Raw genomic sequence first — 47,432 nt, 5'->3', positions numbered from 1 at the left:
GCCTTCAAGCAGCTGCGCGCGGCGGTCGAGGAGCTGGACCCCCCCCCCCCCCCCCCCGACCCCCCCCCCCCCCCCCCCCCCCCCCCCCCCCCCCCCCCCCCCCCCCCCCCCCCCCCCCCCCCCCCCCCCCCCCCCCCCCCCCCCCGGCCCGCTACGCGTACTGGCCCGCCTCGTAGTGGCCGGGCACGAGCCGGCAGGTCACGCCGAACCGGTTCCAGGCGTTGATCACCGTGATCGCGGCGATCAGCTGCGCCAGTTCGGTCTCCTCGAAGTGCTCGGCGGCCGTCGCGTAGACCTCGTCCGGCACGAACCCGCCCGTCAGCACGGTCACCGCCTCGGTGAGCGCGAGCGCCGCGAGCTCCTTCTCCGTGTAGAAGTGCCTCGACTCCTCCCACGCGCTGAGCTGCACGACGCGCTCCACGCTCTCACCCGCGGCCAGCGCGTCCTTGGTGTGCATGTCCAGGCAGAACGCGCAGTGGTTGAGCTGCGAGGCGCGGATCTTCACCAGCTCCAGGAGGAGCGGGTCCAGCCCCCGCCGGGCCGCCGCGTCGAGCTTGACCATGGCCTTGTAGACATCGGGCGCCAGCTTCGCCCACTCCAGCCGCGGGCCCTCCTCGGCGGCGTACGCGGTGGTCGTCGCGGTGTTCTCGTTCGTCGTCATGTGCTCGACCCTACGAGCGCAGTAGCCCACGGGTATGGTCCATTTCCATGGCGAAACAGTGGGCCACTTCGGACCGGCCGGACGACCCGCAGGCGTCCCTCCCGGGGGCCGCGCTCGGCGTCGACCTGCACCTGGAGCGGTCCGGGACCGGCGTGAGGCGGGGGCTGACCGACGCCTTGCGCGAGGCGGTCCGCGGCGGCCGGCTGGCCCCGGGCACCCGCCTGCCCTCCTCCCGCTCCCTCGCCGCAGACCTGGGCATCGCCCGCAACACGGTCGCCGACGCGTACGCAGATCTCGTCGCCGAGGGCTGGCTCACCGCCCGCCAGGGCTCGGGGACCCGCGTGGCGCAGCGGACGGTCCCGCAGCCCGCGCCGGGGGCGGCGCCCCCCGGACGCCGGACCGGGCGGCCCGCCTACGACCTCGTCCCCGGAACCCCCGACCTGGCCTCCTTCCCGCGCGCCGAGTGGCTCAAGGCGGCCCGCCGGGCGCTGGCCGCCGCGCCGCACGACGCCCTCGGCTACCCCGACCCGCGCGGCCGGGTGGAACTGCGCACCGCCCTCGCCGGTTACCTCTCCCGGGCCCGCGGCGTACGCGCCGACCCGGACCGCATCGTCATCTGCGCCGGCTTCTCGGACGGCCTGGCGCTGCTCGGCACGGTGCTGCGGCAGCGGGGTCTGCGGACTCTCGCCGTCGAGTCGTACGGCCTCGACGTCCACTGGAACCTGCTGCACCGGGCGGGCCTCGGCACCGTGCCCCTGCCCTTCGACGAACTGGGCACCCGTCCGGGCGATCCGGCCGGTGCGCGGGCGGTCCTGCTGACGCCCGCGCACCAGTTCCCGATGGGAGTGCCCCTCCACCCGGACCGGCGGGCGGCGGTCGTGGACCGGGCCCGGCGCACCGGCCACCTGATCCTGGAGGACGACTACGACGGCGAGTTCCGCTACGACCGCCAGCCGGTCGGCGCCCTGCAGGGCCTCGCGCCGGACCAGGTGGTGTACATGGGCACCGCCAGCAAGTCGCTGGCCCCCGGGCTGCGCCTCGGCTGGCTGGTGCTGCCCCCGTCGTGGGCGGCGGAGGTCCTGTCGGTGAAGAACGGCACGGGGCGGTCCTCCGGCGTGCTGGACCAGCTCACCCTGGCCGAGTTCATCACGTCCGGTGCGTACGACCGCCAGGTCCGCGCCGCCCGCCTCCGCCACCGGCGCCGGCGGGACGCGCTGGTCGCCGCGCTGGCCGCCCGCGCCCCCGAGGTGCGCGCCACCGGCATCGCGGCGGGCCTGCACGCGGTTCTCCGGCTGCCGCCCGGCACCGAACAGGCGGTGGTCCGCGCCGCGGCCTGGCAGGGCCTGGCCGTTCACGGCCTCTCCCGCCACCGCCATCCCGACGCCGTGACCGACCCCCTCGACGCCCTCGTCGTCGGCTACGGCACACCCCCGGACCACGCCTGGGCGGGCGCGCTGGACGCCCTGTGCCGCGCCCTGCCGTAGCGCTTCCCGCGGCCGCGCCCGTGGCGGCGGGGCCCAGGGGGTGTCGCCGGGATCGGCTCGGATCAGGCCGCGGCGCCGGGTCGGTGCCTCGCAAGGCGGAGCACGACCCGCGCACCGGGCGTACTCGGGTGGTGCGACAACGCGGCGAGGTGCCGTGCCGGGCGCCGCCGACCCGGGGTGATCCGAACGACACCTCCTACTCCCGGGCGTCGACCGGCTGCGCCTCCTCCGGCGCCGGTGCCTCTCCGAACCGCGCCAGTGCCAGCGCCCCCGCGACCGCCACCAGGAACCCGAGGACCGCCAGCCAGGCCAGGCCCTCCCGGGTCCGGTCGCCCAGCCAGATCACCCCCACCAGTGCGGGGCCGATGGTCTCGCCGACGACCATCCCGGCCGTCGCCGTGGTCACCGAGCCGCGCTGCAGGGCAGAGGTGAGCAGCAGGAACGCGGCCCCTCCCCCCAGCAGCAGCGCGTACGTCGCCGGGTTCGCGACCAGCGCCCCCGGGGACAGGTCGTCGATGAGACGGACGGCCACCTCGACCACGCCGAAACCGAGACCGGCACCCAGTCCGAGGGTCAGCGCCCGGCCCCGCTCGGGCAGCCGCCCGGCCAGCGCGCCCGCGAGCAGCACGGCCACCGCGGTGCCGAGCATCGCGTACGCCAACGCCGTCGAACCGGCCTTCTCCCCTTCCGTGCCGGCCGACAGACCCAGCATGGCCAGCCCCGCGCACACCACCCAGACGGCGCCCCACTCGACCCGGCTCAGCCGGGCGTCCAGCAGCCGTGCGGCGACCACCGCCGTCACCGCGAGACTCGCCGCGAGGGCCGCCCCCACCGCGTAGATGGGGATCGACCGCAGCGCGGCGACCTGCAGCAGGAAGCCGAGACCGTCGAGCGCCAGACCGGCGAGATACCGCCACTGCCGCAGCGCCCGCAGCAGCAGCGCCGCGTCGCCCCCGGGCCCGTCGCCCGCCGCCGCCCGCGCGGCGATCGCCTGCAGCACCGTCGCCGTACCGAAGCAGACCGCCGCACCGAGGGCACACAACATTCCGAAGAGCACGAAACGACCCTAAGGGCGGCGCGGGCCGCAGACGGCCGACGTGGCGGCCACACCCCCTAGACGCCCAGAACGGCGCGCAGTTGGGCGAGTCCCCAGTCCAGGTCCTCCTTGGAGACGACCAGCGGCGGCGCGATCCGGATGGTGGCGCCGTGGGTGTCCTTGACCAGGACCCCACGGTCCATCAGCTTCTCGGACACCTCCCGGCCCGTGCCGTGGCCGGGGGCGATGTCGACGCCGGCCCACAGCCCGCGCCCGCGGACCGCTGTCACCCGGCCCGTGTCCGCCAACAGGCCCAGCTCCCGGTGCAGATGGTCCCCCAGCTCCGCCGCCCGCCGCTGGTACTCGCCCGACCGCAGCATGGCGATCACCTCCAGGGCCACCGCGCAGGCGAGGGGGTTCCCGCCGAACGTCGACCCGTGCTCCCCGGGACGGAACACCCCGAGCACCTCGCGGCTCGACACCACGGCCGACACGGGCACCACCCCGCCGCCCAGCGCCTTGCCGAGCACGTACACGTCCGGCACGACCCCCTCGTGCTCGCAGGCGAAGGTCCTCCCGGTCCGGCCCAGCCCCGACTGGATCTCGTCCGCGACGAAGAGCACGTTCCGCTCGCGCGTCAGCTCCCGTACACCCCGCAGGTAGCCGGCCGGGGGCACGAGTACCCCCGCCTCGCCCTGGATGGGCTCCAGCAGCACGGCGACCGTGTCCTCGGTGACCGCCGCGCGCAGCGCCGCGAGATCCCCGTACGGCACGATGTCGAAGCCCGGGGTGTAGGGCCCGAAGTCCGCCCGCGCCTCGGTGTCGGTCGAGAAGCTGACGATCGTGGTGGTCCGTCCGTGGAAGTTGTCGCCCGCGACCACGATCCTGGCCCGCCCGTCCGGGACCCCCTTCACCCGGTAGCCCCACTTCCTGGCCGTCTTCACCGCCGTCTCCACCGCCTCCGCCCCGGTGTTCATGGGCAGCACCAGCTCCATGCCGCACAGCCGGGCCAGCTCCTCGCAGAACGCGGCGAACCGGTCGTGGTGGAACGCCCGCGAGGTGAGCGTCACCCGCTCCAGCTGCGCCCGGGCCGCGTCGATCAGCCGGCGGTTGCCGTGCCCGAAGTTGAGCGCCGAGTACCCGGCCAGCAGGTCGAGGAAGCGGCGGCCCTCGACATCGGTCATCCAGGCGCCGTCCGCCGTGGCCACGACGACCGGCAGCGGGTCGTAGGTGTGCGCGCTGTGCGCCTCGGCCGAGGCGATGAACGCCTGCGTGGTCTCCGCAGCGGTCACGGGGGCTCCGTTTCGTACGACAGAGGGGGAGGAGGGGGTGCGGGGGAGGAGTCCGGTGGAGGGCTGTGACCTCTTTTTCTATCGTCGCTCGCATGGTGGACCGGGGAACCCCGTGATCCGGCGCGCCCGGTAGGCTGGCCGACGGGCCGTGACTGGCGCGCTGGGATGGGACCGACCATCGGGGAGCGGCCCGTGCCGTGATCTGCCGGGGGCCGTCCCCGGACCCCGGGCCCGACGACTCAGGGCCGAGGGGCCCGGACGTCCACGGGCGGGCACGGACACCGAGTGCCGTGCGCCTGGGCCGAACCGTGATCGAACGCCACGACCGGAGGCCGTCATGCCAGAGCCCCTCTCCACCGAGTCCACCGCCTTCCGCAGCGCCCTCGACGTGATCCGGGCCGTGGAGCCCCGGGTCGCCGACGCCATCGGCCAGGAGGTCGCCGACCAGCGCGAGATGCTCAAGCTGATCGCCTCCGAGAACTACGCCTCCCCGGCCACCCTGCTGGCCATGGGCAACTGGTTCAGCGACAAGTACGCCGAGGGCACCGTCGGCCGCCGCTTCTACGCCGGCTGCCGCAACGTCGACACCGTCGAGTCCCTGGCCGCCGAGCACGCCCGCGAGCTCTTCGGCGCCCGCCACGCCTACGTCCAGCCGCACTCCGGCATCGACGCCAACCTGGTCGCCTTCTGGGCCGTCCTCGGCGCCCGAGTCGAGGTGCCCTTCCTGGAGAAGACCGGTGTCCGCCAGATCAACGACCTGACCGACGCCGACTGGGCCGAGCTGCGCGCCGCGTTCGGCAACCAGCGGATGCTCGGCATGTCCCTCGACGCCGGCGGCCACCTCACCCACGGCTTCCGCCCGAACATCTCCGGCAAGATGTTCGACCAGCGCTCGTACGGCACCGATCCGGCCACCGGCGTCATCGACTACGAGGCCCTGCGCGCCTCCGCCCGTGAGTTCAAGCCGCTGATCATCGTCGCCGGCTACTCCGCCTATCCGCGCCTGGTGAACTTCCGGATCATGCGGGAGATCGCCGACGAGGTCGGCGCGACGCTGATGGTCGACATGGCGCACTTCGCGGGTCTCGTCGCCGGCAAGGTCCTCACCGGCGACTTCGACCCGGTGCCGCACGCCCAGATCGTCACCACCACCACGCACAAGTCGCTGCGCGGCCCGCGCGGCGGCATGGTGCTGTGCGACGACTCCCTCAAGGACCAGGTCGACCGCGGCTGCCCGATGGTCCTCGGCGGTCCCCTCCCGCACGTGATGGCCGCGAAGGCGGTCGCGCTCGCCGAGGCCCGCCGCCCCGAGTTCCGCGACTACGCGCGCGCCGTCGTCGACAACTCCCGCGCCCTCGCCGAGGGGCTGATGCGCCGGGGCGCCACCCTGGTCACCGGCGGCACCGACAACCACCTGAACCTGATCGACGTCGCCTCCTCCCACGGCCTCACCGGCCGCCAGGCCGAGACGGCGCTGCTGGATTCGGGCATCGTCACCAACCGCAACGCCATCCCCGCCGACCCCAACGGCGCCTGGTACACCTCCGGTATCCGCATCGGCACGCCCGCGCTGACCACCCGTGGTCTGGGCACGGCCGAGATGGACGAGGTCGCCGGGCTGATCGACCGCGTCCTCACGGCCGCCGAGCCCGGCACCACGGCCAAGGGCGCCCCGTCCAAGGCGCAGCACGTGCTCGATCCGAAGATCGCGGACGAGATCTCCCACCGGGCCACCGACCTGCTGGCGGGCTTCCCGCTGTACCCGGAGATCGACCTCGGCTGACGCGGAGGCCGTGGCGGCCGGTTCGCCGGCCCCTCGGTCTCCCTGTCCTGCCGTCTCGCGACGAGGGGGGGAGGGCCGGGTCCGGGTTTTTTCGCCCCCTCCGCCCCTTCCTGTCCCGTCCCGGGGGCTGCGCCCCCGGACCCCCCATCGCGCTCCGCGCTCGTCCTCAAACGCCGGACGGGCTGTTCGGGCCGCGCTCCGTGCTTGTCCTGAAGCGCCGGACGGGCTGTGTGGGGGGGGCGTGCTCTCTGCTTGTCCGCAGGGGGCCTGAGGGGCCGTTGACGTCGGGGCGGGTGTGTTCCTCGTCTCATCGGCGGATCGCGCCGCGCCGCGTCCGCGTCGCCGGGACACCCGGCCCGCCTCCCGTGTCCGCGCGGGTGGGACGCACCGACGGCAACGGATCGTTTCGCGTCTCCTCCCGACCAGTTCCTGACCGGGTCCCGGTACCTGAGAGAATGGTGGACATGGCCTCTGACCGCCCGCCCGTCACCCACCACCGCCCTCAGGGGGATGGCTCCGCCATGCAGCGTCGTCCGCGCGTGCTCTCCGGAATCCAGCCCACCGCGGGCTCGTTCCACCTCGGCAACTACCTCGGCGCCGTGCGCCAGTGGGTGGCCCTGCAGGAGTCCCACGACGCGTTCTACATGGTCGTCGACCTGCACGCGATCACTGTTCCGCAGGAGCCCGCGGCCCTGCGCGCCAACACCCGGCTCGCCGCGGCCCAGCTGCTCGCCGCCGGGCTCGACCCGGACCGCTGCACGCTCTTCGTGCAGAGCCACGTCCCGGAGCACGCCCAGCTCGCCTGGATCATGAACTGCCTCACCGGCTTCGGCGAGGCGAGCCGCATGACCCAGTTCAAGGACAAGTCCGCCCGGCAGGGCGCCGAGCGGGCCTCCGTCGGCCTCTTCACGTACCCGGTGCTGCAGGTCGCGGACATCCTGCTCTACCAGGCCAACGAGGTACCGGTCGGCGAGGACCAGCGCCAGCACATCGAGCTCACGCGCGACCTGGCCGAGCGCTTCAACGGCCGCTTCGGCGAGACGTTCACGGTCCCCAAGCCGTACATCCTCAAGGAGACGGCGAAGATCTTCGATCTCCAGGACCCGACGATCAAGATGAGCAAGTCGGCCTCCACCCCGAAGGGCCTCATCAACCTGCTCGACGAGCCGAAGGCGACGGCCAAGAAGGTCAAGAGCGCGGTCACCGACACGGACACGGTGGTCCGGTACGACCCCGAGCACAAGCCGGGTGTCAGCAACCTGCTGACCGTCTACTCCACGCTCACCGGAGCCGGTATCGCGGATCTGGAGCAGAAGTACGCCGGCAAGGGCTACGGTGCGCTGAAGACGGACCTGGCCGAGGTCATGGTCGACTTCGTGACGCCGTTCCGGGAGCGCACCCAGCAGTACCTGGACGACCCGGAGACGCTCGACTCGATCCTGGCCAAGGGGGCCGAGAAGGCCCGCGCCGTCGCCGCGGAGACGCTCTCCCAGGCGTACGACCGGGTCGGTTTCCTGCCGGCCAAGCACTGAGCGCGGGGCCCGCCGGCCGGCCGTCGTCCCGGACGACATCCGGTAACGGGCCGCACCGCCGTACAGTCGATAGCTGAAGGAGCGGCCACCCCTGCCCGGGAGGCCACGACGGAACGACAAGACAACCGACCCGACCGACGACAGGAGACGACGTGGGGACCGTAACGATCGGCGTGTCGATCGCGGTCCCGGAGCCTCACGGCAGCCTGCTCCAGGAGCGGCGCGCGGGCTTCGGCGACCCCGCGGCTTGCGGCATCCCCACGCACGTCACCCTGCTGCCGCCGACCGAGGTGGAGGCCTCGGCGCTGCCCGCGATCGAGGGACACCTCGTCGAGGTCGCGGCGGCCGGCCGGCCCTTCCCGATGCGGCTCTCGGGCACGGGCACCTTCCGGCCCCTGTCGCCCGTGGTCTACGTCCGGGTGGTGGAGGGCGCCGAGGCCTGCAGCCGGCTGCAGCAGCAGGTCCGCGAGCCCTCCGGCCCCGTCGCCCGCGAGCTGCAGTTCCCGTACCACCCGCACGTCACGGTGGCCCACGGCATCGACGACGCGGCGATGGACCGGGCGTACGAGGAACTGTCCGCGTACGCGGCCGAGTGGCCGTGCACCGGCTTCGCGCTCTACGAACAGGGCGCCGACGGCGTCTGGCGCAAGCTGCGCGACTTCGCCTTCGGCGGCGCGGTGGTGCCCCCGCAGGCCGGCGCGCCCGCTCAGCGCGACACCACGCTGCCGGCCCGCTGACCGCCGTCGCGGCGCCGCGCGGAAGCCCGCGCGGCACGCGCGGCGGCCGTCAGACCGGCAGCCGCCGGAACACCGCCCGGGGCACGTGCCGCAGCGCGGACATCACCAGCCGCAGTGCCCCCGGCACCCATACGGTCTCCGAGCGCCGCCGCAGCCCGGTCTCGACGGCCAGCGCGACCGCTTCGGGCGTGGTCGCCAGCGGCGCCTCCGTCAGTCCGGCCGTCATCCGGGTACGGACGAAGCCCGGCCGGACGACCATCACGTGCACGCCCGTGCCGTGCAGCGCGTCGCCCAGGCCCTGCGCGAAGGCGTCCAGCCCGGCCTTGCTCGACCCGTAGATGAAGTTGGCGCGCCTGGCGCGCTCCCCGGCCACCGAGGACAGCACCACCAGTGAGCCGTGCCCCTGCGTCTGCAGGGCCCGCGCGCTCACCAGCCCCGCCGAGACCGCGCCGGTGTAGTTGGTCTGCGCGACCCGCACCGCGGCGGCGGGCTCGTTCTCGTCGCGTGCCTGGTTGCCCAGGACGCCGAAGGCGAGCAGCACCATGTCGATGTCCCCCTCGGCGAACACCTTGCCGAGGACGGTCTCGTGGGACTCGGGGTCCAGCGCGTCGAAGGCGACGGTGCGCACGTCCGCGCCGAGGTCCCGCAGCTGCGCCGCCGCGCTGTCCAGGGCCGGGGAGGGGCGGGCGGCCAGCCACACCGTGCGGGTGCGGCGGGTGATCAGCCGGCGGGCCGTGGCGAGCGCGATCTCCGACGTGCCGCCGAGGATCAGCAGGGACTGGGGGAGACCGAAGGCGTCCTTCATGACAACCACTCCTAAGGGCGGGCCGGCGAGCGGCTCGTGGGGCACGGGCGGGGAACAGCGCTGTCAGGGGGCGTGCGGGGCACGCCGGTGCGGAGGGGCGTGCAGGTCAGAGGCCGAGCCGGCGGGACAGGTCCGAGGTGAAGACGCCGCGGGGGTCCAGCTCCGCGCGCAAGGCCCGGAAGTCCGCCAGCCGCGGGTACATCCCGTCCAGCAGCTCCGGCCGCAGCCGGGAGTCCTTCGCCAGGTAGACGCGTCCGTCGGCGGCGGCCACCTCCTCGTCCAGCTCGTCGAGGAAGGCGCCGAGGCCGGGCAGGTTCGCGGGGATGTCCAGGGCGAGGGTCCAGCCGGGCAGGGGGAAGGACAGCCAGCCCGGGTCTCCCTCTCCGAACCGCTTGAGCACGGCGAGGAAGGACGGGCAGCGGCGCTCCGAGATGCGCTCCACGATCCGGCGCAGGGCCTCCTCCTTCCCGTATCCGACGACGAACTGGTACTGCACGAAGCCGCCGCGCCCGTAGATCCGGTTCCAGTGCGGGACTCCGTCGAGCGGGTGGAAGAAGGTGGCGATCCTCTGCAGCTCGCCGGTCCGCGAGCGGGGCGCCCTGCGGTACCAGAGCTCGTTGAACAGGCCCACCGTCGTACGCCCGAGGAGTCCCTCCGGTACGAAGGCGGGGGCGGCCGGGAGGCGTCCGGGGCGGAACTCCAGCGGATGCCGGCGCGCCCGGTCGGGGAGCGCGCCGAGCGGCGCGTGGTCGCCGCGGGTCAGCACCGAGCGGCCCAGGGCCGCGCCCCGGGCGAGCAGGTCGATCCAGGCGACCGAGTACCGGTAGCGGTGGTCGGTCGCGGTGAGACGGGCCATCAGGTCGTCGAGATCGTCCGCCCGTTCGGTGTCGACCGTCATCAGCGAGGTCTCGACGGGCTGCAGCCGGACGGCCGCGGTGAGGATCACCCCGGTGAGGCCCATGCCGCCGGTGGTGGCGTCGAAGAGGGGCGTGCCGCGGGTCACCGTTCGGATCTCGCCGTCGGCGGTGAGCAGTTCGAAGGAGAGGACGTGGCGGGAGAAGGACCCGGACACGTGGTGGTTCTTGCCGTGGATGTCCGCGCCGATCGCGCCGCCGACCGTCACGTAGCGGGTGCCGGGCGAGACGGGGACGAACCAGCCGAGCGGGAGCAGCACCTCCATCAGCCGGTGCAGGCTCACCCCGGCGTCGCAGAGCACCGTCCCGCCCGTCGTGCCGTCGGCCGCGGTGGCGGTCGCGTCGATGGCGTGGACGCGGTCCAGGCCCGTCATGTCGAGCACGGCGCCGCCCGCGTTCTGCGCGGCGTCCCCGTACGCCCGCCCCAGCCCCCGCGCGATGCTGCCGCGGGTCCCGCACTCCCGGACGGCGGCGACCGCCTCCTCGTAGCTGCGCGGGCGGACCAGTCGGGCGGCGGTCGGGGCGGTGCGGCCCCAACCCGTGACGGAGACGGTGTCGGAAGGCATGCCCGTGACCGTATCGCCGGAATGGGTGCATAACGCCGTAATCAGTGCGGCCCTCACGGCTCCTCACCGAAATGGGTGATTAATGGGATGTCGTCCAAGATTGCCGTAATTCTGGGGCCACTCCCTAGAAGAGTGAGACCACATGGACGACCTTGACGACATGGACCGTCGGCTCGACGACATGGACCGTCGGCTGCTGTCGGCTCTCCACGGATGCGGAGCGGATCCGCGCGTGGCGGCCGTCGCGCGCGCTCTGTCCTGGACCGGGGAGCACGGCGCGCTGTGGCTCGCGGCGGGGCTCGTGGGGGCGGCGGCCGACCGGGACCGGCGGGGCGCCTGGCTGCGCGGCACGGCGCTGACCGCGACCGCGCACCTGGCCAGCATGGGGGTGAAGCGGCTGGTGCGGCGCCCACGCCCCGGGCACCTCGAACCACTGGTCCGCACCGCCGGCCGGCACTCCTTCCCCAGCTCGCACGCCACGTCGGCAGCGGCCGCCGCGGTCGCCTACGGAGCGCTCGGGGCCCCGGTGGTCGCCCCCCTCGCCGCGGCGATGTGCGTCTCCCGGATGGTCGTCGGCGTCCACTACCCCTCCGACGTCGCCGCCGGCGCCGCCCTGGGCGCGCTCACGGCCCGGCTCGGCGCCCGCTGGATGGAGGCGGGACGATGACCGAGCGCACCGCGGTCCTGCCCGCCCCGAGCGTCTCCCCGCCGGCCGTCGAGCGCGGCAGCGTCGCCCTCGGCCTGCTGCGGACCGCACGTCCCCGCCAGTGGGTGAAGAACGTCCTGGTCGTGGCCGCGCCGGCCGCCGCCGGCGAGCTCTTCTCCCGCCACGCGCTGACTCGGACCGGCCTCGTCTTCCTGCTGTTCACGGCCAGCGCCGCCGCCGTGTACCTGGTCAACGACGCCCGGGACGCCGCCGCCGACCGGGCCCATCCGGTCAAGCGGCACCGCCCGGTCGCCGCCGGCCAGGTCCCGGTCCCGCTCGCGTACGCCGTCGGAGGAGCCCTCGGCGTCCTCGCCCCGGTCCTCGCGGCCTGGCTGTGCTCGCCGCTCACCTCGGCCCTGCTGACCGCCTACCTCGGCATGCAACTGGCGTACTGCGTCAGCCTCAAGCACGTCCTGGTCGTCGACCTCGCCGTCGTCACCACCGGCTTCCTGATGCGCGCGATGATCGGCGGGCTGGCCCTCGGAATCCCGCTGTCGCGCTGGTTCCTGATCACCACGGGCTTCGGCGCGCTGTTCATGGTGGCCGCCAAGCGCTACTCCGAGGCCGTGCAGATGGCCGGGAAGGCCGGCGCGACCCGCGCCCTGCTCACCGAGTACACCACCGGCTACCTCCGGTTCGTCTGGCAACTGGCCGCCGGCGTCGCCGTCCTCGGCTACTGCCTGTGGGCCCTGGAGGAGGGCGGGGTGGCGAGCACCAGCGTGCTGCCGTGGCGGCAGCTGTCGATGGTCGCCTTCATCCTCGCGGTCCTGCGCTACGCGGTCTTCGCCGACCGGGGCACGGCGGGCGAACCCGAGGACGTGGTCCTGCACGACCGCGCGCTCGCCCTCATCGGGCTGGTGTGGCTGGCGATGTACGGCCTCGCCGTCGCGAACTGGTGAGCGTCGCCGAGGGGTCCACGGCGTGCGGGCCCGCGAGCGGCGACCGGCCGGCCGTCCCGGGCCGCGCGCGCCCCTTCCTGCGGGAACTGCTCGGCTTCGCCGTCGTCGGGGGCTTCGCCTACGCGGCCGACCTCGCCGTCTTCGTCTGGCTGCGCGGCCCCGCGGGCCTCGACCCGCTGACGGCCAAGGCGCTCTCGTTCGCCGCCGGATGCTCGGTGGCGTACGCGGGCAACGCGCTCGGCACGTACCGGCACACGGGGGCGCGGGGACTGCGCCGGTACGCCGTGTTCCTCGCGGTGAACATCGCGGGGGCCCTCGTGCAACTGCTCTGCATCGCCGTCAGCCACTACGGCCTCGGCCTCACCTCCCCCCGCGCGGACACCGTCTCCGGAGCGGGGGTCGGCATGGCACTGGCCACGGTCCTGCGTTTCTGGGGTACCCGGACATGGGTGTTCCGAGGTGAGGGCAGAGGCGGATCATGGACTGGCTGAAGAAGCTCCCGGGGATCGGCCCGCTCGTCGCGCGACTGATGGAGACGCACGCGTGGCGGTCGTACGAACGTCTTGACCGGGTGAAGTGGACACGCCTCGCGGCGGCCATGACGTTCATCAGCTTCGTGGCGCTCTTCCCGCTGCTCACGGTCTCCGCCGCGATCGCGGCGGCCACGGTCAGCCCCGAGCAGCAGAAGGAGCTCCAGGACAAGATCGCCGAGCAGATCCCGGGCATCGCCGACCAGCTCGACATCAACGGCCTGGTGCAGAACGCCGGCACGGTCGGCGTCATCGCCGGTGCCCTGCTGCTGGTCACCGGCATCGGCTGGGTCGGCTCCATGCGGGAGTGCCTGCGCGCCGTCTGGGAGCTGGACGATACGGAGGAGAACCCGGTCCTGCGCAAACTCAAGGACGGCGGCGTGCTGATCGGCCTCGGCGGAGCCGTCCTCGCCACGCTCGCCGCGTCCACGCTCGCCTCGGCCCTGGTGGGCTGGACGGCCGACGGGCTCGGCCTGGACGAGGGCGGCTGGGGCAGCGTGCTGCTGCACATCGCCGCGTTCCTCGTCGCCGTCCTCGCCGACTTCCTGCTCCTGCTGTACGTGCTGACGCTGCTGCCCGGCGTGGAACCGACCCGGCACCGGCTGCTGGTGGCCGCGCTGACCGGCGCCGTCGGCTTCGAACTGCTCAAGCTGCTGCTCAGCGGCTACATCCAGGGCGTCGCGGCGAAGAGCATGTACGGCGCCTTCGGAGTGCCCGTCGCGCTGCTGCTGTGGATCAACTTCACCTCGAAACTCGTGCTGTTCTGCGCCGCGTGGACGGCGACGCCGAGCCGCGCGGCACCCGGCGAGGTCAGCGGCGCGTCCGCCGGCGCACCAGATCCGGCAGCGGCCACCGGCGGTTGACCACGAAGACCGCCCCCGCGAGCAGCACCAGCAGCCCGCCCGTGACGGCCAGCGCGGTCGCGATCCCGCTCGTCCCGCCCTTGTCGGAGGAGGCCGCCACGGGCTTCGTGGAGGCACCGTCCTGTGCGGAGGCGGACGGGTTCGACCCCGGCTGCGCCGTCGCCTCCGCGCTCTTCGGCGGGACCAGCTCGCCCACCGGCTCGACCTTGCCCGCCGCCCGGAAACCCCAGTCGAAGAGCCGGGCGGTCTCCTTGTAGACCTCGTTGTGCTCGTCCTTCTTCGGGTTCAGGACGGTGACGAGCAGCACCTTGCCGTCGCGCTCGGCGACCCCGGTGAACGTGGCCCCGGCGTTGCTCGTGTTGCCGTTCTTCACCCCCGCGATGCCCTGGTACGGCGTGACGTCGCTGTCACCCGCCAGCAGCCGGTTGGTGTTCTGGATCTCGAAGGACTCGCGGGACTTCTTGCCCTTCTTGTTCTTCGTCGTCGCGCCGGGGAAGGACGCCCGCACCGTCGAGCAGTACTCCCGGAAGTCCTTCTTCTGCAGGCCCGAGCGGGCGATCAGGGTGAGGTCGTACGCCGACGACACCTGGCCCTTCTCGTCGTAGCCGTCGGGGCTCACCACGTGGGTGTCCCGGGCCTGGAGCTCCTCGGCGTGCGCCTGCATGTCCTCGACCGTCCGGGCGACGCCGTGGTTCATCGCCGACAGGACGTGCACGGCGTCGTTGCCGGAGCGCAGGAAGACACCGAGCCACAGGTCGTGGACCGAGTACGTCTCGCCCTCCTTTATCCCGACCATGCTGGAGCCGGCACCGATGCCCGCCAGGTCGGACGCCGCGACCCGGTGCTTCTGGGTCTTGGGGAACTTCGGCAGCACGGTGTCCGCGAAGAGCATCTTCAGAGTGCTCGCCGGGGGCAGCTTCCAGTGCGCGTTGTGCGCGGCCAGGACATCGCCGGACTCCGCGTCCGCGACGATCCAGGAGCGGGCGGTGACGTCCTTGGGCAGCACCGGGGCACCGCTGCCGAGGTTCACCTGCGTGCCCGCCTGCCCGAGACGGGCACCGCCCACGGTGGACATGCCCGCCGGGGGCGCGTCGGACGGCTCCGCGGACGGTTCGGTGGACGGAGAGGCGGCCGGTGTCGCCGTCGGGGTCGCGTCGGCGAGGGCCGGCGCCGCGAGCGAGAGGGACAGGGAGAACGACAACAGGGCGGCGGAAGCGACCGGCAGGCGATGCCTGGCGATCTTTCTCGAGGCGGGCACGGTCGAGAAAGTACAGGGCCGCGCGCTGGAAGTCCCGCCACCCTCCCCACCCCGGCCGCGGTGTCCGATCGACGGCGTTGATACTGAACTCATGAAGCTCAGCCGCCCCGTCTCCTGGTTCCTGCTCGCCTTCGGGGTGTGGAGCTGGGTCATCTGGATCACTTTCGTCAAGAATCTCGTCAAGGACGGCAGCGGGCTCGCCTTCGACGACGCGGGCGACCCGACGGCGTACTTCTGGGTGCACCTGGCTCTCGCCGTCGTCTCCTTTGTCTTGGGGACGATCGTCGGAGCCATCGGGTTGCGCGGTCTGCGCGCCTTGCGCCCCACGCCATAGGCACCCGGGCATCGCGCCGTTCACGGCACATCGGACATACGGAACTGCGGGGAAAGCGGCGTCATGGTCATCGTCTTCGTGCTGGTCGGGCTGGCCGTCCTGGCCGCGTTCGGCGCGCTGCACTGGTACGCGTGGCGCCGACTGGTCCGCGACACCACGAGGGGCCCCGGCCCCGCCCGCCGCATCGGCACGGCGGTGATCGTCGCCGGCCCCGTGCTGATGTTCGCCGCGCTGGCCGCCGAGCGGGGCGGCGCGCCCTTCCTGCTCCAGCAGGTCCTGGCCTGGCCGGGGTTCCTGTGGATGGCACTGTCGCTCTACCTCCTGCTGGCGCTGGTGGCGGGTGAGTTCGTCCGGCCCCTGGTCCGGCGGCTGGCGGAGCGCGGTGCACCCGCACGGCCGGCCGCCGGCGGCCGGGCGTCCGGGACGCAGCCGGCAGCCGGAGACCGGACGTCACCTCAGCAGCCGTCCGCACGTGCGGACGCCGGGGACGCGGCCGCGGCCGGGCCGGGCGTCACGGACCCGGCCGCCGCCGAGCCCGCGGCGGTCGGCGGGCCGGGTTCGCGCCGCGGCGCCCTGTCCCGCTGCGGCGCGGGATCGGAGCCCGGGCCGGCGGAGGCCGCCCCCGCCGACGGGCCCACGGCCGCCGAGGAGCGCGCCGGTGCCGCCGGCACGGGCGCCCCCTCCCGGCGGCTGTTCGTCTCCCGCGTGGTCGGCGGCGCCGTGGCCGCCGCCGCCGTGGGGACCGTGGGGTACGGGACGTACGGCGTCCTGCGCGGCCCCGCCGTCAAGCGGGTCACCGTGCCGCTGGCCAGACTGCCGCGCGCCGCCCACGGATTCCGGATCGCCGTGGTCAGCGACATCCACCTCGGCCCCGTTCTCGGCCGGGACTTCTGCGCCCGCGTCGTCGACACGATCAACGCCACGCAGCCCGACCTGATCGCCGTCGTCGGCGATCTGGTCGACGGCAGCGTCAAGGACCTCGGACCGGCCGCCGCACCCCTGGTCCGCCTCCGCGCGCGCCACGGTGCCTACTTCGTCACCGGCAACCACGAGTACTTCTCCGGGGCGGAGCAGTGGGTCCGCGAGGTGCGGGAACTGGGCCTGCATCCGCTGGAGAACGCACGGACCGAGCTGGCCGGATTCGACCTCGCGGGCGTCAACGACGTGCAGGGCGAGAGCGAGGGGCAGGGGCCCGACTTCGCCAAGGCGCTCGGGGACCGGGACCCGGCACGCGCGTGCGTCCTCCTCGCCCACCAGCCGGTCCAGATCCACGAGGCCGTCGAGCACGGCGTCGACCTGCAGCTCTCCGGTCACACACACGGCGGTCAGCTCTGGCCCGGCAAGTTCGTCGCCGACCTCGCCAACCCGACGGTCGCGGGCCTGGAGCGGTACGGCGACACCCAGCTCTTCGTCTCCCGGGGCGCGGGCGCCTGGGGACCGCCGGTCCGCGTGGGCGCCCCCTCCGACATCACCGTCGTGGAGCTGGCGTCGAAGCAGGCGTGACCCGGACGGCCGCGGGTGCGCCACGGCCGTGCCCGATCCGGACGACACCCTAGGCGGGGGCGGGCTCCGGGTCCGGCGGGTCCTGGGAGCAGGCCGGCAGCGTCACCGTCACGGCCAGCCCCTCGCCCGGCGCCGTGCGCACCGTCACCTCGCCGCCGTGGGCCGCCACCACCCCCTGCACGATGGCCATCCCGAGACCGCTGCCCGGCGCCGCACCTGCCCGGAAGAAGCGGTCGAAGACACGGGCGGCGTCGTCCTCCGCGAGCCCCGGCCCCCGGTCGGCGACGCACAGGCGCACCGCCCCGCCCGCCCGCTCCAGGCCGAGCCGCACCGGCACCTCGGCGGGTGTGTGGGTCCGTACGTTGCCCACCAGGTTGCCGAGGACCTGGCGCAGCCCCGACTCGTCGGCGTGCACCAGGACCGTGCCCTCGGCGGCCACGGTGACCGGCCGCTCCGGCTGCTGGGCCCGCAGGTCCTCGGCCGCGTCCCGCACCAGGGCACTCAAGTCGACGTCCCGGAAGCGCAGTTCGGGCCGCTGGTCCAGGCGGGCCAGGGTCAGGAGTTCGTCGACCAGCCGGCCCATGCGGTCGGCCTCCGTGTTCACCCGCTGCCAGGCGCGGGCACGCTCCTCGGGATCGCGCAGCATCCCCCTGTCGTACAGCTGGAGATAGCCCCGGATCGCGGACAGCGGGGTGCGCAGCTCGTGCGAGGCGTCCCCGACGAAGCGGCGCAGCTGCGCCGCGCTGCGCTCACGCGTCCGGTAGGCCGACTCGACCTGGTGGAGCATCGAGTTGAGGGCGAGCCGCAGCTGCTCGACCTCCTGCGTCGGATGGTGGCTCGACGGGACGCGCCGCGTCAGGTCACCCTCGGCGATCGCCGTCGAGGTCTCCACCATGGCCTCCAGCGGCCGCATCCGGCGGCTCACGCTGATCATCGTCAGCACCGCGAGCAGCGCCAGCAGCAGGGTGCCGAAGGCCAGGTCGAGCTTGAGCGCCTTCCGGATGCCCTTGTGCAGTCCGTCGGTGGAGGTGGCCAGCAGTACGAACGAGCCGTCGGCCAGTCGCGCCCCGGTCGCCCGGTAGGGAGCGCCGTGCACGGTGACGTCGTGCGGCTCGGTGTCGGCGGCGAGGCCGCCCGGGTCGGCGACGGCGGCGGCCAGGTCCCGCTGGCTGCCGGTGGGAGCGAAGCCGCCGATGGCGACGGGCTCGCCCCGGCGGTCCACCGCCGCGAAGATCGCGTCCGGCTCGGGCGACTCGTCTGTGTGCGGCAGGAGCTGGTCCCGCACGATCGCCAGCGCGCTCAACGAGTCGATCTGCCGCAGCGTCAGCCGTGAACTCCCCAGCGACGAACGGGTCTGGACGAGTTCCGCGTCGACCTGGTCGAGAAGGTAGTGCCGCATGCCCACCAGGCTCACCGCGGTGGCCATGACGATGCCCAGGGCCAGCAGCGCGACGTTCGCCGCCGTGAGCTTGGCGCGCAGCGAGCGGGTCCCGTGCCGCGAGCGCCGGATCATCAGGCGAGTCCGTACCCGACACCCCGCCGGGTGGTGATCACGGGCGCCCCGAGGGTGTCGAGCTTGCGCCGCAGATAGCTGATGTAGGTCTCCACGACCGTCGACTCCGGCGGGGTGTGCTCGTACTGCCAGACGTGGCGGAGGAGCTGCTCCTTCGGCACCACCCGTCCGCCGTTGCGGACCAGAAAACGCAGCAACGCGTACTCGGTGGGCGTGAGTTCGACCGTCCGGCCGGCGCGGTGGACGCAGTACGTCGACTCGTCCAGCTCCAGGTCGCCGTAGCGCAGCGGCGGACGCTGGGGCAGCACGTCGGCGGCGCGCGTCCGGCGCAGGACGGCCGTGATCCGGGCGATCACCTCGTCGATGTTGAACGGCTTGGTGATGTAGTCGTCGCCGAACCCCAGGGCGCCGACGATCTCGGCGGGCGCGTCCCGGGCGGTGAGGAAGACCAGCGCCAAGTCGGGCTGCCGGGACCGCAGTTCCCGGCCCAGTGCGCGGCCGTCGCCGTCCGGCAGCATCACGTCGAGCAGCGCCGCGTCGGGCCGGGTGCGCTCCGCGAGGGCGAGCGCCTCACGGACGGTGCCCGCGGTCATCACGACGAAACGGTGGTAGCGCAGGGCGATGGCCAGGACGTCCGCGATGCTCGGCTCGTCCTCCACGACGAGCACGGTCGCGCCCTCGTGGTCCGCCGCCGAAGCTCCCTCGTGACCGGTCATGCCCCCAGTATCCGCACACCCCCCGCTCACCGGGACGGCTGCCGCTTTGGAGTTCCTTGAGAGTCATGGAGGTGTCGTGTCGCCGGGCCCGCCTCCGCCGGAATGCTGGAGCCCAGGACCTGGGGGACCCGATGAAGGAGCGTAGAGCGTGACGACATTGGCACGGTGGTGCTACCGGCACCGGCTGGTGGTCCTGTTGCTGTGGGTGGGCGCCCTGTTCGGTCTCGGCGCGGCGGGTTCGGCCGCCGGGACCGACTACTCGAACGTCTTCTCCCTGCCGGACACGGACTCCAAGCGCGCGTACGACCTGATGGAGAAGGCGTTCCCGCAGAGCGCCGGGGACACCGACACGGTCGTCTGGAAGGTCGACGACGGGACGGTACGGGACCCCTCCGTACGGTCCCGGATCCAACCCGCCCTGGAGGAGATCGGGCGGATGGAGGGGGTCGGCCAGGTCTCCGGCCCGTACGGCGATGCCGGGGGCGCCGCCCGGATCAGCCGGGACGGGAAGATCGCCTACGCGCAGATCACCTTCGAGGAACAGGCGAACGCCGTCCCCAAGGAACTGGTGCAGGACGTCGTCGACCGTGCCCGGGACGCCGAACGCGACGGGCTGCGCGTGGAGTTGGGCGGCCAGGCGATCACCAGGATCCAGGAGCCGCCGACCGGCTTCGCCGAGGTCGTCGGCATCGCGGCCGCCGCCGTGGTCCTCTTCCTCGCCTTCGGCTCCCTCTTCGCGATGGTGCTGCCGATCGTCATCGCCGTCGCGGGCGTCGGCACCGGCCTCATGTCGACGACCCTGCTCAGCCATGTCACCGACGTGCCCGAAGTCGCGCCGCTGCTGGGCTCGTTGATCGGTCTGGGCGTCGGCATCGACTACGCGCTGTTCATCGTCACCCGGCACCGCCGCGGCATCCTGCGCGGCGCCGAACCCGAGGACGCGGCCGTCACCGCGCTCAACACCTCCGGCCGGGCGGTCCTGTTCGCGGGCGGCACGGTGTGCATCGCCCTGGCCGGCATGCTGGTGATGAACATGCGCTTCCTGGACGGCGTCGTCATCGCGACCTCGCTGACCGTGGTCCTGAGCGTCCTCGCGGCCACGACCCTGCTGCCCGCCCTCCTCGGCCTGCTCGGCACGAAGGTGCTCAGCCGCCGCCAGCGCCGCCGGCTCGCGGTCACGGGACCGGAGTCGCCCGAGGCGAGCGGCCTCGCGGCGCGCTGGTCGTCGTACGTCCAGCGCCGGCCGCGCTCGACCGCGCTGGTGGCCCTCGCGGTGATGGCCGCGCTCGCCGTACCCGTGCTGTCGCTGCGCCTGGGCACCAGCGACCAGGGCAACACTCCGGCGTCCACGACCACCCGGCAGGCCTACGACCTGCTCGCCGAGGGTTTCGGCCCCGGCTTCAACGGGCCGCTCCAGGTCGTCGTGGAGCGGGGCGACGCGTCCGGTCTGGTGGCGGCGATCCAGGCGACCGACGGTGTGGAGCAGGTGGCCGCGGCGCCGCCCGCCCGGGGCATCACCGTCATCCAGGTCGTCCCGAGCGAGTCACCGCAGTCCGAGCGGACCGACCGGCTCATCGACCGGCTGCGCGACGAGGTGATCCCCGAGTCCGGGGCCGAGGCCCACGTCGGCGGCGTGACGGCCGTCTTCAAGGACTTCGCGGCCGTGACCGGCGACCGGCTCCCGTACTTCGTCGCGACGATCATCGCGCTCGGCTTCCTGCTGCTGCTCGTCGCCTTCCGCTCCCTGGTGGTCCCGCTGACGGCGGCCCTGATGAACCTGATCGCGGCGGCCGCGTCGTTCGGCGTCCTGGTCGCGGTCTTCCAGTGGGGCTGGGGCGCGGAGGCACTCGGCTTCGGCAAGGAGGGCCCGATCACGTCCTTCCTGCCGGTCATCATGCTGTCGCTGCTGTTCGGGCTCTCCATGGACTACCAGGTGTTCCTGGTCAGCCGGATGCACGAGGAGTGGGTGCACACGCGGGACAACGCGCGAGCGGTCCGGGTGGGCCTCGCCGAGACCAGCCGGGTCATCAACTGCGCGGCCCTGATCATGATCTGCGTGTTCTCCGCGTTCGTGCTGAGCGGGGACACGGAGGGTGCGATGGCGGGCATCGGCCTGGCGGCAGCGGTCGCCCTGGACGCCTTCATCCTGCGTACGGCACTGGTGCCGGCGGCGATGCATCTGCTCGGGCGCTCGAACTGGTGGCTGCCGGCCGGCCTGGAGAAGCGGCTGCCGCACCTCGCGGTCGAGCCGCGGGAGGAGCCCGAGCCCACCCCGCCGGCCGCCGGGGGAGGGGCGACGGTCGTCCACGGCCTCGTCCGCGACGCCGACGGCGTCCCGGTCGACGGGGCGGTCCTCACGCTGCTCTCCAAGGGCGGACGCCGGCTGGACCGGGTGCATTCGCTGGCCGACGGCTCCTACATCGTCTCGGTGCCGGCGCCGGGCACGTATCTGCTGGCGGCGACCGCGTCCTCGTACGCCTCCCGGGCACGGCACGTGATCGTGACGGACGAGCCCCTGGTGTACGACGTCGAGCTGACGTCGTCGGACGAGGTGGACGCGGTCAACTAGGGGGTGCCGTGCCAGGCGTCGCGGAGCCGAGGGGATCCGCAAGGCACCCCTATGGGCGCAGGCCACCGCATCGAGGAGGGCGGTCGGGCGGGGCGGGGACTTGCAGGGGCCCCGTCCCCGCCCCCGGGGGTGGGCTCCCGCAGCCGTTGCCCGCCCCCGGTGCGGCTTGCGTCACTCCGCCTGGGGGCCGCCGGGGTCTTCCGCCCGCCGTCCCTTGGCCGCCGGGTCCGGCAGCACCCTGGTCATCCCCGGCAGGAAGTCGGTGAACAGCTCGTGCACCTCGTGGACGAGCGGCCGCAGCACCCGGAAGCGGGCCAGCGAGACACCGCGCGTGGTGAGCCGTGCCCCGCGCTCGGCGAGGCGGTAGCTGCGTTCGCGCCCCTCCGTGCGGTCGAAGACCCAATACAGGACGAGCCCCATCTGGGAGAGCCACATCAGCTCCGGCAGCACCTCCCGCAGCTCCTCCGGAACCTTCGCCTTCGAACCGTCGAGCACCTGCCGGTGCATGGCGATGGCCGCCTCGCGCGGGCCCTGCGACTCGGGGGAGAAGGGGCTGAGCGGACTGTCCGGATCGGCGGCGTTCTTGAAGAACTGCGCCGCGAACTCGTGGTACGGCTCCGCCACGTCCAGCCACGCCTTCAGCACCCCGGCGATCCGCGCCTCCAGGTCCTTCTCCCGCTCCAGGACGGGCCGCACCGCGTCCTGGTGCTCGACCCCGATCCGGTCGTAGAAGCCCTGGATCAGGTGCTCCTTGCCGGCGAAGTAGTAGTAGGCGTTGCCGACGGAGACCCCGGCCTCCTTGGCGATGGCCCGCATGGTCGTCTTGTCGTAGCCCCGCTCCTGGAACAGCCGCAGGGCCGTCTCCAGGATCAGGGCGCGGGTCTGCTCGCTCTTGGCGGGGCTCCGGTCGGGGTCCGCGGCGGAACTCCGGTCGGAGGTCCCGCCGGGAGCACGCGCCGCGTCGGAGCCGGGGCTGTCGTTCGCTGCTGACACGGGAACAGAGCCTAACGAGTGGCGCAGGCGCCGCTGTCACAGGCAGGCGGGGTGTAGATCCAGCCGGCCCGCGGGTCGTACGTCCATCCGTCGCTGCCGTAGTAGGTGCGGCCGCCCCACTCCTCGGCCCCGGCCCGGTGCGTGCGGCGCCATTGCGCGGCCGCCAGCATCGCGCCCTTGGCGAGCCGGGCCCCGGCCGGGGTGCTCAGCCGGTGGGCGAGCGGCCGGTGTTCGCGCAGCGCCCACAGGCAGACGACCCAGGCGGCGGAGCCGCGGTAGACCTGGCCGGAGTCCCCGATGACGGTGATCTCCTCCAGGGTGGTCCGGTGGTCGAGCGTCGGGAAGCGCCGACGTGCCTCCTCGGAGCCCGCCGGGACCAGCCGGAGCGGCACCAGTTGCGGCTGCCGCACCAGCCAGTCGCGCACGAAGGCGCACAGACCGCACCCGGCGTCGAACAGGACCGTGAGCCCGCGGACCGGGACGCGCGCGGCGTCCCGGCCCCGGCCGGCGGTGGCCGCCGGGTCCACCGCTCTCACACCCCGGCCGACGGAGCGACCCACTCCTGCGGCGGGACGGGCGGCAGCTGCTCCCGCTCCATCACGCCCCGGCGGCGGATCTTGTTCAGCACGAAGACGTTCCCCAGGTGCATCACCCCGAGCACCAGCAGCACCACGCCGAGCTTGGTCGACAGGGCCTCGAAGATCCCGCGGGCGTCCGCGATCTCGTCGTCCTGGTTCAGATAGAGGGCGACGAAGCCCAGGTTGACCAGGTAGAAGCCCACCACCAGCAGGTGGTTGACGGCTTCGGCGAGCTTCTCGTTCCCGTGCAGGACGTCGGCGAGGAAGATCCGCCCGTTGTGGCTGAGCGTGCGTGCCACCCAGACGGTCAGAGCGATGCTGACCAGCAGATAGATGACGTACGCGACGACCGTGAGGTCCATGTCCCCACCCCTTCTTGAACGCGTTCAAAACGCTGTCGAGAACGAATGTAGACCTCCTTTTGAACATGTTCAAGTCAGGGGCGGCGGGGGCTCGCTGACGGGACCGCTTCCGTGCGGGGGCTCGGTGCCGGGGAGGCGGCCGTACGGGGTGGACGGCGACTACGCCGGTGCGGCGCGGGCGAGTTCGGGGCGCTTGCCGTAGTCCGTGAGGCCGATGACGTTGCCCCAGGGGTCGGCGATCTCGACGGTCCAGCCGGTGGCGCCGGGGAAGGGCGCGTCCAGGGGCGGGATGCCGGCGGCGGCGAGCGCCTCGGCCGCGGCCCGGGCGTCCCGCACTTCGAGCCACACCCGGGGGGAGGCCCACGGCGGCTGCCGGTGGCTCAGCTCCTCGTCCAGGCGCAGCAGCAGCCCGGGGGTCTCCTTGCCCACCTTCAGCAGAGCGATCCCGGCCTCGTCGAGCCGGAAGGCCACGGTGAAGCCCGCGCGCTCGTAGAAGCCCACCGCCTCGTCCAGATGCCCGACGGGCAACAGCACATTGTCGAAACCGAGCAGCTCGTACGACTGTTGATCTGACATGTCATCAGGTTAGGTACGCCACCCCGGACCGGGCGGGGGACTGACCGTGGGGGTCACTCGATGGGGCGAGGCGGACGGGGGGTGCGGGGGATGCGAGGGTGCGGCGATGATCTCGGCACCCGAACCGTTCGACCCTGTACCCGGGGCGACCGAGAGCCCCGGCCCAGGTTTGCCGGAACGGCGCCGAGTGATGAACGTTTCGCTGCTTCCTCTCCCGCCGCGGGAGGCCGACGCTGGTTGAGGGCAGCGCCCCGCCGACGGCGGGAGCACCCGCGGGTGACCCGTTGTCAGACCCTCGTCCTACTGTCCTTCCCATGGCAACGGTGACGATCGTCGACGAGACGACCAGTGGGGATCGCGGTACGGGCTGGGGGATCGAGATCGCCGAGGAGCGGCTCACGGTCGGTGAGCTGATCCGGCGGCGGGTCTTCCAGGAGGTCGCCGAGTACAACGCGCGCATGCCGCGGGTGTTCCAGGGGCTGGTGCAGCCCGAGGACACCGAGCGCGTGCTCAACGGGTACGCGCTGCGCACGCCCCGGCGGATCGACCCCGAGGCGCAGACGCGGCTGGCGCTCAGGGCCTTCGCCGGCAACGGGTTCCTGGTGCTCGTGGGGGACCGTCAGGTCACCTCCCCCGAGGAGGAGATCGACCTCCCGCTCGGCACCGAGGTCACGTTCCTGAAGCTCGTCGCGCTGGTGGGGGGCTGAGCACCGTGCGGATCAAGACGTACCTGGAGCGCGTCCGGGAACACGCCGCCGACGGGAACATGGGCAAGCTGGCCGACGAGGCGGTCGAGGCCGCCGTCGCCGCCAAGGGGCACTGGGCCGGACCCTGGACCGAGATCCTTGACGCCCTGCGCGACCTGTCCCGGGAGAACCGCGTCCGCCTGGCCGGCGCCCTGGCCGCGAGGTACCACGCCGTGGACGAGGAGTCGGACGCCCGCCGCCACGTGCTCACCCTCGTCGGCGCCGTCTCCCACGACCTGACGGACGGCGTGCTCGGCACCGAGCGGCTCCAGGAGCTGGACCGGCTCGGCCGGCAGTACTCCGTCTGGTACGCGACACGCCAAGACGCCCTGGCGGAGGCCGAGCTGGCCACCGGCCACCCGCTCGCACCGGCCGTCGTCGCCGTCTTCCGCCGTGCCGCCCTGGACGCCTACGGCGACACGCGTCTCACGGCGCTGGCCCGCAGACTCACCGAGCCCGTCCTCAACGTGGGCGAGGAGTGGGCCGAGCGGGCCATGGAGCGCGCCACCGGCGGCCCGGACGACCCCTGGCACGCACTCCTCGCCCACGCCGTGACCGCCACCGCGTCCCGGCCCGGCGCAGCGTGGGACAAGCGGGCCCTCGCCCTCGCCGCCCCGCTCGGCGCGGACCGCGTGCGGGAGGCCGTACTCTCCTGGCTGGCGCTCGTCGGCCGCCCTCGGACCCTCCCGCTGGAGACCGGGGTCCACGGGGCGGACGTCAACGGCGCCTACGACCCGTACAACGCCAACGCCCTGCGCGGCCTCGCCTGGCTGCTCTCCCTGCTGCCGCCGCACCCCGACACGGCACGGGCGCTCGGCGCGCTGGTCGAGACCTCGCTGAAGAAGGTCGCGGGGATCGGCCCCCGCAACCCCAAGGTCGCGAACGCCGGCGTGATCGCCCTGTCCCGCGTCGACGGCGAGGCCGCCCTGGCCGAACTGGCCCGGCTGGCCACCCGGGTGACGTACAAGAACACCGCCAAGCTCCTCGACGGCGCGCTGCAGGCGCGGGCCGCCGCGCTCGGCCTCGGCCGGGAGGAGATCGAGGAACTGGCCGTCCCGGCGTACGGGCTCACGGAGGTCGGCGGCGCCGCTTTGCGCCTCGGCGAGGCCACCGCGGTGATCGGTGTTCAGGGCTCCCGGGCGGTGCTGAGCTGGCGCAACGCCGCGGGCGCGCCGGTGAAGAGCGTCCCGGCCGCCGTCCGGCGCGAACACGCCGACGCGCTCAAGGAGCTGAAGGCCGCGGTCAAGGACATCGACCGGATGCTGTCCGCCCAGAGCGAGCGCCTCGACCGGCAGTTCCTCGCCCGGCGCAGCTGGGCGTACGACACCTGGCGCGAGCGCTACCTCGACCATCCGCTCGTCGGCACGCTCGCGCGCCGGCTGCTGTGGACGGTGGACGGCACCACCACCGGATTCGCCGACGGCGAGCTGCGCACGCTGACCGGCGACCCGGTCACCACCGGCGGCCGGGTCGAGCTGTGGCACCCCGCCGGCCGCGAACCCGCCGAGATCGTCGCCTGGCGGGACTGGCTGGAGCGGTACACGATCACCCAGCCCTTCAAGCAGGCGCACCGCGAGGTCTATCTGCTGACCGACGCCGAGCGTGCCACCGGCACCTACTCGAACCGGTTCGCCGCGCACATCCTGCGCCAGCACCAGTTCCACTCCCTCGCCGCGGTCCGCGGCTGGCGCAACAAGCTGCGGCTCTGCGTGGACGACGAGGCACCGCCCGCCTGCCGTGAGCTGCCCCGGTGGGGTCTGCGCGCCGAGTACTGGATCGAGGGCGAGGGGGAGGAGTACGGCGAGGACACCACCGAGTCCGGCAGCTTTCTGCGGCTGCGCACGGACCAGGTGCGCTTCTACCCGATCGACGCCCCCGAGAACTCGGCGCACTGCTGCGGCGGCGAGTACCGCATGTGGCTGCGCGACGGCGGGGACCCGGTGGAACCCGTGCCGCTCGCCGAGATCCCGCCCCTGGTGCTCTCCGAGATCCTGCGCGACGTCGACCTCTTCGTGGGCGTCGCCAGCGTCGGCAACGACCCGACCTGGCAGGACGGCGGCCCCGGCGGCCGCTTCCGCGAGTACTGGACGTCGTACGGCTTCGGCGAGCTGAACCAGAGCGCCGAGACCCGGCGGCTGCTCCTCGAACGCCTGATACCCCGGCTGGCGATCGCGGACCGCTGCCGGCTGGAGGGCCGCTTCCTGCAGGTCGAGGGCGACCGCCACACGTACCGGATCCATCTGGGCTCGGGCAACATCCTGCGGAGCCCGAACGACCAGTACCTGTGCATCGTCCCCAAGGCCGGCACGGCCGGCCCGGGCACCGGCTACCTGCCCTTCGAGGGCGACCGGACGCTGGCGGTCGTGCTGAGCAAGGCGATGCTGCTGGCCGACGACACGAAGATCACGGACCCGTCGATCCTGAGCCAGCTGTAGTCCGCCCCGTCCGCACGACAGGACCTGACGGCAGGTCACCCGGGCCCCGGCACGACGAGGGCCCCGCTCCCAGCCGGGAACGGGGCCCTCGTACGAGGAACCGGGAAGGTCAGATGCGGCGCGTGATCAGCGCGCGCTTGACTTCCTGGATGGCCTTGGTGACCTCGATACCGCGCGGGCAGGCGTCCGTGCAGTTGAACGTCGTGCGGCAGCGCCACACACCGTCCTTGTCGTTGAGGATCTCCAGGCGCTGCTCGCCCGCCTCGTCACGCGAGTCGAAGATGAAGCGGTGGGCGTTCACGATGGCGGCCGGACCGAAGTACTGGCCGTCGTTCCAGAACACCGGGCACGAGGACGTGCACGCGGCGCACAGGATGCACTTCGTCGTGTCGTCGAACCGCTCGCGGTCCTCGGCCGACTGCAGACGCTCGCGCGTGGGCTCGTTGGTGTCCTTCGTGATGAGGAAGGGCATCACGTCGCGGTACGCCTGGAAGAACGGGTCCATGTCGACCACGAGGTCCTTCAGCACCGTCAGGCCCTTGATGGCCTCGACCGTGATCGGCTTCTCGGGGTTGATGTCCTTGATCAGCGTCTTGCAGGCGAGCCGGTTCTTGCCGTTGATCCGCATGGCGTCCGAGCCGCAGATGCCGTGCGCGCAGGACCGGCGGAACGTCAGCGTGCCGTCGAGGTCCCACTTGATCTTGTGGAGGGCGTCGAGGACACGCTCCTTCGGGTCGATCTCCAGCTGGAAGTCTTCCCAGGTCGCCTCGGCCGAGATCTCCGGGTTGTACCGGCGGATCCGGAAGGTGGCGGTGATATAGGGGGAATCGGCGAAGCCCGCCTCGGGCTTGCCGGCGCTGTCCGCCTTGTCGAGGGTCGGGGTAGCCATCAGTACTTACGCTCCATCGGCTGGTAGCGGGTCTGGACGACCGGCTTGTAGTCGAGACGGATGGACTCGGTGCCGTCGTCGCCGACCTCGCGGTACGCCATGGTGTGGCGCATGAAGTTGACGTCGTCGCGGTTCGGGTAGTCCTCGCGGTAGTGACCGCCGCGGGACTCCTTGCGGGCGAGTGCGGAGACGGCCATGACCTCGGCCAGGTCGAGCAGGTTGCCCAGCTCGATGGCCTCCAGCAGGTCCGTGTTGAACCGCTTGCCCTTGTCCTGGATCGAGACGTTCCGGTAGCGCTCGCGCAGCTCCGCGATCTTCTCGACCGCCGTCTTGATCGTCTGCTCCGTGCGGAACACCATCACGTTGGCGTCCATGCACTCCTGGAGCTCCAGGCGCAGCGTGGCGACCCGCTCGTTGCCCGTGGAGCTGCGCAGCCGCTCCACCTGGGCGGCGACCAGCGAGGCCGGGTCCTCGGGCAGCTCGACGTAGTCGGTGGTGGCCGAGTACTCGGCGGCGGCGATACCGGCCCGCTTGCCGAACACGTTGATGTCGAGCAGCGAGTTGGTGCCCAGGCGGTTGGCGCCGTGCACCGAGACGCAGGCGACCTCGCCGGCGGCGTACAGGCCCGGGACGACCGTGGTGTTGTCCGCGAGGACCTCACCCTGGACGTTGGTCGGGATGCCGCCCATCGCGTAGTGCGCGGTGGGCTGGATCGGGATCGGGTCCGTGTAGGGCTCGATGCCGAGGTAGGTGCGCGCGAACTCGGTGATGTCGGGCAGCTTGGCGTCGAGCTGCTCCGGCGGCAGGTGCGTGAGGTCGAGGTAGACGTGGTCGCCCTCGGGACCGCAGCCGCGGCCCTCGCGGATCTCGGTGTAGATGGAGCGCGAGACGACGTCACGGGACGCGAGGTCCTTCATGACCGGCGCGTACTTCTCCATGAAGCGCTCGCCGTCCTTGTTGCGGAGGATGCCGCCCTCACCGCGGGCGCCCTCCGTCAGCAGGATGCCCATGCGCCAGATGCCGGTCGGGTGGAACTGGAAGAACTCCATGTCCTCCAGCGGCAGCCCGCGCCGGTACACGGCGGCCTGGCCGTCACCGGTCAGGGTGTGCGCGTTGGACGTCACCTTGAAGAACTTGCCGGTGCCGCCGGACGCGTAGATCACGGCCTTCGCCTGGAAGACGTGGATCTCGCCGGTCGCCAGCTCGTACGCGACCACGCCCGCCGAGCGCTTGACGCCGTCGACCTCGGTGATCAACTGGTCGAGGACGTAGAACTCGTTGAAGAACTCCACACCCTCCTTGACGCAGTTCTGGTACAGCGTCTGGAGGATCATGTGGCCGGTGCGGTCCGCGGCGTAGCAGGACCGGCGGACCGGGGCCTCGCCGTGGTTGCGGGAGTGACCGCCGAAGCGGCGCTGGTCGATGGTGCCGTCCGGGGTGCGGTTGAACGGCAGGCCCATCTTCTCCAGGTCGAGGACGGAGTCGATGGCCTCCTTCGCCAGGATCTCGGCGGCGTCCTGGTCGACCAGGTAGTCACCGCCCTTGACCGTGTCGAAGGTGTGCCACTCCCAGTTGTCCTCCTCCACGTTGGCCAGCGCGGCGGCCATGCCGCCCTGCGCGGCGCCCGTGTGGGAGCGGGTGGGGTAGAGCTTCGTCAGGACGGCGGTGCGGCTGCGCTTCGTCGCCTCGATGGCGGCGCGCATGCCGGCGCCGCCGGCGCCGACGATGACGGTGTCGTACTTGTGGATCTTCATGATTCTCGCAGCCCCGTGCCTAGCGGATGTTCGGGTCGAAGGTGAAGATCACCAGCGTGCCCAGCAGGATGGTGAACACCGTGGCGGTGTAGAGCAGACCCTTGAGCCACAGCCGGGAGGTCGTGCGCTCCGCATAGTCGTTGATGACCGTGCGCAGGCCGTTGGACCCGTGCAGCATGGCGAGCCACAGCATGGCCAGGTCCCAGGCCTGCCACCACGGGGACGCCCAGCGACCGGCCACGAAGGCGAAACCGATCTTGGAGACGCCGCCGTCGAGGACGAGCTGGATGAGCAGGTGACCGAGGACCAGGACGACCAGGACGATGCCGGACAGGCGCATGAAGAGCCAGCCGTACATCTCGAAGTTGCCGCGGGTCGACTTCGGGGTCTTCTTGGTCCGCTTGCGCGGGGCCTCGATGAGGGGGGCCGGGTTGTCGACGCTGTAGAGCGAGGCGCCGGTGCCCTCGACGGGGCCGATACCGGAGGTGGTGGTCTCAGTGGACATCGGCGTCAGCTCCCGAAGACTTCGCGGAATGCGTGACCGAGGACCGGGTAAAGGGCCCCGGCCATCAGCACGACCCAGATACCGACGACGGACCAGAGCATCTGCTTCTGGTAGCGCGGGCCCTTCGACCAGAAGTCGACGGCGATGACACGCAGGCCGTTGAGCGCGTGGAAGAGGATGGCGGCCACGAGGCCGTACTCCAGCAGCGCGACGATCGGGGTCTTGTACGTGGACACGACCTTGTCGTAGTCCTCGGGGGAGACACGGACGAGAGCGGTGTCCAGGACGTGTACGAACAGGAAGAAGAAGATGAGGACGCCGGTGACTCGATGAGCCACCCAGGACCACATTCCTTCCCGGCCGCGGTACAGCGTTCCAGCCGGCACGGAAGAACCCTCCGGGAGCGGGGATTGGGGCCGCGCCGGCTTCTGTGTCGGACGGGCCCGGCCGGGTACGGTCCACCGGCCCCGGCCATCGTAGCGACGACTTGTCGGAACGCTTACGCCGGGCCCGTCTGTGTGATCAAACAGGCAATCAAACAGGCACGTACGGGCTATCAGGATGGCCGGAACCGGCTGATTCCGGGCGCGTGGCGCCCGGGCCGGACGACCCTTCGAACGTATGCACAAGGCGCACAATCCGGCCATGGGCGAGTCGCCTGAGCTCCTCGGCCGCCAGGACGCGCTCCTCCTCCGGATCGTTGGTGAGCCGCCCGCGGATCCCGGCGAGCACCTGGTCCAGGGCCTCCCCCGGGGCGGCGTCGTCCAGGCAGATCACGAAGACGTGGCCGAAGCGGCTCTCGTACGCGGCGTGCGCGGCGCTGAGCGCGGTGTGCGCGGCGGAGTAGGCGCCTTCCGGGAGCACCGCCAGGGACTCGCAGGCCAGCGCCTCGGCGAGGTCGGCCGGGGTCAGGTCGTACGCCGCCTCGTCGGCCGCGGCGAGCAGGGCGCCCAGGTCGGGATAGGGGCGGTGATCGACGAGGCGCCTGGCCCAGCGGAGGCTGTGGCAGCAGGTGAGGAGGGCGCGCTCGGCGATGTCGGCGGGCGCCTCGTTGAACGGCTCCAGGCGGACCGGGGGCGGGGTCGCGCCCTTCTGCTCGGGCAGTGCGACCTGGCCGGGGAGGCGTGGGAAGCGGTGCGAAGGCAGCGTGGGTCCTCGGCGATGGGATCCGGTGGCGCCCCGTGGACGTCACGCGTGGTTCGGCAGGGGAAGGTGTGAGAGATGTGCCGCCACGTTATCGATGCCGGTCAGGACCTGTCCGAAGGATGCCCGAATTTCACCCGCACGGGAGAGTTTCGGTACATCGGGTGGACGGTGGGGAGGCGGAGACGTTGGCTTGGGTTCACCGTGGAGGAGTAGGAGGGGGTGTACGAGAGAGCCGTACGGGGTGCCGCACCAGGAAGGCGTAAGCAGCTGTGGGTGACGTGAAGTGGACCGTAGGGGCCGAGACGTGGGGCGTGACGCGGTGAGCGGGCGCAGGCGGCGGGCCCACGGCCGGCCGCAGACGAGACGCACCGGGCCCCTCGGGCGCAACGGGGCGCTGGCCGCCGCGGGCGTGCTGGTGGCGGGTGCGACCGTGGCGACCTTCGCGTTCTGGCCGTCCGGCGACGGCGGGCCCGCGGGAGCGGCGGCGCCCTCGGAGAGCGGCTCGGCGGCGTCCCGGGCCCCGGCCGCCCCCACGCCCTCCCGCTCGTACGCCCTGTCGCAGACGCCGCAGACGATTCCGGCCGTCCGGCAGCACACCCCCGCCCGCGGTCCCGGCTGGCGTCCCGCCGCGAACGGCCGTGTGGTGGTGGACGACGGCGACCTCGAGGACGAGGGACGGCTGCTCGCCGGAGAGCTCAAGCTGTCGTACGCGGGGGAGGAGAAGGCCGGCTCCGGCGACGTCGCGCTCACCCTGAACGGCTCGGACGACAAGGGCGCGAAAGCGGAGTCGTACACGCTGACCGTGAAGGGCGGGCGGGTCACCATAGCCGCGCCCACCGAGACCGGCGTCTTCTACGGCACCCGCACCCTGAAGCAGGAGGTGCACGGCGGTGCCACGGCGCCCGAGGGCGTGGTCCGCGACGAGCCGGCCAAGCCGGTGCGCGGCTTCATGCTCGACATCGCCCGCAAGCACTTCACGGCCGGCTGGATCGAGGACCGGATACGTGAGCTGGGCGACCTCAAGTTCAACCAGCTCGGCCTGCACTTCTCCGACGACCAGGGCTTCCGCATCGAGTCGGACTCGCACCCGGAGATCGTGTCGAAGCAGCACCTCAGCAAGGCCGAGGTCCGCCGGATCCTGGCGCTGGCGGCGAGCCGCCACATCACCGTCGTCCCCGAGATCGACTCGCCGGGCCACCTGGGCGCCGTGATCGCCGCCCATCCCGACCTCCAGCTGCGCAACACCCAGGGCGTGGCCACCCGGGGCGCGATCGACATCTCCAAGCAGGCGTCCGCCGACATCGTCGACGATCTGCTGAACGAGTACGCCGACCTCTTCCCCGGCGCCTACTGGCACCTCGGCGGCGACGAGTACCAGGCCCTCACCGTGTCCAACCCGGCGGCCTCCTTCCCGCAACTGGCCGCCGCGGCCACGAACACCTACGGATCCGGCGCGGGCATCACCGATCTGACGACCGGCTGGCTCAACGACCGCGCCGAGGTGATGCGCGGCCACGACCGGACCGTACGGGCCTGGAACGACGGCTTCTTCAGCGGCGGCAAGGTCCAGGCGGACGACGACATCCAGGTCGCGTACTGGACCGGCAAGGAGATCGGCGCGCGCCAGCCGGTCGAGTACCTGAGCGCGGGCCGCAAGGTGATCAACTACAACGACGAGTTCCTCTACTACGTGCTCGGCGAGCCGCAGACCTTCGTCTATCCGACCGGGCAGCGCATCTACGAGCAGTGGACCCCGCTCGTCCTGCGCGGCACCACCCCGGTGCCCGCGAAGTACAACGACCAGATCCTCGGCGGCACCTTCTCGGTCTGGTGCGACCTGTCGCAGGCGCAGACGCAGGAACAGGTGGCCGCCGGGATCCGGATGCCGCTGGCCGCCACGGTGCAGAAGCTGTGGGACCCGGACAAGCCGCCCCTGTCCTGGACGGACTTCAAGCAGCTGGCGGACCGGCTGCGCTGAACGCGGTGGACGCGGGGGCTTTCCTGACCGTATGTTCCGCAGGCCGGAGCACGCCCCTGGGGAGAGGCGGACCCGGCTTTCCGCGCACCACGCCCTGGGGGGACGCTCCGCCATGCTCTGCACGCACTGCCGCCACTCCGCCGCCCTGCTGGGCGGCCACCTCTGCGCGAACTGCGCGGCGGCCCGCCCGCCGGTGCCGCCCGGCACCCGGGGCGGCCTGCTCGTCGGCGCGCCGCCCGCGGTCGCGCCCCTGCACACGCCGCAGGGCAGGCCCTGGCTGCGGTCGCCGGTCGCGCTCGGCAACGCGACCGCCGCCCTGCTCGGGCTCGTGGTCGCCACCGACCTCTTCGCCCTGTTCGCCGACTTCGTCATGCGGGACGTCACGAGCCGCCTCACCGTTGTGGTCGACGCCGGAGTACAGCGGGACGCCGACCGCGCGGACACGCTGTACGCCGTGGCGGGCGTCGCGCAGGTCGCCGCCGTGATCGCCACCGTCGTCGTGTTCCTCGTCTGGTTCCAGCGGACCCGGGTCAACGCGGAGGTGTTCGCTCCCCACGGGCACCGCAAGGCGCGAGCCTGGACCTGCTGGGGCTGGTTCGTGCCCGTGGTGAACCTCTGGTATCCGCACCGGATCATGGCGGACGTCTGGGACGCCAGCAGCGAGCGGCTTCACCAGGCGGGGCACGGGCTCATCAACAGCTGGTGGGCCTTCTGGGTCGTCTCGATGTTCGCCGACCGGATCGCGTTCGCCGCGTACCGCGACGCGGAGACGGCGGCCGAGATCCACGCGGCCGTCGCGGAGGTGATGTTCGCGGACGCCGTCGACATGGTGGCCGCCGCGCTCGCCATCGTGGTCGTCGTGCGGCTGACCCGGATGCAGGACCGGAAGGCCCGGCTGGGCCCGGTTCCCGTCGGCGTCTGACCGCCGCACCGGGGAGCCCCACCGTTTCCTGGCTGAAAATCTCTTGTCCCGGGCGCCCCGGGGGCGCAGTCTGGGGCCCCTGTGACACTCCCGGCCCGTCGCACGCAGTAAGGGGAAGTGCGGGCTCCGTGAGAACAGGCGCCCTGTCGAGGGACTTCGAGGGATGTCGAGGGAGGCGTTGTGAGCCTGGTGGAACTGGTCGCTCAGGCCGACGAGCGGGGCCTGGCGGCGAGCGGACTGGCTTGTTTGGATCGCTGTGTGCCGCTGCTGGGCGGTGACGACGAGATCCTGCGCCCGCTGTGGGCGAGTCTCGCGGACGGCGAGTCCTGGGGCGACCGGCTGGAGCAGGCCCGCGCGAAGCTCGACTCCGGCGTACCGGAACAGGGCGCGCCCGACGAGGACGAGGCGGCCCTGCTGACCCGCCGCATGCTGGACGCCGTGCCCGCACTGCCCTCCGGGGCCGCGCTGCGCGAGTGGGCCGACGCGTGTTCGGTGGCCGCGCTGCAGGTCCACCGGCTGCTGGACGTCGCCGACGACGGCACGTCCTCCGTGACGGCGCGCCGCGAGGGCCGCACGGACGGCATGTCGCCGCTGGTCGCGGCGGAGCTGCGGCGCCAGATCGCCATCCTGGAACTGCTCGCGGACCGCGGCGCCGGCGGGCTGCGGCCCGCCCTGGAGGTGTCGACGGAGGGGCGGCGCGTGCTGCGTGCGGTGGTCTCGCGTCGAGCGCGCGGGCGGGTGTAAACCCCGGGCTCGGAAAGGGTCCTGTGACTGTCCCGGGGCGGACGTGGGGGCGGTGGGGCGGTCCTGCGCCGGTGTCGCCGGAACGGCCCGGACGCAGTGACGAATCCCGCTCCCGGCGCGCTCTTGGGAGTGTGACTGCACAGCAAGCAACCAGGCCCTCAGCCGCCACCAAGCCCGTGCGATGGGCGGCGGACGCGGTCGCGGCGATGCGCGAAGGTGCGCGGCTGCGGCTCGACTACTCGGCGCAGAGCCTCTGGCGCGTCGACCGGATGATCGAGGAGATACGCCGGGACGGCGCGCCGTACGCCGCCGTGGAGAGCGTGCTGCGCGGGTTCGGGGCGTACGCGGGCGAGGTCGTCGTGCGGCAGACCGGGGCCGAGTGGTGGGAGACGGGTGGCGACCACTGGGTCCGCACCCCCGACGGGCGGCTGTGGGACCCGATCGACGAGGCACGGCGCGCCTACGCGGGCGAGGGCTCGCTGCGGCTGCTGTGCCGGGACGCGACAGCCCGGCCGGGACCCCGGTAGGGCCCCGGCCGGGCGGGTCGCATGAGGCGGAGGCACGGGGTTACGGCGTGAGCACCTGGCCCAGCCGCGCCGCCGTCGCCGTGCCCAGCTGGGTGATCCCGTAGTACACGGACTGGGCCGGGGTGACGGAACCGCCGGGGACCGGCACGTACAGCAGGGTGCCGTTGCCGGTGTCCTCGCCCTCCGCGCCGATGGTGAGGTCGGCGTGAGCGTCACCGGTGACATCGGTCAGCGAGAGCGCGGAGCCGAGCTTGTCGTCGGTCTCCGTGGACCCGGGGACGTCCGGGGTGTCCTGGGAGAGCGCCAGCGAGCCGGTGCCGGTGAGACCGGTGGACGCGCCCTTGAGCAGCCACACCGAACCCGCATTGGCGCGGTTCTTGGCGTCCCGGGTGATGTCCTCGTTCGGTGCGCCGGTCAGGACGTCGGCGTACCCGTCGGCGTTGACGTCGCCCACCGAGACCGAGGTGCCGAAGGCGTCGCCCGACTCGGAGGCGCCCTCCACGCCGGTGGTGGACTGGGTGATCGCCGTCAGGCCGGTGGTGGTGAAGCCGGTCGACGTGCCGGGCACCATCGTGACCTGGCCGCCGGAGTTGCCGCCGGACTCGCTCGTGTACGGCTGGCCGATGACGATGTCGTCGTAGCCGTTGCCGTTGACGTCGCCCGCGGCGAGGGACCGGCCGCCCTTGACGGTGAGGGTGGCCACCTTCGAGAGGCCGAGCGTCTTGGAACCCTTGAACCAGGTGACCTTGCCGGCGCCGGACGCGTCCCGGTAGTTGAGGGCGACGTCCGCGTAACCGTCCCGGTTGAAGTCGCCGGTGGCGGCGTCCGCGTAGGCGAGGGCGCCGCTGACGGTGGTGATGTCGCCCGCGACCTCGTGGCCGTCGCCGAAGCGGGCCGCCCAGTTGCCGCCGGTGCCGGTGGCGGCCGTGAAGACGTCCGCCTTGCCGTCGGCGTTGAAGTCGCCGACGGCGACCGTCGCGCCGAACCTCGCGCCGTTGGGGTTGTAGTCGTCGCCGAGCGCCATGGTGTCGGCGCCCGTGTCGAACGTGGGGCCGTAGAGGATCGTCACCGCGCCGCGGTCCGCGTGCGAGGTGTCGTCCTCGCCGGGCGCGCCGACCGCGAGGTCCGCGACGCCGTCGCCGTTGATGTCGCCCCAGGCGGTGGCGGCGCCCCACTGGTCGCCGGACTCGGCGGCGCCGGGAACGCCGGAGCTGCCCTGGTTGAGCTTCAGCTTCGCACCGGAGACCGGGCCGCCGGTCCCGCCGGGCACCAGGGTGAGCCAGCCGCTGCCCTCCTTGGCGGTGGGGGCGACCAGGTCGCTGACGCCGTCGCCCGTGTAGTCGGCGGTCGGGATCGCGGAGTTCCGGCCGGCGCCGGAGGCGTACCTGCGGATCTCGCCGAGCTTGCCGTACAGGTTCTTGCCGGGGGAGGCGGACGCCGGGTCGGCGTCCTTGTGGCCGGCGACGGTCTTGAGCGTGACCTGCGTACCGTCCGCGTACGTGCCCGTGTCGGCGTCGGCGGTCAGCGTGGCCGAGCCGCTCGGGTCGCCGCCGTACTGGCCGAGCTTCCAGGCGGCGAGGCGCGCCACCGACTCCACGGCGGCCCGGGTCGGCCTGCCCGCGGGCTTCGCCGGGGTGGCGGCCGGGTCGCCCTCGAAGTCGCCGAGGACCGCGACGCCGGTCGACTCGCCGTTGAAGCCGTACGTGTGCTCGCCGCGCACCGGCAGGTCGGCGCCGCCCGCGCGGCCCTCGAAGATCCGGCCGCACTTGTCGACCAGGAAGTTGTAGCCGAGGTCGTTGCGCTTGCCGACCTGGATGTCGTACGCCATCAGACCGCGCACCAGGGACGCCGACTGGGCGCAGCTGTAGTCGTTGGTGCCGCCGGTGTGGTGGACGAAGACCGCGTCGATCTCGTCGTTGTACTCCGGAGCGTCCGCCACGGACGACTCGTTCGCGCCCCAGGCGGCCCGCGCGACGACAGGCGGCTGGACGACCGTCGACGGGCGCGGGGAGGGCGCGGGGGACGGGCTGTCGCTCGGCGACGCGGAGGCGGACGCGGACTCCGACCCGGAGGGCGACGCCGAGGCGCTCGCGGGGTCGGACGGCTCGGCGGAGTCCGTGGGCGACGCGGAGTCGGTCGGCGAAGCGGGGTCGGTGGGGTTGTCGACGAACGCGGCGTTGCTCAGCGCGCCGGTGTCGACCGTGCCGGCGGCCAGGTCGGCCGTGCCGGTGCCTCCACCCTTGCGGGCGGTCGCGGCCTCGGCCGAGGTGACACCCGGGTCGACCAGGTTGACCTGAAGTCCCTTGGGGAGTCCGGCACTCGTGGAGCCGTCGGCCGCGACGACGCGGGCCTCGACCCCGTCGCTCGCGCCGACCCACAGGGGCCGGGACACCCCGCGTGCGTCCTTCGCCCCGGGTTCGGCGGCGTCGACGGGCCGGGAGCCGACGTCGAGGCTCTGCCAGCCGCTCCACTTGCCGGTGTCGCTGCTGCGCGTGCGTACCTGCGCGGTTCCGTCGAGCCCGGTCGAGGCGCCGGTCCACGAGACGCCGACCAGCGAGAAGGCCTCGGTGCCGGTCCGCGGCAGCTCGCGCGCGCCGGATCCCGCGCTCTTCAGCGCGAGGCCGTGCACCGTCACGGGCCGCTTCTCGCGCGCGGTGTCCGCGGCCGGGTCGTCGGTCGGATTCGCTACGGCGTACGTCGCGACGCCGGCCCCACCCAGTACGACGGCCCCGAGCGTCAGCCATGTCCTCCGCTTCAGGCTCAGCGGCTTGTACGCATGGGTCTTACGCCGACTCAAATGCCCCACCCCTAGATGAACTTCACAAAAAGACCACCCAACACACAGGTGGCTTCCTATTTCAGCTCACCGAGCCGGGCGAACATCACCGTCGGAAGGTGTGCCGTACATCACTCTCGACCGGTGGGGGCACCTCACGGCGTCAGGAGGGCGGTCCGCCGCCACCCGCACAGCAGTCCGGAGAGTGACGTTCCGCGGCCCGGATCCGCTTGGTCCGGTGTGGCGTGCGGGAGATGCGCCGGAGACGTGAGGGATGCGAGGGGAACCCGTGGCGCAGCGGAGCGAGGTCGAGGCGCGGATGCGATGGCAGGCGGCGGAGTTCGTGCGGCGGGTCACGGCGCGCAACCGGCTGCCTCTGGACTACTCCGTGGACAGCCTGCGGGTCGTCGACTTCATCGTGGACGGAGTCAGGAAGGGCGGGGCCGAGCGGGCCCGGGTGCACGACGTGCTGTTCGGGCTCGGGGTCTACACCGGCGAGGTGTTCGTACGGCGGGCCGGTGGCGTGTGGGTCGAGTTCGACCCGGAGCAGCGGGAGTTGTTCGGCCAGCCGGTGGGGGTGCGGATGCCCGACGGGCGGGTGTGGAATCCGCTCGGGAAGGTCGTCAAACGGTTCGAGGAGGGCGCCGCCGAATCCGTGCGCACGCTGTACCTGCAGGTGCACGGACGCGTGCCGCGGGCCGCCGGCTGCGACAGGCGGTCCGCCTAGGGGGAGTCGTCAGGTCGCGGACCCGGGGTGATCGGCACGACACCCCCTGGGGAGGGTCGTCAGCTGCCGGAGCGGGGGCCGTGGGCGTGAAGACGGTGCTGACGGGCTGTGACATTTCTGTGGGACCTGGCGCTGATGACCGTGGGGGGCGTGGACACGGTCTGCCGTGGCACGTGCTGCGGATCCGTGCGGACTCGGTGCGAACGAGGACAGTGTTGGGCCAAGGAGGGGAGCCCCGCCGCGTGCAGGCGTACGACGGGGAACTGGGCGTGGCCGTCGGCCGCGCCCAGGAGGGGGACGAGGCCGCGTTCGCGGTCGCGTACCGGATCGTGCAGCCCGGGCTGCTCGGGTATCTGCGCGGGCTCGTCGGTGAGGACGCGGAGGACGTGGCGTCCGACGCCTGGCTGGAGATCGCGCGGGATCTCGGACGCTTCCGAGGGGACGGCGCGGGCTTTCGGGGCTGGACGGCGACGATCGCCCGGCACCGGGCACTGGACCACCTGCGCCGGCAGCGGGTACGGCCCCGGGCGACCGCGCTCGAACAGGATCTGCTGGAACTGCCCGGGAACCACAGCACGCACGACCAGGCCCTGGAGTCCCTGTCCACCGAGTACGCCCTGGAGCTGGTCGCCGGGCTGCCGCGGGACCAGGCCGAGGCCGTACTGCTGCGCGTGGTCGTCGGCCTCGACGGTCCCGCCGCCGCGCGGGTCCTCGGCAAGCGCCCGGGCGCGGTCCGCACCGCCGCCCACCGGGGCCTCAAGCGCCTCGCCCGGCAGCTCGGCGCCGCAGGTGTGACGCATGAGGGCCCCAGAACGCTGGGGGAGTCGGGATGAGCGCCGGGAAGACGAGCGCGGGGAAGACGACGGCCAGGGATGGATGCGGACATGGGTGAACGGCAGAGCGACGGGAGGGCTCCCGGGCGCCGGGCCGTACCTCCGGTCGCCGCGCGGCCGGACACCGACGGGTCCGGTCCCGCCGGTGCGGACGCGGAGTCCTCCGTCGAGGCGCTGCTCGCCGCCGTCCGGAGCCTGCCGGTCGACCCCGGGGCGGAGATGCGGGCCGTCGCGGCGTTCCGGGCCGCGCGGGAGCAGGGCGCGCACGCTGCGCCGGCCCGGCGGCGGGACGACTGGCGGCCGCGGGAGCAGCGGCGCGCGAGGCGGTCGTTGCGGACGGTGCTCGCGACGCTGATCGCCGGCCTCACCCTGGGCGGAGTCGCGGTCGCGGCCATCGGTCCGGGCGGCCTGGCGTCCGGTGGCGGCGCGGACCGGGGCGAGGAGAGGCCCGCGGGTGTCACGGCGGACCCGTCGCGGGGACGGACCGGGACCACTCCCGCACCCGGGAGCGCCGCGCCGTCCGGGCGGCCGTCGACCGCCCAGGACACCGAGGCGCGCTGCCGCGCGTACGAGGCCGTCGGCGGCCGGGGCCGGGCCCTCGGGGCGACGGCCTGGCGGCGCCTGATCGACGAGGCCGGCGGTGCGGAGAAGGTCGAGGCGTACTGCGCGGAGCGGGGGGCCGGGGCGAAGGCGAGCGCCGGGAGCGCCGGGTCCGGGCGGAGCGGTAAGGGCGACGGGGGCTCCCGTTCCACGCCTTCGGCGCGGGCGGCCGTGCCGACGCGGGCCGGGGAGCCGGGACGGACGGGGTCGGCTCGGCCGGAGGCGTCCAGGGGTGCGGGCAAGCCGGACTAGGTCCGGCGGCTTCGAGACGCGGGGACTGAGCGGTCCCGCCGCGGGGCTCCGCCCCGGACCCCGCTCCTCAAACGCCGGAGGGGCTGATTTTCGCCTCGGTCCCGGCCTGGCGGTTCTGCAAGCGTCGGCGGGCTGTTTCCGCCTCGGTACGGTGCGGTCCCGCCGCGGGGCTCCGCCCCGGACCCCGCTCCTCAAACGCCGGAGGGGCTGATTTTCGCCTCGGTCCCGGCCTGGCGGTTTGCAAGCGCCGGCGGGCTGTTTCCGCCTCGGTTGCGGCCTTGGCGGCTCTTCATGTGCCGGAGGGCTCGATCTGCCTCGGTACGGTGCGGGGACTGAGCGGTCCCGCCGCGGGGCTCCGCCCCGGACCCCGCTCCTCAAACGCCGGAGGGGCTGATTTTCGCCTCGGCCCCGGCCTGGCGGTTTGCAAGCGCCGGAGGGGCTGATTTTCGCCTCGATCCCGGCCCGGCGGTTGTTCGGAGCGCCGGTGGGCCGGCTCCGGTGGGGGAGGCCGATGGCAACGACCGGGGCCGCCACCCCCCACAGGAGAGGCCCCGGCCGTCGCGCGGCACGGGCCGCGCGGCGGCCCGTACTCTCTACAGCGCCGCGCGTGCGCTTTCTGTCACACCTCACTGCGTCACGAGTTAGTTGCATGTTGTACGGACATGGACGAGGAGCGGTTTCACGCCGTAACGTGCCTTTCGCGCCGGACTGCGGACCGGGACCACATCCACGAGGGGCTCACGGACCGCACCATCGACTGAGGGACCACGACGGCGAGACCCGGTCCGCGAGAGCGGTGCCGGCCGAGGCGCAAGAGGGGCGCGGTGCTGGGGGACGACGCGGAGCTGACCGCCGCGGTGCTTGCGGCACAGGACGGGGACGAGACCGCGTTCCGGACTGTGTACCGCGCGGTGCACCCGCGGCTGCTCGGGTACGTACGGACGCTGGTCGGCGACCCGGACGCGGAGGACGTGACCTCCGAGGCCTGGCTGCAGATCGCCCGCGACCTGGAGCGGTTCAGCGGTGACGCCGACCGGTTCCGCGGCTGGGCCGCCCGTATCGCCCGCAACCGCGCCCTCGACCACATACGCATGCGCGGGCGCCGCCCGGCGATCGGCGGCGACGAGACCGAACTGACCGGCCAGGCCGCGGAGTCCGACACCGCGGGCGAGGCCATCGAGGCCCTGGCCACCGACAGCACTCTCTCCCTCATCGCCCAGCTCCCGCAGGACCAGGCCGAGGCGGTCGTGCTGCGCGTCGTCGTCGGACTCGACGCCAAGACCGCGGCCGAGACCCTCGGCAAGCGCCCCGGCGCCGTCCGCACGGCGGCGCACCGCGGCCTGAAGCGGCTCGCGGAGCTGCTCGGCGCGGATCCGGAATCCGCGGGCGCGCTCGGCGCCGTCCCCCCGCCACGAGTGCCGCGTACCCGCGCGGTGACGTCCGCCGGTGTGACGCATACGCGTGCGCGGACGCAGAAGGACATGTGATGGCCGACGAGCACTACAGATGGCTGGACCGCGAGGCCGCGGAGCGTCTGCTGCGCGGAGAGCCGCTGGAGTCCGTCGACGCCGACACCCGTGAGCAGGCGGACCGGCTGTCCGGGGCGCTGCGGTCGCTGGCCGCCGCACCCCCGCTGAGCAGCGACGAACTCCCCGGCGAGGCCGCCGCGTTGGCCGCCTTCCGCACCGCCCGCGCGGGGGCGGAGGGCGACCGGGCCGGCTCCGGCCGCGAGCGCCGCACGCATGGCGCCGCCCGCTCCGCCGACGCCGGTCTCGTCCGCCTCGGGCGGAGCGAACCGTCCGGCCGGCGCACCTCGTGGGGCCGGCCCGTGCGCCTGGGACTCGCCGCCACCCTGGCCGCCGGAATGATCGGCGGGGTCGCCGTGGCCGCGGGAACCGGAGTGCTGCCCACCCCGTTCGGTGAGCGCGATCCGGGCCCGGCCGCCTCCGTCTCCGCCGCCGCGACTCCCCGGCAGCCGCTCGTCTCACCGTCGCCCGGCGCCACCGGAGGCCGTGGATCGGATGCGCCCTCGCCCGACGGATCCCCGCAGGGCTCGTCCCCCGGAAGCTCGTGGCGGGACGAGGCGCGGGGCGGTGCGAGCGCGAGCGGACGGCCGGACGCCGAGGACGACGGCACCTCGGGCAGCGCCGAGGACCGGCGCAGCAGACTGCTGGCGTCCTGCCGCGATCTGCGCCGGGGCAAGCAGCTCGACCCGGAGCGCCGGCGCGTCCTGGAGGATGCCGCCCAGGGTTCCGGGCGCGTCCGGAAGTACTGCGCGGGCGTGCTCGGGGACGCGGACGGCCGTTCCGGTGCCGACCGCGAGGGCGGCGGCAAGGAAGCGGGCGGCAAGGGGGACAAGGGCGGCCGCGGCGGTGACGACGACCACCACCACATAGGTCCGGGCGGCAACGACCACCGGGAGCACGGCGAGACCGGGCCTCCCGCGTCCGCCGGCTTCGCCCCGCCCGCGGCGGCGCCCGGGCCCGCGGAACGTGCCGGCGCCGGACCGTCCCCGGTGGCCTCCGGCGCTCCCGGCCCCTCGCCCACGTACCGCGCGCTGCCGGTGCCGGCACCCTCCTGAGCTGGGAGAACTCCCGCGGCGTCGCGCTTCGACGGCTCTGACCTGCGGTTTCGTATCTTCTTGAACTTTTTCTCGCCCAGGTGTGACGTTTTCGGCCGCCCGGGCGCAGTAATGAGTGAGCCGACTGGTCATCGGCCCTCGCATCGAGCCGGGGTTCCCCCCGTACCCACGGCTCGGTGCACCGAGGCGCGGGCGGGACACGTTCCCCCGGTCCCGCCCGCGCCCCATCTCCGCCGTCTCCGGCACCGCCTCTCACCAGTCGACGACGACCTTGTCGCCCACGCGGACCTGGTCGAACAGCGCCGAGATCTTCGCCTCGTCCCGAACGTTGACGCAGCCGTGCGAGCCGCCCGCGTAGCCCCGCGCCGCGAAGTCGTACGAGTAGTGCACCGCCTGGCCCCCGCTGAAGAACAGCGCGTAGGGCATGGGCGAGTCGTACAGGGTCGACACGTGGTGGCGGGATTTGAAGGAGACGGCGAACACCCCCTCGCGGGTCGGGGTGTACTGCGAGCCGAAGCGCACCGCCATCGTCGAGACGGTCCGGCCGTCGATCATCCAGCGCAGGGTCCGGCTGGTCTTGCTGATGCACAGCACCCGCCCGGTCGTGCAGCGCGGGTCCGGCTTCGCCGCGGGCTGCCCGCCGAAGGCGTACAGCTCCCACTTGGTCGGCTCGTGCGTCATCCGCACCAGCCGCCGCCAGGTGACCGTGTCGGTCTCGCCGGTCCTCGGCAGTCCGCGCTTGCCCTGGAAACCCTCGACCGCGGTGACCGTCGCGGTGTCGTACGTCCCGGTCGGTCCCTCGAACAGCCAGGCGAGCTGGCGGAGCCGGGCCTGCACCTCGCGCACGTCGGTACCGCGGTCGCCGGAGCTCCAGAGCACCCGCCGGCCCGCCGGCGCCGTACCCGGCTTCTCCGAGCCCGCGGAGTCCTGCTCCGGTGTGCCGTCCGGTCGCCGGTCCCCGCCGGGCGTGCCCGTGACGTCGATGCGCACCAGCGGCGGCTTCCCGTCCCCGGAGCCGTCGGCCTGGGCCTTGCAGCCGGCGACGGCGACGAGCGCCACGAGGGCGGCGACGCCTCTCCTCAAGCCCGTGGTACGCATCCCGGCCCCTGTCGTCTCGACGATCACCCCGGCACGCCTGTGCCACCTGAGATGCTCCCCGCACACGACCGGTTGCGAACCAGACGGCGTTGTCGGCGGCGGGACGGTGAGCGATAGTCGGGGACAGGACCGCGGGGAGGTCCGTGGAGAGGACCGCACGGACGTCCCGGGACGCGCCTGGACAGGGCTGTGAGCAAGGTCCCAGCGTGGGCCCCTCCACCGGGCGCAGGCCCGCCGCTACAGTCCGTCGCGAGGGTCGTCTTTACCAGCGAGTAACCGAGCAAGCGGAGGCACACACCATGGCGCGCGAGTCGGAGTCCGGACTGCCCATCGAGCCGGTCTACGGGCCGGACGCCCTTGCGGACTGGGATCCGGCGGACAAGCTGGGCGAGCCCGGAAAGTACCCGTTCACGCGTGGCGTGTACCCCTCGATGTACACCGGCCGTCCCTGGACGATGCGCCAGTACGCCGGTTTCGGCACGGCCGTGGAGTCCAACGCCCGCTACAAGCAGCTCATCGCGAACGGCACCATGGGCCTGTCCGTCGCCTTCGACCTGCCCACCCAGATGGGTCACGACTCCGACGCGCCGATCGCCTCCGGCGAGGTCGGCAAGGTCGGCGTGGCCATCGACTCGATCGACGACATGCGCATCCTGTTCGGCGGCATCCCGCTGGACAAGGTCTCCACGTCGATGACGATCAACGCGCCGGCCGCCCTGCTGCTGCTCATGTACCAGCTCGTCGGCGAGGAGCAGGGCGTCCCCGCGGACCAGCTGACCGGCACGATCCAGAACGACGTGCTGAAGGAGTACATCGCCCGCGGCACGTACATCTTCCCGCCCAAGCCGTCCCTGCGACTGATCGCGGACATCTTCAAGTACTGCCGGGCCGAGATCCCGAAGTGGAACACCATCTCGATCTCCGGCTACCACATGGCCGAGGCGGGAGCCTCCCCCGCGCAGGAGATCGCGTTCACCCTCGCCGACGGCATCGAGTACGTGCGCACGGCCGTCGCGGCCGGCATGGACGTCGACGACTTCGCCCCGCGGCTGTCCTTCTTCTTCGTCGCCCGTACGACGATCCTGGAGGAGGTGGCCAAGTTCCGCGCCGCCCGCCGCATCTGGGCGAAGGTGATGCGGGAGGAGTTCGGCGCCAAGAACCCCAAGTCGCTGATGCTGCGCTTCCACACGCAGACGGCCGGTGTGCAGCTGACGGCGCAGCAGCCCGAGGTGAACCTGGTCCGGGTCGCCGTCCAGGGGCTGGGCGCGGTGCTCGGCGGCACCCAGTCGCTGCACACGAACTCCTTCGACGAGGCCATCGCGCTGCCCACCGACAAGAGCGCGCGCCTGGCCCTGCGCACCCAGCAGGTGCTGGCGTACGAGACCGACGTGACCGCCACCGTCGACCCCTTCGCCGGCTCCTACGTGGTCGAGAAGATGACGGACGACGTGGAGGCCGCCGCCGTCGAGCTGATGGCGAAGGTCGAGGAGATGGGCGGCGCGGTCAACGCCATCGAGCACGGTTTCCAGAAGGGCGAGATCGAGCGCTCCGCGTACCGCATCGCGCAGGAGACGGACTCCGGCGAGCGCGTGGTCGTCGGCGTGAACCGCTACCAGCTGGACGAGGAGGAGCCGTACGAGCCGCTGCGCGTCGACCCCGCCATCGAGGCCCAGCAGGCGGACCGGCTCGCCCGGCTCCGCGCCGAGCGCGACCAGGCGGTCGTCGACGCGGCGCTCGCCGACCTGAAGAAGGCCGCCGAGGGCACGGACAACGTGCTGTACCCGATGAAGGACGCGCTGCGCGCCCGGGCCACCGTGGGCGAGGTGTGCAACGCCCTCCGGGAGGTCTGGGGGACGTACGTGCCGACCGACGCCTTCTGAGCGTCTCGGCGTCCGAATGCCGCGAGCGGAGTGTCGTACCCCTGTGCGACACTCCGCTCATGTTCGGCGTCATCGACCTCCCCACCTACCTCGCGGGCCTCGTCCTGATCGTGCTGCTCCCGGGTCCCAACTCGCTCTACGTGCTCTCCGTGGCCGCCCGCCGGGGCGTCCGCACCGGGTACACGGCCGCCGCGGGCGTCTGGTGCGGCGACACCGTGCTGATGACGCTGTCGGCGGCCGGGGTCGCCTCGCTGCTGCAGGCGAACGCCCTGCTGTTCGGGATCGTGAAGTACGCCGGGGCCGGCTATCTGACCTGGCTCGCGGTGGGCATGCTGCGGGCCGCGTGGAGCATGTGGCGGACCCGGCGGGAGCGGGCGGAGGCCCGGAGCGCGCCGTCGGCACCGGTCGCCGGTGAGCGGCCCTTCCGGCGGGCGCTGGTCGTCAGCCTCTTCAACCCCAAGGCGATCCTCTTCTTCGTCGCCTTCTTCGTGCAGTTCGTGGACCCGGGGTACGCGTACCCGGCGCTCTCCTTCGTCGTGCTCGGCGCCTTCGCCCAGCTCGCGAGCTTCCTCTACCTCACCGCGCTGATCTTCTCGGGCACGAAGCTGGCGGCCGCGTTCCGTCGCCGCAGGGCCCTGTCCGCCGGGGCCACCTCCGCGGCGGGCGCGCTGTTCCTCGGCTTCGCGGTCAAGCTGTCGCTGGCCAGCTCCGTCTAGCGGGAGTGGGGGGGGGGGGGGGGGGGGGCCGGGGGGGCCCGGTAAACGGGAGGGGTGAAAGGACGGGCCCCGTTCTCAGTTGACCGACCAACACCAGTCGGCGTCCCGTCGGG

General features: G+C 73.0%; 43 protein-coding genes and 1 riboswitch. Of the genes, 24 read left to right on the top strand and 19 right to left on the bottom strand.

What is annotated here, in order from left to right; all coding sequences use genetic code 11:
* Nucleotides 1–151 precede the first annotated feature (151 nt).
* The gene (locus tag ACZ4NT_RS30745; RefSeq protein ID WP_121405595.1) at nt 152–661 is read right to left on the bottom strand and encodes a carboxymuconolactone decarboxylase family protein; all 510 of its coding nucleotides are present in this window, start codon (nt 659–661) and stop codon (nt 152–154) included.
* Between the two features lie 47 nt (nt 662–708).
* Here ACZ4NT_RS30745 and pdxR point away from each other — a divergent pair, with 47 nt between their 5' ends.
* Complete coding sequence (pdxR, locus tag ACZ4NT_RS30740; RefSeq protein WP_467728442.1) at nt 709–2,145, top strand: MocR-like pyridoxine biosynthesis transcription factor PdxR; 1,437 nt, start codon at nt 709–711, stop codon at nt 2,143–2,145.
* Between the two features lie 196 nt (nt 2,146–2,341).
* Here pdxR and ACZ4NT_RS30735 read toward each other — a convergent pair whose 3' ends face one another.
* Nucleotides 2,342–3,190, bottom strand: coding sequence for a DMT family protein (locus ACZ4NT_RS30735; protein ID WP_467728462.1), 849 nt, complete (start codon nt 3,188–3,190; stop codon nt 2,342–2,344).
* 68 nt (nt 3,191–3,258) lie between these two features.
* Complete coding sequence (gene rocD / locus ACZ4NT_RS30730) at nt 3,259–4,473, bottom strand: ornithine--oxo-acid transaminase (RefSeq protein WP_121405597.1); 1,215 nt, start codon at nt 4,471–4,473, stop codon at nt 3,259–3,261.
* 138 nt (nt 4,474–4,611) lie between these two features.
* A riboswitch (ZMP/ZTP riboswitch) is annotated at nt 4,612–4,693 on the top strand.
* 117 nt (nt 4,694–4,810) lie between these two features.
* On the opposite strand from rocD, the gene ACZ4NT_RS30725 reads away from it, so the two are divergent.
* The 3 genes from ACZ4NT_RS30725 to ACZ4NT_RS30715 all read left to right on the top strand — a co-directional run bounded on the left by ACZ4NT_RS30725 (nt 4,811) and on the right by ACZ4NT_RS30715 (nt 8,525).
* Entirely contained in the window at nt 4,811–6,256 is a 1,446-nt protein-coding gene (locus ACZ4NT_RS30725; protein WP_467728441.1) for a glycine hydroxymethyltransferase, read from the top strand.
* A 521-nt stretch (nt 6,257–6,777) separates the two neighbouring features.
* On the top strand, nt 6,778–7,788 hold the full coding sequence (gene trpS / locus ACZ4NT_RS30720; RefSeq protein ID WP_121405599.1) for a tryptophan--tRNA ligase: 1,011 nt from the start codon (nt 6,778–6,780) through the stop codon (nt 7,786–7,788).
* Nucleotides 7,789–7,940: 152 nt separating this feature from the next.
* A complete protein-coding gene (locus tag ACZ4NT_RS30715) occupies nt 7,941–8,525 on the top strand; it encodes a 2'-5' RNA ligase family protein (protein ID WP_121405600.1) in 585 nt (194 codons plus the stop codon).
* A 49-nt stretch (nt 8,526–8,574) separates the two neighbouring features.
* On the opposite strand, the gene ACZ4NT_RS30710 is transcribed toward ACZ4NT_RS30715, so the two are convergent.
* The gene (locus ACZ4NT_RS30710; RefSeq protein ID WP_121405601.1) at nt 8,575–9,330 is read right to left on the bottom strand and encodes a decaprenylphospho-beta-D-erythro-pentofuranosid-2-ulose 2-reductase; all 756 of its coding nucleotides are present in this window, start codon (nt 9,328–9,330) and stop codon (nt 8,575–8,577) included.
* A gap of 106 nt (nt 9,331–9,436) precedes the next feature.
* Nucleotides 9,437–10,810, bottom strand: coding sequence for an FAD-binding oxidoreductase (locus ACZ4NT_RS30705; RefSeq protein ID WP_121405602.1), 1,374 nt, complete (start codon nt 10,808–10,810; stop codon nt 9,437–9,439).
* A gap of 142 nt (nt 10,811–10,952) precedes the next feature.
* Here ACZ4NT_RS30705 and ACZ4NT_RS30700 point away from each other — a divergent pair, with 142 nt between their 5' ends.
* The 4 genes from ACZ4NT_RS30700 to ACZ4NT_RS30685 all read left to right on the top strand — a co-directional run bounded on the left by ACZ4NT_RS30700 (nt 10,953) and on the right by ACZ4NT_RS30685 (nt 13,808).
* Entirely contained in the window at nt 10,953–11,477 is a 525-nt protein-coding gene (locus ACZ4NT_RS30700) for a phosphatase PAP2 family protein (protein WP_183116983.1), read from the top strand.
* Nucleotides 11,474–12,415, top strand: a complete 942-nt coding sequence (locus ACZ4NT_RS30695) for a decaprenyl-phosphate phosphoribosyltransferase (RefSeq protein ID WP_467728440.1) — start codon at nt 11,474–11,476, stop codon at nt 12,413–12,415. Before ACZ4NT_RS30700 ends, ACZ4NT_RS30695 begins: the two co-directional genes overlap by 4 nt.
* Before the next feature lie 77 nt (nt 12,416–12,492).
* Nucleotides 12,493–12,906 carry a GtrA family protein gene (locus ACZ4NT_RS30690; RefSeq protein ID WP_121406395.1) on the top strand — a complete coding sequence of 138 codons (414 nt, stop codon included), beginning with the start codon at nt 12,493–12,495 and terminating at the stop codon, nt 12,904–12,906.
* Nucleotides 12,894–13,808, top strand: coding sequence for a YihY/virulence factor BrkB family protein (locus ACZ4NT_RS30685; protein WP_121405604.1), 915 nt, complete (start codon nt 12,894–12,896; stop codon nt 13,806–13,808). Before ACZ4NT_RS30690 ends, ACZ4NT_RS30685 begins: the two co-directional genes overlap by 13 nt.
* On the opposite strand, the gene ACZ4NT_RS30680 is transcribed toward ACZ4NT_RS30685, so the two are convergent.
* Nucleotides 13,756–15,066: a D-alanyl-D-alanine carboxypeptidase family protein gene (locus tag ACZ4NT_RS30680; RefSeq protein ID WP_467728439.1), complete on the bottom strand. Its 1,311-nt coding sequence runs from the start codon at nt 15,064–15,066 to the stop codon at nt 13,756–13,758. The two genes, ACZ4NT_RS30685 and ACZ4NT_RS30680, sit on opposite strands and share 53 nt — an antisense overlap.
* A 91-nt stretch (nt 15,067–15,157) precedes the next feature.
* On the opposite strand from ACZ4NT_RS30680, the gene ACZ4NT_RS30675 reads away from it, so the two are divergent.
* Together ACZ4NT_RS30675 and ACZ4NT_RS30670 are read left to right on the top strand one after the other, a co-directional pair.
* The gene (locus ACZ4NT_RS30675; protein WP_467728438.1) at nt 15,158–15,400 is read left to right on the top strand and encodes an SCO4848 family membrane protein; all 243 of its coding nucleotides are present in this window, start codon (nt 15,158–15,160) and stop codon (nt 15,398–15,400) included.
* Nucleotides 15,401–15,463: 63 nt separating this feature from the next.
* Entirely contained in the window at nt 15,464–16,903 is a 1,440-nt protein-coding gene (locus ACZ4NT_RS30670; protein WP_467728437.1) for a metallophosphoesterase, read from the top strand.
* A gap of 49 nt (nt 16,904–16,952) precedes the next feature.
* Here ACZ4NT_RS30670 and ACZ4NT_RS30665 read toward each other — a convergent pair whose 3' ends face one another.
* Together ACZ4NT_RS30665 and ACZ4NT_RS30660 are read right to left on the bottom strand one after the other, a co-directional pair.
* Entirely contained in the window at nt 16,953–18,416 is a 1,464-nt protein-coding gene (locus tag ACZ4NT_RS30665; protein ID WP_467728436.1) for a sensor histidine kinase, read from the bottom strand.
* The gene (locus ACZ4NT_RS30660) at nt 18,416–19,132 is read right to left on the bottom strand and encodes a response regulator transcription factor (RefSeq protein ID WP_121405607.1); all 717 of its coding nucleotides are present in this window, start codon (nt 19,130–19,132) and stop codon (nt 18,416–18,418) included. Before ACZ4NT_RS30660 ends, ACZ4NT_RS30665 begins: the two co-directional genes overlap by 1 nt.
* Nucleotides 19,133–19,289: 157 nt before the next feature.
* Here ACZ4NT_RS30660 and ACZ4NT_RS30655 point away from each other — a divergent pair, with 157 nt between their 5' ends.
* On the top strand, nt 19,290–21,701 hold the full coding sequence (locus ACZ4NT_RS30655; protein WP_467728461.1) for an MMPL family transporter: 2,412 nt from the start codon (nt 19,290–19,292) through the stop codon (nt 21,699–21,701).
* 171 nt (nt 21,702–21,872) lie between these two features.
* On the opposite strand, the gene ACZ4NT_RS30650 is transcribed toward ACZ4NT_RS30655, so the two are convergent.
* From ACZ4NT_RS30650 to ACZ4NT_RS30635, 4 genes are all read right to left on the bottom strand, one after another.
* Nucleotides 21,873–22,694, bottom strand: coding sequence for a TetR/AcrR family transcriptional regulator (locus ACZ4NT_RS30650; protein ID WP_467728435.1), 822 nt, complete (start codon nt 22,692–22,694; stop codon nt 21,873–21,875).
* 11 nt (nt 22,695–22,705) lie between these two features.
* Entirely contained in the window at nt 22,706–23,230 is a 525-nt protein-coding gene (locus ACZ4NT_RS30645) for a thiol-disulfide oxidoreductase DCC family protein (RefSeq protein ID WP_467728434.1), read from the bottom strand.
* Entirely contained in the window at nt 23,227–23,634 is a 408-nt protein-coding gene (locus tag ACZ4NT_RS30640) for a hypothetical protein (protein WP_121405610.1), read from the bottom strand. The genes ACZ4NT_RS30645 and ACZ4NT_RS30640 overlap by 4 nt, the downstream gene beginning before the upstream one ends.
* A gap of 159 nt (nt 23,635–23,793) precedes the next feature.
* Nucleotides 23,794–24,210, bottom strand: a complete 417-nt coding sequence (locus ACZ4NT_RS30635; protein WP_467728433.1) for a VOC family protein — start codon at nt 24,208–24,210, stop codon at nt 23,794–23,796.
* Nucleotides 24,211–24,524: 314 nt separating this feature from the next.
* On the opposite strand from ACZ4NT_RS30635, the gene ACZ4NT_RS30630 reads away from it, so the two are divergent.
* The gene (locus tag ACZ4NT_RS30630) at nt 24,525–24,917 is read left to right on the top strand and encodes a hypothetical protein (RefSeq protein WP_121405612.1); all 393 of its coding nucleotides are present in this window, start codon (nt 24,525–24,527) and stop codon (nt 24,915–24,917) included.
* A 59-nt stretch (nt 24,918–24,976) separates the two neighbouring features.
* Entirely contained in the window at nt 24,977–27,391 is a 2,415-nt protein-coding gene (locus ACZ4NT_RS30625; protein ID WP_467728460.1) for a DUF4132 domain-containing protein, read from the top strand.
* Between the two features lie 109 nt (nt 27,392–27,500).
* On the opposite strand, the gene ACZ4NT_RS30620 is transcribed toward ACZ4NT_RS30625, so the two are convergent.
* The 5 genes from ACZ4NT_RS30620 to ACZ4NT_RS30600 all read right to left on the bottom strand — a co-directional run bounded on the left by ACZ4NT_RS30620 (nt 27,501) and on the right by ACZ4NT_RS30600 (nt 31,685).
* Nucleotides 27,501–28,280 (bottom strand): succinate dehydrogenase iron-sulfur subunit, encoded by a 780-nt coding sequence (locus tag ACZ4NT_RS30620; protein ID WP_121405613.1) that lies wholly within the window; start codon nt 28,278–28,280, stop codon nt 27,501–27,503.
* Nucleotides 28,280–30,034 (bottom strand): succinate dehydrogenase flavoprotein subunit, encoded by a 1,755-nt coding sequence (gene sdhA / locus ACZ4NT_RS30615; protein ID WP_121405614.1) that lies wholly within the window; start codon nt 30,032–30,034, stop codon nt 28,280–28,282. The genes ACZ4NT_RS30620 and sdhA overlap by 1 nt, the downstream gene beginning before the upstream one ends.
* Before the next feature lie 19 nt (nt 30,035–30,053).
* Complete coding sequence (locus ACZ4NT_RS30610; protein WP_121405615.1) at nt 30,054–30,539, bottom strand: succinate dehydrogenase hydrophobic membrane anchor subunit; 486 nt, start codon at nt 30,537–30,539, stop codon at nt 30,054–30,056.
* Between the two features lie 5 nt (nt 30,540–30,544).
* Nucleotides 30,545–30,925, bottom strand: a complete 381-nt coding sequence (gene sdhC, locus ACZ4NT_RS30605; protein WP_121405616.1) for a succinate dehydrogenase, cytochrome b556 subunit — start codon at nt 30,923–30,925, stop codon at nt 30,545–30,547.
* A 148-nt stretch (nt 30,926–31,073) separates the two neighbouring features.
* Nucleotides 31,074–31,685: a 2-oxo-4-hydroxy-4-carboxy-5-ureidoimidazoline decarboxylase gene (locus ACZ4NT_RS30600; protein ID WP_121405617.1), complete on the bottom strand. Its 612-nt coding sequence runs from the start codon at nt 31,683–31,685 to the stop codon at nt 31,074–31,076.
* Between the two features lie 409 nt (nt 31,686–32,094).
* Here ACZ4NT_RS30600 and ACZ4NT_RS30595 point away from each other — a divergent pair, with 409 nt between their 5' ends.
* From ACZ4NT_RS30595 to ACZ4NT_RS30580, 4 genes are all read left to right on the top strand, one after another.
* Nucleotides 32,095–33,663, top strand: coding sequence for a family 20 glycosylhydrolase (locus ACZ4NT_RS30595; protein ID WP_467728459.1), 1,569 nt, complete (start codon nt 32,095–32,097; stop codon nt 33,661–33,663).
* A 112-nt stretch (nt 33,664–33,775) separates the two neighbouring features.
* On the top strand, nt 33,776–34,585 hold the full coding sequence (locus tag ACZ4NT_RS30590) for a DUF4328 domain-containing protein (RefSeq protein ID WP_467728432.1): 810 nt from the start codon (nt 33,776–33,778) through the stop codon (nt 34,583–34,585).
* Between the two features lie 180 nt (nt 34,586–34,765).
* Nucleotides 34,766–35,329, top strand: a complete 564-nt coding sequence (locus ACZ4NT_RS30585; RefSeq protein WP_467728431.1) for a hypothetical protein — start codon at nt 34,766–34,768, stop codon at nt 35,327–35,329.
* Between the two features lie 131 nt (nt 35,330–35,460).
* Entirely contained in the window at nt 35,461–35,856 is a 396-nt protein-coding gene (locus ACZ4NT_RS30580; protein ID WP_467728430.1) for a hypothetical protein, read from the top strand.
* Nucleotides 35,857–35,896: 40 nt separating this feature from the next.
* On the opposite strand, the gene ACZ4NT_RS30575 is transcribed toward ACZ4NT_RS30580, so the two are convergent.
* The gene (locus tag ACZ4NT_RS30575) at nt 35,897–38,662 is read right to left on the bottom strand and encodes an FG-GAP-like repeat-containing protein (RefSeq protein ID WP_467728429.1); all 2,766 of its coding nucleotides are present in this window, start codon (nt 38,660–38,662) and stop codon (nt 35,897–35,899) included.
* A gap of 289 nt (nt 38,663–38,951) precedes the next feature.
* On the opposite strand from ACZ4NT_RS30575, the gene ACZ4NT_RS30570 reads away from it, so the two are divergent.
* From ACZ4NT_RS30570 to ACZ4NT_RS30550, 5 genes are all read left to right on the top strand, one after another.
* Nucleotides 38,952–39,359, top strand: a complete 408-nt coding sequence (locus ACZ4NT_RS30570) for a hypothetical protein (protein WP_121406400.1) — start codon at nt 38,952–38,954, stop codon at nt 39,357–39,359.
* A 215-nt stretch (nt 39,360–39,574) separates the two neighbouring features.
* Nucleotides 39,575–40,192: an RNA polymerase sigma factor gene (locus ACZ4NT_RS30565; RefSeq protein ID WP_121405622.1), complete on the top strand. Its 618-nt coding sequence runs from the start codon at nt 39,575–39,577 to the stop codon at nt 40,190–40,192.
* Between the two features lie 51 nt (nt 40,193–40,243).
* Nucleotides 40,244–41,044 (top strand): hypothetical protein, encoded by an 801-nt coding sequence (locus tag ACZ4NT_RS30560; protein WP_121405623.1) that lies wholly within the window; start codon nt 40,244–40,246, stop codon nt 41,042–41,044.
* 824 nt (nt 41,045–41,868) lie between these two features.
* Nucleotides 41,869–42,531, top strand: a complete 663-nt coding sequence (locus ACZ4NT_RS30555) for an RNA polymerase sigma factor (RefSeq protein ID WP_121405624.1) — start codon at nt 41,869–41,871, stop codon at nt 42,529–42,531.
* Nucleotides 42,531–43,625: an extensin gene (locus tag ACZ4NT_RS30550; protein ID WP_467728428.1), complete on the top strand. Its 1,095-nt coding sequence runs from the start codon at nt 42,531–42,533 to the stop codon at nt 43,623–43,625. The genes ACZ4NT_RS30555 and ACZ4NT_RS30550 overlap by 1 nt, the downstream gene beginning before the upstream one ends.
* 252 nt (nt 43,626–43,877) lie before the next feature.
* Here ACZ4NT_RS30550 and ACZ4NT_RS30545 read toward each other — a convergent pair whose 3' ends face one another.
* Entirely contained in the window at nt 43,878–44,723 is an 846-nt protein-coding gene (locus ACZ4NT_RS30545) for a L,D-transpeptidase family protein (protein WP_121406401.1), read from the bottom strand.
* A 299-nt stretch (nt 44,724–45,022) separates the two neighbouring features.
* Between ACZ4NT_RS30545 and ACZ4NT_RS30540 the strand changes: the two genes are divergently transcribed.
* Both ACZ4NT_RS30540 and leuE read left to right on the top strand, forming a co-directional pair.
* Complete coding sequence (locus ACZ4NT_RS30540) at nt 45,023–46,603, top strand: methylmalonyl-CoA mutase family protein (RefSeq protein ID WP_121405626.1); 1,581 nt, start codon at nt 45,023–45,025, stop codon at nt 46,601–46,603.
* 59 nt (nt 46,604–46,662) lie between these two features.
* Nucleotides 46,663–47,319 carry a leucine efflux protein LeuE gene (gene leuE, locus ACZ4NT_RS30535; protein WP_121405627.1) on the top strand — a complete coding sequence of 219 codons (657 nt, stop codon included), beginning with the start codon at nt 46,663–46,665 and terminating at the stop codon, nt 47,317–47,319.
* Nucleotides 47,320–47,432 lie beyond the last annotated feature (113 nt).

The organism is Streptomyces sp. NPDC026417 (assembly GCF_055567695.1).
This window is presented reverse-complemented; position numbering and strand designations above follow the sequence as displayed.

Excerpts from the sequence above, each read along its gene's own strand:
- ACZ4NT_RS30745 (WP_121405595.1), bottom strand. The coding sequence starts at position 661 with ATGACGACGAACGAGAACACCGCGACGACCACCGCGTACGCCGCCGAG.
- pdxR (WP_467728442.1), top strand. The coding sequence starts at position 709 with ATGGCGAAACAGTGGGCCACTTCGGACCGGCCGGACGACCCGCAGGCG.
- ACZ4NT_RS30735 (WP_467728462.1), bottom strand. The coding sequence starts at position 3,190 with ATGTTGTGTGCCCTCGGTGCGGCGGTCTGCTTCGGTACGGCGACGGTG.
- ACZ4NT_RS30725 (WP_467728441.1), top strand. The coding sequence starts at position 4,811 with ATGCCAGAGCCCCTCTCCACCGAGTCCACCGCCTTCCGCAGCGCCCTC.
- trpS (WP_121405599.1), top strand. The coding sequence starts at position 6,778 with ATGCAGCGTCGTCCGCGCGTGCTCTCCGGAATCCAGCCCACCGCGGGC.
- ACZ4NT_RS30710 (WP_121405601.1), bottom strand. The coding sequence starts at position 9,330 with ATGAAGGACGCCTTCGGTCTCCCCCAGTCCCTGCTGATCCTCGGCGGC.
- ACZ4NT_RS30705 (WP_121405602.1), bottom strand. The coding sequence starts at position 10,810 with ATGCCTTCCGACACCGTCTCCGTCACGGGTTGGGGCCGCACCGCCCCG.
- ACZ4NT_RS30700 (WP_183116983.1), top strand. The coding sequence starts at position 10,953 with ATGGACGACCTTGACGACATGGACCGTCGGCTCGACGACATGGACCGT.
- ACZ4NT_RS30695 (WP_467728440.1), top strand. The coding sequence starts at position 11,474 with ATGACCGAGCGCACCGCGGTCCTGCCCGCCCCGAGCGTCTCCCCGCCG.
- ACZ4NT_RS30685 (WP_121405604.1), top strand. The coding sequence starts at position 12,894 with ATGGACTGGCTGAAGAAGCTCCCGGGGATCGGCCCGCTCGTCGCGCGA.
- ACZ4NT_RS30675 (WP_467728438.1), top strand. The coding sequence starts at position 15,158 with ATGAAGCTCAGCCGCCCCGTCTCCTGGTTCCTGCTCGCCTTCGGGGTG.
- ACZ4NT_RS30670 (WP_467728437.1), top strand. The coding sequence starts at position 15,464 with ATGGTCATCGTCTTCGTGCTGGTCGGGCTGGCCGTCCTGGCCGCGTTC.
- ACZ4NT_RS30665 (WP_467728436.1), bottom strand. The coding sequence starts at position 18,416 with ATGATCCGGCGCTCGCGGCACGGGACCCGCTCGCTGCGCGCCAAGCTC.
- ACZ4NT_RS30660 (WP_121405607.1), bottom strand. The coding sequence starts at position 19,132 with ATGACCGGTCACGAGGGAGCTTCGGCGGCGGACCACGAGGGCGCGACC.
- ACZ4NT_RS30640 (WP_121405610.1), bottom strand. The coding sequence starts at position 23,634 with ATGGACCTCACGGTCGTCGCGTACGTCATCTATCTGCTGGTCAGCATC.
- ACZ4NT_RS30635 (WP_467728433.1), bottom strand. The coding sequence starts at position 24,210 with ATGTCAGATCAACAGTCGTACGAGCTGCTCGGTTTCGACAATGTGCTG.
- ACZ4NT_RS30630 (WP_121405612.1), top strand. The coding sequence starts at position 24,525 with ATGGCAACGGTGACGATCGTCGACGAGACGACCAGTGGGGATCGCGGT.
- ACZ4NT_RS30625 (WP_467728460.1), top strand. The coding sequence starts at position 24,977 with ATGGGCAAGCTGGCCGACGAGGCGGTCGAGGCCGCCGTCGCCGCCAAG.
- ACZ4NT_RS30620 (WP_121405613.1), bottom strand. The coding sequence starts at position 28,280 with ATGGCTACCCCGACCCTCGACAAGGCGGACAGCGCCGGCAAGCCCGAG.
- sdhA (WP_121405614.1), bottom strand. The coding sequence starts at position 30,034 with ATGAAGATCCACAAGTACGACACCGTCATCGTCGGCGCCGGCGGCGCC.
- ACZ4NT_RS30610 (WP_121405615.1), bottom strand. The coding sequence starts at position 30,539 with ATGTCCACTGAGACCACCACCTCCGGTATCGGCCCCGTCGAGGGCACC.
- ACZ4NT_RS30590 (WP_467728432.1), top strand. The coding sequence starts at position 33,776 with ATGCTCTGCACGCACTGCCGCCACTCCGCCGCCCTGCTGGGCGGCCAC.
- ACZ4NT_RS30570 (WP_121406400.1), top strand. The coding sequence starts at position 38,952 with ATGCGATGGCAGGCGGCGGAGTTCGTGCGGCGGGTCACGGCGCGCAAC.
- ACZ4NT_RS30560 (WP_121405623.1), top strand. The coding sequence starts at position 40,244 with ATGGGTGAACGGCAGAGCGACGGGAGGGCTCCCGGGCGCCGGGCCGTA.
- ACZ4NT_RS30550 (WP_467728428.1), top strand. The coding sequence starts at position 42,531 with ATGGCCGACGAGCACTACAGATGGCTGGACCGCGAGGCCGCGGAGCGT.
- ACZ4NT_RS30545 (WP_121406401.1), bottom strand. The coding sequence starts at position 44,723 with ATGCGTACCACGGGCTTGAGGAGAGGCGTCGCCGCCCTCGTGGCGCTC.
- ACZ4NT_RS30540 (WP_121405626.1), top strand. The coding sequence starts at position 45,023 with ATGGCGCGCGAGTCGGAGTCCGGACTGCCCATCGAGCCGGTCTACGGG.
- leuE (WP_121405627.1), top strand. The coding sequence starts at position 46,663 with ATGTTCGGCGTCATCGACCTCCCCACCTACCTCGCGGGCCTCGTCCTG.